This window comes from Flavobacterium suzhouense (genome assembly GCF_042684765.1).
GTDB classification, from domain to species: Bacteria; Bacteroidota; Bacteroidia; order Flavobacteriales; family Flavobacteriaceae; genus Flavobacterium; species Flavobacterium suzhouense.
This window is the reverse complement of the sequence record NZ_JBHUMD010000026.1, coordinates 263,920-321,590: the sequence shown is the minus strand read 5'-3', so window position 1 is coordinate 321,590 and position 57,671 is coordinate 263,920. Positions and strand designations below refer to the sequence as shown.

The window sequence follows — 57,671 nt, the reverse complement described above, 5'->3', positions numbered from 1 at the left end:
AAAAAGAAAAACCAGCCACTTAGTAAGTGGCTGGTTTTTTTTAAAAATAAAAAAGTCCTCACAATGTGAGGACTTTTATTTTATATAAAACTAATTTAATTAGTTTTTTACGATTTTCTTAGTAGTAGTACCTTTATCAGATGTGATAGTCGCCATATAAACACCTGAAGCAAGATCAGAAACGTTTACTGTAGCTGTAGATACACCATCAAATTTAACAGTTTTAACTGTACGACCGTTAAGATCAACGATAGCTACGTTAGATACAAGAGCATCAACAGAAACGTTAACTACGTCATTAGCTGGGTTAGGGTAAACTGAAAGGTTAGCAAGAGAAACATTTTCTTTTACACCTAAAACTTCATCTGGAGTAGCGATAGCTTTCACTGAGAAATTGTCATATACAACTGAAGCAGCAACTGTGTTTGCAGCACCTGCAAAAGCAATAATATCTAATTCAGCTGGTTCAAGACCAACATTGTTAGTTGAAGTTACACCTGAAAATAATTCAACATCATTACCTTGATCATCCTGAACAATAATATCATTAGAAGCCCAAGCTACAGCACCTGTTGAAGGAGCATAAACAATCGCAAGTCTATACCAAGTATCAGCATTAAGTATTAAACCACCATCCTTAAGTGTAAAAGTGTAATTTCCGGAACCTTGAGAACCAGTATAAGTAGCAATACCTCTTAATTCACCTGTAGCAGGATAGTAAACAAAACCTCCAAGAATGTTTGAATAAGTATCGTTATACAATTCTATCCTTTGAACATTAGCTGTACCTGCAGTAACAGATGCATAAAGATCGAACTCTGCTGAAATAATATCATTCCCTGATGTTCTGGCAGCCCAAGCATCAGCAAGACCGTTCTTCCATAAATACCTTGCGTTATCTGTTTCTTGAGTTGTACCCTGAGCAACAGAAGCACCTGTAATCTGAAGACCATTAGTACCCCCTTTACCATTAGCTACAACCTGAAAATCTGAGCTATCCCCATCGTTTAAAACTAATGTATAGTAGTTTCCCTGACCTGGTGTTTGTCCAGTCGTATCTGTACCTAAATCACCAACATTAAGATTATTAAAATTTTCAGACTCTAAAACCTGCGCCTGAGCAGTTAAAAATGAAGCCAATACAAAAGCTCCAGCAAGTAATTGTTTTTTCATGATGATAAATAGTTTTAATTTTTTCCAAAAATAGGAAAAGTTTTGGCATTTACAATAACTTCTTTCAAAATTAACCAAAAAAAAACAAGGCCTTAGACCTTGTTTTTTATAAGTATCTGAAAATTAATTAATTTTTCATTATTTTTTTTGTAGTCATACCTTTATCAGAAGTTATATTCATCATATACATACCTGAAGCAAGGTCAGCTATATTAACTGACGCATTAGAAACTCCATCAAAACTAACCGATTTCACCGTACGTCCATTTAGATCAGCAATTGAAATATTTGATATTAATATGTTTTCATTATTACTTACATTAAGTATATTATCAGCCGGATTAGGATAAACAGATAACTTTGAAGCAAAATTATCTGACAAACCAGCAACACCATCACTAACCACTTTTATATTATCCAAAAGCATCACATATTGATCATTGCCTTTGTTTCTAAAAGCAATATAAATTGTCTGACCAGCATAGCTATTTAATGAAACCGTTCTAAAGTTACCTTCGTTTGACTCATTAGGTACATCTAATAATTGATTAAAAGAAGCCACTTCATTGGTCGTTGTAGAAATATTAACTTCGTAATCCTCAAGATAAGTTGCATTTCCCATACTATTTGCTGCAAAAGTCAGGCTAACTGTAGTAGCATCAGATGGTATACTTATAGCTGGAGTCACTAACCAATCGTTAGCAGTCCCTACGGGACTATAGTATGAATTAGATGCAATAACATTATCTGCCATACCTGTTGCCGCCTCTGGGTAGGCATAGTCAGGAATATCCAAGGCAGTCTGAATATCCACTAGAGACAGCACATTCCAAGCATCCGTAACAAGAGAGCTTAAAGGGTCAGCATCTGGAGTTTTCGCATCTAAATTATACAAAGTCCATCCCCCAACTCCTGGACCAATTCCATCCCAATTCTCTTCAAAAAGAGTCTGCTGTGCATTTGCAGCTAAAAAAGATCCAAGCAGCATAGCACCTGTGAGTAATTTTTTCCTCATAATAAATAGTTTTTAATTAACTCAAATCTAATAAAAAAAAGATTACCAATTTTAATATTTCATTTTTTTTTAACAATTAAAACACAATATAATACATTTTTTAACTTATTAAACAATAAAATCAGCTAAAACAAGCGCTGCCATTGCCTCTACAATCGGAACGGCCCTCGGCACTACACAAGGATCATGTCTTCCTTTACCCTGCATTTCTAGAAGGTTTCCATCTTTATCAATTGTCTGTTGCGTTTGCATTATCGTAGCAACAGGCTTGAATGCAACCCTAAAATAAATATCCATCCCATTACTTATTCCTCCCTGAATTCCACCTGAGAGATTAGACTTTGTTGAGCCATCCGGATTAAAAAGATCATTATGCTCACTACCTCTCATTTTAGCTCCGCAGAAACCACTACCGTACTCAAAACCTTTCACAGCGTTGATAGACAACATTGCTTTTCCCAATTCTGCATGTAACTTATCAAAAACAGGATCACCTAATCCAGAAGGCAAATTTTGTATCACACAAGTTATTGTCCCCCCAATTGTATCTCCCTCCTTACGAATCTGCCTGATATATTCTTCCATTTTTTGTGCCGTAACCAGATCAGGGCAACGGACATCATTTGTCTCAGTAAGTGAAAAATCCAGAGCCTGATAGGGTTTATCAATAAAAATCTCTCCCACAGAAGATACAAAAGCATTTATTTTTACTTCAGGCATAAGTTGTTTCGCAATCGCGCCACCTACAACCCTACTGATAGTTTCACGTGCAGAACTTCTTCCTCCTCCTCTATAATCCCTGAAACCATATTTTTTATCGTAGGTATAATCTGCATGAGACGGCCTGTAAACATCTTTAAGATGTTCATAATCTCCTGACTTCTGGTTTGTATTCTGAACAACAAAACCAATCGGAGTTCCAGTAGTTTTACCTTCAAAGACACCTGAAAGAAATTCTACCTTATCAGCCTCTTTTCTTTGTGTCACAATTGCAGACTGCCCCGGTCTTCTTCTATCAAGCTCATATTGTATTGCTTCAAAATTTAAAGATACGCCAGAAGGACAACCATCAACAACTCCTCCTATAGCCACACCATGTGATTCGCCAAATGTTGTAAGCCTAAATTTTTTACCAAATGTATTTCCTGCCATAATATTTTAATTGCTCTTTTAACAAATGTAAGTCCTTCCCTTCTATTACAAAAATAAATACGCAAACACACCCTACTTCTTGAGAACATTTTAATAACATTCCCATAAACATACAGTAATATATATATGAGTAATTTGCAGAAGAAAAAACACTCTAATGAAAAAAAGGAATGTTGATCTCGTTGTTCTATCAGATATTCACTTAGGCACTTACGGCTGTCACGCTAAAGAACTTTCCGCCTACCTTTCTACTATTAAACCCAAAACACTTATTCTAAATGGAGATATAATAGATATCTGGCAATTTAGAAAATCCTATTTCCCTAAATCACACCTTAAAGTTGTAAAAAAGCTTTTAGACTTTGCGTCTAAAGGGACGAAAGTATACTACATAACAGGTAATCACGATGAAATGTTACGTAAATTCAGCGGCACTTCAATGGGAAATTTTTCATTATGCGACAAAGTTGTTCTTGAGCTTGATGGAAAAAAAGCATGGTTTTTCCACGGTGATGTTTTTGACAGCTCGGTACACCATGCAAAATGGATCGCTAAACTTGGCGGGATTGGATATGACTACCTAATACTTCTTAACCGATTTGTAAACTGGTGCCTGAAAAAAATGGGAAAAGAACCGTATTCACTATCAAAAAAAATAAAAAGTAGTGTAAAAAAAGCCGTAAAATTCATCTCAGATTTTGAAGAAACTGCATCAGACATCGCGATTGAAAATAACTATGATTATGTAATTTGCGGACATATCCATGAACCGGTAATAACGGTTAAAGAAAACAAAAAAGGTAGCGTTACATATTTGAACTCCGGAGACTGGATTGAAAATCTTACTGCATTAGAATACAATAAAAGAAGATGGAAATTGTACCGCCACGCAGAAATGGAACCTATAATCGAGGAAGACTATTTCGAAATGGAAACCAAACTTGATCATCAGCTAATTGCAGCTATGATATTCAATAATAAATAATCAAAATAACAAATAGTTAGTTATATTAGCGAAAAACTAACTAACATGAAACGAATTTATTTATTAGGAGTATTGAGTCTTTTTGCTATTTCGTGTTCAAACGATGACGACGGAGGAAACAGTAACAATCAAACAGAGAATTTCTTACCTCTCACAGAAGGTAATTATTGGGTTTATAATGTTCAGGGCACATCATTGAACGGAAGAGACTCTGTTTATTTTTCAGGAGACACTGTTATAAACAATAATACATATAAAAAAGTAAAATCTAAAGACCCTATAGCTACAGGATTCTTTTCAAATGCCATAACTAACAATGGCATACGACAGGAAAATGGAAAAATTTATCTTTCAGGAACGGCAGGATTAAACATCGCGGAAAATTTACCTTTTAGTATAAATGTTACTGACTTCATTATTTTTGACGAAAACGCTTCAGCTAATCAGCAGCTTTCCTTGACAGAAGATAGTTTTTCTCAAGACTTAGGAGAATACACTCTACTGTTTGATTATAAATTATCATCCAAAGCTAAATCACCTTTAACCAATTTTACTTCAGGCAGTGAACAATATTCAACTGTAACCCCTACAGAGATAACTTTAAATCTAAGTATAAAAGTTTCAACAACCATTCAGGGATTCCCACTGACACTAACTTTAATGGAACCGCAAAACGTAGTAGTATCAACACAATATTACGCTGAACAAATCGGAGTGGTAAAAAGTATAACTGATATAACCTACAATCTATCACAATTTCCAGGCATAGAACTACCTATCCCTGCTACTTCATCAGAACACCAGGAAGAGGTACTTGTAGACTACAATATAGAATAAAGCTTTAACAAAATGATAACTGTTAAAAGTTTAACAAAACACTTTCTTACAAATAAAGTGGATTTATATTTGTTAAATAAATAACCCAGTAAATCATTATGAAAAAATTATTGTTAACTGCTTTAATGCTAGGAGGATTAGCATTTAGCGCACAAGCACAGGAGAAAAATGCATTAGGTCTTCGACTTGGAGACAATGACGGTTTTGGAGGAGAAATCTCTTATCAGAGAAAATTAAGCAGCAACAACAGACTTGAATTAGATTTAGGATGGCGTGATTCAAGAAATTATGATGCTATCAAACTTACAGGTCTTTATCAATGGGTATGGAACATTGAGGGAGGCTTTAACTGGTATGCCGGTGTAGGTGGAGGTCTTGGTTCTTGGGAATTCAATGATGGTGTTCCTGATTACTACGACGGAAATGATGATAGCGGAGTATTTGCATTTGTTGCAGGGGATATAGGTATCGAATATAACTTTGATATACCTCTTCAATTATCACTAGATTTCAGACCTGAATTGTATTTTAACGATTTTAGAAATGATAACTTTGCCGGAGATATCGCCTTAGGAGTTAGATTCAAATTCTAAAAAATATTTATCAATAACCCTGTTTTTCGCAGGGTTTTTTTTTATCTTTAAAAGAAAACCATGAACCAACGCGACACGCAGATTCTCGCACTTAGAGGCGAAGCCATTGGAGAAATATACCCTCAATCCTCTAAAGAAGAAATTTTTCAAAACAAAACTATACGACCAATATTAAAACTACAGAACGACATTTTTGTAGAATCATTCATAAATTATGTAAACAAATCTAAAAGTGATTTTTACCAATATACAATTGAAAAGAAATTCACCTTTATTGACAATGCTGTACATAAAGATATAAAGTTCAGAAATGCACTTAAAGGTATGATCATAGCATTATTTACAATAGAAGAATTTAAAGAGTATATTCAAAACTCTTCGAATCTTAATAAACGAATGATGAATCTGCTCATAGAAAGACTTAAAGACCAGGTCCAGCTCCTTTCTAATCAATAAAAAAGCCTTCTTTACAGAAGGCTTTAATTTTATTTTTTGAAGTTGGCTATACCAGAGGTAAGCCATGTTTTATACTCCTCAACATCTGGCGTATACGCAACAGGCTCATTTAACTTAGCCTCGTCAGCCGGATTAACCAATACATAGTAAGGTCTTGCATTTGAAGCGTAACGTTCTACTTCAAAATCACTCCATTTCTCTCCTACTGTTGTAATTTCTCTTCCTGATTTAGAGGTGAAAACTTCATTTTCAGGAAGTTTTTTTCTTGAATCACAATAAAGAGAAATAAGTACTACGTCGTTTTTAAGAATAGAAAGAACCGCCGGATCAGACCACACATACTCTTCCATTTTTCTACAGTTTACACATGCATGTCCGGTAAAGTCAATCAGAATTGGCTTATTAACCGATTTAGCGTAAGCAAGTCCTTTATCATAATCATGAAAAGCAACAATTCCGTGAACAATATATTCAGCATTAGCCGGCAATTCCACTTTACCATCAGCAGCACCTGTTCCCCCTGAACCTCCAAAACCAAAAGGAGATTCACTGTAATTCAACGGTGGTGGGAATCCACTTATTACTTTTAACGGAGCTCCCCACAAGCCAGGGATAAGATAAATAGTAAAGCACAATGACAATACTCCTAAAAGCATTCTTCCTACTGATATAAAAGGAACCGGGCTATCATGAGGAGTCGAAAATTTACCAAATAAATAGAATGTCAGCGTTAAGAATATCCCTATCCAGATTGCAATAAACACTTCTCTTTCCAATATATGCCATTGTTCAACAAGATCAGCATTAGAAAGGAATTTGAAAGCAAGCGCAAGTTCTATAAAACCAAATACAACTTTTACAGTATTTAACCATCCACCTGATTTAGGCAGATTCCCCATAAGATTAGGGAATAATGCAAAAACCATAAATGGCATAGCAAGACCAAGCCCGAAACCTGTAAGCCCTACTGTCAGCAGTATTGCCCCGCCCTCAGAAGAAAGTACCGTACCAAATACAAGCCCTAAAGCCGGACCTGTACAAGAGAATGATACAATTATCAGAGTCAGCGCCATAAAGAACACACCAATCAAACCTCCAGAATTAGAAGCATTATCTGCTTTGCTGGCAAGACTGTTAGGCATTGTAATTTCAAAAGCCCCAAAGAATGATATTGCAAACGTTACAAATATTGCAAAGAAGAATAAGTTAAGATATACGTTTGTAGATATGTCTGCAAAAACATTCTCGCTTATACCTTCAAAAATATGAAAAGGAACAGACAGAAGTATATAGATAGCTACAATACAGATACCATAGAATACTGCATTAAAACGACCTTTAGATTTACTGCTGTTTTGCTTAAGGAAAAAGCTTACTGTCATTGGTATCATTGGGAATACACAAGGTGTGAATGTCACAAGTATACCGGCAAGCAGTGTACCTAAAAAGATGGTCCATGGATCTTTAGGTTCTTCTTTATTTTCTTTAGGCGCTTCAGTATTGTTTACAGCAGTATCTGTGTTTCCTCCTGCTTGTACTTTATCAACCGCATCCGTTTTGGCTGTATCAGAAACCGAAACAGCAGTTTCATCTAAAACAGCAGCGGCAGAAGTAGTTACAGAAGAAAACTTAACCACTTCTTTAGAAGTAAGTGTCTTCACATTGAATTCAAAATTGCTGATTTCCTGTATACAAGATTCCTGACATACCTGATAGTCGATTTTTACCTGTACAAGATCAAGTCCCGGATTGGTAACCTTAACCAATTGTTTCAATTGGAATTTATGATGCCAGAAACTCTCCGTAACACCAAAAATATCACTGTATTTCTGCTCAGGCTTAGTTTCTGATGTTTTACCTATAGCTTCAAAATTGCCCTTTTTGTTGATAAACTCAACAATCATTGGCAATGAACCGTTTTCATCGGTAAATTGAGAATACACATGCCAACCATCCTCAATAACAGCATCCATGGTCAGTAAGTACTGGTCTGCTGATTTTTTTTCAATTTTTGATTTCCATTTTACAGGATGCACAACTTTAGGACCTTGTGCCTGTGCTGTTAATCCTGAAAATAACAGCACAAAAAAGAATAATAAAACTCCCTTTTTCATTTTATAAAAGCTCAATTTTTAATATAGTGTCTGTTGTATTGCGTATTTTGAATCTGTCATCGGCACGCCTGCCAATAATCCAGATGATTTCATTTCCGGAAGTCAATATCCAGGTATCTTCTTTTTCGGACAAAGTCATTTTCTCGTCTTTAAAGAACTTAGATACTTTCTTTTTTTGTCCATTCATACCTGTCGGACAAAAATAATCCCCTTCTTTCCATTTCCGGACAAATAACGGGAATTTTATTAAGTTATTATTAACAAATACAACGTTTTTTGTGGATTCTGATGAAATTTTATCTACTAATTCTAGTTTTATTATTAATGACTCATTAATTTGAGAAAGGCCCTCACTAATTTCATAAACTTTCCTGTCACTAGGCTTTAAGGGTTCTAAAATTAAAACAGTCCTATCCTTTAGCAGTCTGTAATTAGCTGAAAAAATCTGCTTTCCTGACTGTGCATCAACTAAAGCATAAATATCATCCCATGATGTAAACCCAAAAGGATTAAGCCATTGGTATAAGTATGCTTTAAAATTAGGCAAACGCTTTAATTGCCCGATATCGATATGCTTCTGCCCTTCTTTTTCAGAAACTATCTGTTGATACATTACTATTGCTGCGTCATGTACCAATGAGGCAGATTGCTGGAGATTGTTTATTGTCTGAATAAACGAATCGGTGAATGATGGGTTTAATTCTTTTATTTCAGGAATTATATTGTGCCTAAGCCTATTTCTTAAATACTTATCAGAAGCATTACTACTGTCTTCACGCCACGATATACTATTTTCTGAAGCATATCTTTCAATATTTTCACGTGTAAAAGGCAAGAGTGGACGTATGATATTACCATTTCGCTGTGGAATACCCGTTAAACCTTCTATTCCGGTACCCCTTGAAAAGTTTATCAAAAAAGTCTCAATATTATCATCGAGATGATGGGCGGTCAATAAGTAGTCTAAACTATTTTCTTCAAGTAATTCCTGAAACCAGATATAACGCAGCTGCCTGGCTGCCACCTGAATTGATAGTTTATTATCAATAGCAAAAGTTTTTGTATCAAAGTGAGTTACAAAAATATTTATTGCATTATATGAAGCATAACTCCTAATGAATTTTTCATCACCATCGCTCTCTTCTCCTCTCAATCCAAAATTACAATGAGCAATGGCTACATCATAATTTAGCTGCTTTAGAAGATGTACCAAAACAACACTATCAACACCTCCGCTAACAGCAACAAGCAATTTAGATTCTTTAAAAAAGGGAAAATTTACGGCAAGATGTTCTTTAAATTCTGAAAGCATTTTCAAAGTTAGTGAATTATGTTCGAATTATGACTCAAGTACCGAACGCATCGCACGAGCCTTTAACAAGCACTCCTCGTACTCCATTTCAGGAATGGCTTTGGAAGTAATGGCGCTACCTACCGAAAAAGAAACATAATTATTTAGCTGATTATAAAGTATACTACGTATAACCACATTAAAGTCAAAATCACCTTCGGGTGTAAAATAGCCTACCGCGCCACTGTAAAGCCCACGCTTAGTTTCTTCAAGCTTTTCGATAATGTTCATTGCCGATATTTTTGGCGCACCGGTCATACTACCCATTGGGAATGTAGTCTTAATAACATCCACAGGAGAATAACCTTCAGCAAGCCTGGAAGTAACTGTAGAAATCAAATGATGTACCTGTTTGAAAGCATATGTACCGCAAAGCTCTTCAACTTCGACTGATCCTTTTGCCGCTGTACGAGATAAGTCATTTCGAACCAGATCAACAATCATTATGTTTTCAGAACGTTCTTTTTCATTATTATAAAGTTCCTCCTGAATCCTCTTGTCTTCAGCTTCGTCCATACTACGTCTTGCTGTACCCTTTATTGGCTGAGATATTATCTTATCATTCTCTTTACGAATATATCGTTCAGGTGATGCTGACAAGAGGTATTGTTTATAATTCCTAAAGAATACCGCAAAGGGTGGCTCTGAAATTGCATTTAGCCTCTGATAGGTGTAAAACGGATTTATATTGGCGTTTTCTGCATAAAATTCCATGCAAAAATTAGCTTCATAAATATCTCCTCTATGGATATGAGCTAACATATCATTAGCTTTCACTATGTAATCCTCTTTAGATATCCTTTGTTGTATGTTTATTGGAGAACTGATGCCTGAATCCTCTAATTTGTAATTCAAAATTGAATTAATATCCTTTTCAATCTCATCATCACACATGTTCAGGTACTGCAATTCTAATTGATTTCCTTTAAGCAGAAACAGTTTTTTTGGCTGAAAGAAAAACAGATCAGGAAATCCCAATCCATCAAAATTATTAGAGGTTAACCCTTCTGTATCATTCTTTAAATCATAAGAAAGATAGCCAAACAACCAGTCTTTTGTTGTTTGCTGATAAACCTTAAGTTCCTCAAAAGCATTATGATAGTCTGTTTCAATTGAAGTAAAAGCATCAACAGCCAGAACCGCATCATAAGAAGTGTATTGCTGATGGTAATCATTACTATCGAGAAATACTATTTCACGAAATTGTTGTGCCCAGCCTAATAGCTGTTTTTTATACCGTTCGGTATTATCGATAGTCAGGATATAGGAAGTTCTCAAGGCTCTAATTTAATATTCCAAAAATACACACAATACAAATAAAATACAAAACCCATTCCTTACGGAATGGGTTTGTTATATTTAGAATTATATTTTATTAAATATGGATAGCTCTGTTTTCAGTAGCAGCAAGAGCAGCTTCTTTAACAGCCTCAGCATAGGTAGGGTGTGCGTGAGACATTCTTGAGATATCTTCAGCTGATGCTTTAAATTCCATAGCTGTTACTGCTTCAGCGATAAGATCGGCTGTACGAGCACCAATCATGTGGACACCAAGAACTTCATCAGTTTTAGCATCAGCAAGGATTTTTACAAATCCGTCAGTATCCATACTTGCACGTGAACGTCCAAGTGCTTTGAAAGGGAAACTTCCCGACTTATAAGCTACACCAGCTTCTTTTAGTTGTTCTTCTGTTTTTCCAACAGCAGCAACCTCAGGCCATGTGTAAACTACACCAGGGATTAGGTTATAATCGATGTGAGGTTTTTGTCCTGCAAGCGTCTCAGCAACAAATACACCTTCTTCCTCAGCTTTATGTGCAAGCATTGCTCCTTTGATAACGTCACCAATTGCGTAAATGTTAGAAGCCGAAGTTTGTAAATGATCATTTACTTCAATCTGACCTCTTTCTGTAACTTTTACTCCGGCAGCTTCAGCGTTAAGTCCGTCTGTGTAAGGACGACGACCAACTGACACTAAAGAGTAATCACCATCTAAAGTGATAGTTTCACCTTTAGCATTTTCAGCCTGAACCTGAACACCTTCTCCGTTTCTTTCAACAGATTTAACTTTGTGAGAAGTATAGAATTTCATTCCTTGTTTCTTAAGCACTTTAGTAAGTTCTTTAGAAAGACCTGCATCCATACCAGGAATAATTCTGTCAAGATATTCTACCACTGATACCTGAGCACCAAGGCGAAGGTAAACCTGACCTAGTTCAAGACCAATTACACCCCCACCGATTACGATAAGATGTTTTGGAACTTCTTTTAATTCAAGAGCTTCAGTAGAAGTTATTATTCTTTCTTTGTCAATTTTGATAAAAGGAAGAGACGATGGTTTAGATCCTGTAGCGATAATGGTGTTTTTAGCCTCAATCACTTCAGAAGAACCGTCATTTTTAGTCACTTTAATATGAGTAGCATCTTCAAATGAACCTAATCCTTCAAAAACAGTGATTTTGTTTTTATCCATAAGGTATTTGATACCAGAAACATTCTGATCAACAACACCTTTTTTACGTGCAATCATCTGCTCGATATTCACTTTAATCTCTCCGGCAATATCAATACCGTGCTCTTTAAAGTGTGTAGTAGCGTCATGGTAATGGTGAGACGAATCCAGCAAAGCCTTTGATGGAATACAGCCTACGTTAAGGCAAGTACCTCCAAGTGTTGGGTATTTCTCAATAATTGCAGTATTAAAACCCAATTGCGCACAGCGTATTGCTGCTACATATCCGCCGGGACCTGAACCTATAACGACTACGTCAAATGAACTCATAATATATTTTTTTGTGTGATTTTATTTATTATCACGCAAATTTAGGGATAATCCTTAATATGGAATAAATAAAAAAGAGGAATTTGCATTCCTCTTTGAATATCTCACATTTATATGTTTAAATATTTTATTTCTTCATATTGTAATAACCATCCAGAAACAAATAACGATCCCTGTTAGGTTCTTTAACCGATTTACTTGTAACATCAAGAATCATAAGATTCATATCGCCTTCTGGTTTACTTACAGGCCAGTCGGATAAGCCTTTACCGTTTGGATTTCCTGTTTTGATGAAGTTTGCAATATAATCCTCGGAAATCTGAGAAGCTTTATAATCATCAGCAGTCCATTCATATACAGGGTTTGAAGCCAGATTACCAAGCATATATTCGATATCAGAAGCGTGTGCAGCTCCTTTAAGTTGTTCCGGCATCTTATTCTCTTCTTTTTTGCCATCATCTTTTATAATACCTCCTGCAAGTCCGGCTTTAGCATTGCCCAATTCCGATTTCATTAGTGGACGGGCTTTAGAGAAAATATAAGCATATGTTGGTTGTTTCGTCACTTTTCTATGCTGATCAAGCCATTTCCAGGTACTGTACACTATAAAATTATCACTTGCCAATGCTGTAGCACATTCAATTACTTCCTGTTCGGTATTACCTGGGTACAATTTCAAAACTTCTGCTGCTTTGTCTTTATAAGTATCCTCTACCCTTTTCTTATAGTTTTCAGGGTTAGGATATTGCCCATACATAAATGCCTGATACGGAATTTCCGCAGATGTCCATCCTGCCAACAAAGGTACTTTAGCCTGTTCACCTGCTGCAAAAATAGCCGAAGGAAGTTTAGGTAAAAAATATCCATCAACCGTAGCTCTTGTATTGAAAGCACCCGGTTTTGAAGCCTCTTCTAAAAGCTGTTCTGCAGGGATAGCGCGTAATTTCAAAAGTTCAGAGACATTTATCTTAGATGCAAAAGCCACACCATTTTTCTCCGCATCCGCTAAAGGCACGGCATCAAGAGTTGGATTGATCATAGCACCACTCTGCCCGATCGCTCCGGCGATAAGATTTTTGGATAAAGGAGATGCCATTTGAGCTGATACTGATATAGATCCTGCTGATTCACCGGCAATTGTGATCTTATTTGGGTCTCCACCAAAGGCAGCAATGTTTTTCTTTACCCACACCAATGCAGCATTCTGATCAAGAAGTCCATAATTTCCCGATGCATGATTTGGCGATTCTTTGGTCAGTTCAGGATGTGAAAAGAAACCAAAAATCCCCAATCTGTAATTAAGTGTTACGGTTACAATGCCTTTCTCTGCAAGGCTTTCACCATCATAACGGTTTTCAGAACCGTCTCCGGCAACAAATCCACCTCCATAAAAATAGACCAAAACCGGCAATTTTTCAATAGCCTTTTTAGCGGGAGTCCATATATTAAGATATAAACAATCTTCACTCATCGAAGGAGCACGAAAACTCATATCTCCAAATACAGGTTTTTGCATCGCATTGCTTCCAAATTTATCAGCTTTTCGGATGCCATTCCATTTTTTTGGAGCCTGAGGTGCTTTCCAGCGTAGGTCATCAACAGGCGGTTCTGCAAAAGGTACTCCTCTGTAATTTTGAATTCCCGATGGCAAAAGGATACCTTCCAGTGTCCCCTGCTCTACTTTAACCTGTGGATTTTTTTGTGCAGTTACAACCAGTGACAACTGCAATAATAAGGTTAAGAATAAGTGTTTTTTGGTCATATTGATAGATGTTTCTAACAAATATAGCCAATATTACAATGTAATGATATTAGTATTCTTTACCTCACTTATCATGAAAGTACTGTGAGTACTGCCAATATGCTGAAGTGTTGTGAGTTTAGTCACCATAAATTCACGGTAAGCTTCCATGTCTCTTACATATATCTTTAATATGTAGTCATAATCGCCACTCACATGATAACATTCTAATACCTCTTCAAGTTTCGTTACTTCCTGTTCAAAACGGGTTAAATACTCTTTTGTATGTTGAATAAGTTTTAAATGGCAAAAGACAACAAAATTCTTCTCCACCTTTTTTTGGTCAATAATAGCAACATATTTATCGATGATACCTTCACGCTCTAATTTTTTTATACGTTCATAAATTGCGGTTACCGAAAGGTTGAGTTTTAATGAAAGTTCTTTTGTTGTCTTAGTGCTATCTTGTTGCAGTAACATAAGCAGTTTTCTGTCGGTTATATCCATACTGTCCCGAAAAATTTTCTTTTATCGCAAGTAAATATATATTAGTTATTGTAATATATTTTAAATACAATCAAATATATAGATTTATAATCTAACAAAAACAAATAGTATTGATTTTTAATTTACAAAACACTCTATTTGTATTTCAAAAATCTAAGAAAAAACTACAATCATAAATTTAAAATTTAAAAAAATGGACTTTAATCCGGCTGACAAGATACAGGACTTACAATATTTTGGAGAATTTGGTGGAGTGAACCCTTCAATTTCTGATTCATCAACTTATACATTCCTTTCAGCAAAAACCATGTTTGATACATTTGAAGGAAATGCTGAAGGTTGCTATTTATACTCTCGCCATTCTTCACCAAGTAACCTTTATCTTGGTCAGGCTCTTGCAGCTATGGAAGGTACAGAAACGGCAAATGTTGCTGCTTCAGGTATGGGAGCAATTACTCCGGTACTTTTACAGCTTTGTGCTGCGGGTGACCACATTGTTACCAGTCGTACTATTTATGGAGGAACTTATGCTTTCATGAAAAACTTCCTACCAAAACTTAACATCAATACAACTTTTGTTGATATTACTAAGCTTGATGTTGTTGAGGCTGCCATCACTCCTAATACTAAAGTACTTTACTGCGAAACAGTTAGTAATCCACTTTTAGAAGTTGCAGATATAGAAAGCCTTGCTAAAATCGCTAAAAAACACAATCTTAAACTGGTTGTAGATAATACATTCTCACCACTATCTGTTGCTCCTGCTAAGATGGGTGCTGATGTAGTTATTCACAGCCTTACAAAATTCATCAACGGAAGCAGTGATACTGTTGGTGGCGTTACCTGCGGTACTCAGGAGTTCATTGATGCACTTCGCAATGTGAATGATGGTGCCAGCATGCTTCTTGGACCGACTATGGACAGCCTTCGTGCAGCAAGTGTATTGAAAAACCTTCGTACGCTACACATCAGAATGAAACAACACAGCTACAACGCTATGTATCTGGCTCAAAAATTTGAAAAAGATGGCCTTAAAGTTGTTTATCCGGGGCTTGAAAGCCACCCCGGACACGAACTTTACAAAGGTATGATTAATAAGGAATATGGTTTTGGCGGACTTATGACTATCGATGCCGGTACTATTGACAAGGCTAATGAATTAATGGAACTTATGCAAAACCGTAACCTTGGTTACCTTGCAGTAAGTCTTGGTTTTTATAAAACATTATTTAGTGCTCCTGGTTCATCAACATCAAGTGAAATTCCATTAGATGAGCAAAAAGAAATGGGACTTACAGATGGACTTATCCGTTTCTCAATAGGTCTTGATAATGATATTGAACGTACTTACAACATGATGAAAGAATGCATGATTGAAGTTGGAGTACTTAAAGCAGCAGCTACAGTTTAATCAACCAACCAAATATTAAAATCCGTTCACTTAAGTGAACGGATTTTTTATTGTAACAAATTCATTGGGTAAACTACTAATTAACAGATGAACATTTCGTAGAGATGTATAGTTTATTTAAATTCGCCCACCTAACAACAAATACATGAAAAAAACAGTATGGCTATTCTTATTAGCAGGAATGGCTGCCACAGCACAAAAAAACCTTACCATACAGGAAGCTACAATGGGTCAGTATCAGATGTTTGCCCCTAAAAGCCTTGTTGCTCCGGCTTGGAGAAAGGATTCTAAAACCATAACTTATCTGGACAACAGCTATGCTAATCTAATGGCACGTAGCCAGGAAAACAACTGGACTGAAAGTACCCTGATATCTAAGACTGAACTTACTAATGCGCTAAAAGCGAAGTTTCCAGCTGATACATTCGAACTTAGAATGTTTCCTTATACCTATAAATGGAATGATGCTAACACATTAGTATTAGAAGTTACAGGTAAAAACAATACCTATCTGGTTTTGTTTGATGTGACAAAAAAAGAAATTAAAAGCGCTATAGCTATTTCTAACGAAGCAGCACAACAGCAACTTTCGCCAAATGGGGCAAACGCTTCATGGCTGAAAGGCAACAACATAGTAATATCCACTATTGATGGCAAAACCATCAATGTTACTAATGATACTGATAAAGGTATTGTAAACGGAAGTGATTATGTTCACCGCCAGGAATTTGGAATTGACAAAGGAATGTGGTGGAGCCCTAATAGTGATAAACTATTATTTTACCGTAAGGATGAGACTATGGTTGCTAATTACCCTCTTACCAATTGGGATGAGCGTATAGCTACCAACAAAGATATTAAATATCCTATGGCGGGTATGAAAAGTGAAGAGGTTACTCTTGTTGTATACGATATTGCATCAGGAAAATCTACAACACTTAAAACCGAAGGTCCTAAAGAGCAGTATCTTACTACCGTTACATGGTCTCCAGATGGTAAAAAAGTATATGTAGGTGTGCTAAACAGAGAGCAAAATGACCTGAAACTAAATCGTTATGATGCTTTAACTGGTAATTTTGAGAAAACATTGTTTGAGGAGAAGGCCTCAACTTATGTTGAGCCACTTCATGATCTTACTTTTGTTCCCGGTAAAAATGATCAGTTCCTTTACAGAAGCGAAAAAGATGGCTATGAGCAGTTATATCTTTATAATACAGACGGAAAACAGCTTAAAAAACTTGGCTATCTTGATGTAGTAATTACTGAGTTTTTAGGCTTTGACAGCAATGCTAAAAATGCATTCTACATGGGGACAGCGGATAACGGACTTGAAAGACAACTTTATAAAGTTGAGCTTTTATCGGGAAAAACTATCCCTGTTACAACTCAATCGGGTACGCATACAACTTTGTTAAGTACAGATGGAACATTTGCTCTTGACAGTTTCAGCAACACAATTACACCTAATACAACAACAATTGTTAATCTTAACAATAAAAAAGACACTAATACAGTACTTAAAGCTGAAAACCCGTATACAGGTAAGACAGTACTTCCTAAAATGGAACTGGTTACTGTAACTTCTGCTGACGGCAAAACCCCTCTTAACGGACGATTGATTTACCCTGCGGATTTCGATACAACAAAAAAATATCCCGTAATTGTTTATGTATACGGAGGTCCTCATGCACAATTGGTTACTAATAAATGGTTAGGCGGAGCTTCATTGTTTGACTATTATCTTGCACAACAAGGATATGTGGTATTTACACTAGACAACCGTGGAAGCGATGCACGTGGACGTGATTTTGAACATGTAGTTCACCGTAACCTTGGAGTTAACGAAATGGCTGACCAGATGCGAGGCGTTGAATTCCTTAAATCCAAAGCATTTGTAGATCAGAACAGGATTGGTGTTTCAGGGTGGAGTTTTGGCGGATTTATGACGTCTTCACTTATATTAGATCATGGCGATGTATTTAAAGTTGGAGTTGCCGGCGGTCCGGTTTGTGACTGGAAATACTACGAAATAATGTATGGTGAGCGCTATATGGATACTCCACAAGAGAATCCTGAGGGATATGCTAAAACAAACATTATTGACAAAGCAAAACAACTTAACAGCAGATTGCTCATCATTCACGGAGCTCAGGATCCTGTAGTGGTTCAGCAGCACAGTATGGAGTTTATCAATGCGTGTATTACAGCGGGAAAACAGGTTGATTATTTCCTTTATCCAAACCATGAACACAATGTACGCGGTAAAGACAGGATTCACCTGAATCAGAAAATCGCTGATTATTTTGATACTTACCTTAAAAAGTAATAATATTGACGGAGGCTTAGGCCTCCGTTTTTATTTACATATGGACAATCCAATCTCAAAACTCAACCGCTTTACTACACTTCCCATTCTGCTTGATATGCTGGAGAGGAAGAAACTTACCTTACTAAATCCCAGATTATGGGAAGATAAAAATGACTCAGAGATTATCTTAGAATATAAGAGCAGAAAAGGGATCGAAAATTTATTTGCGCTATGTTTTTCGCATGATGATGAAACAATTCATCACTGGAAGACCTATTCCAACGGACCAAGCGGTTGTGTAATTGAGTTCGACGCCAAAAAACTATTTGCAATATTAGATGAAATTCCCGGTTTAAAACACGGAAAGATTATTTATAAAAAGATAGATGATGTATCCTCTAAAAAGAAAATAGAACTTGATGACGTGCCTTTTACAAAAAGATGGCCCTATCGTTGTGAAGAAGAATATCGTATAATCTACGAGACGAATGAAAAAATGGATTTTTACGAAATAGAATTTCCATTAAGTGTTATCCGAAAAGTGACTATAAGCCAACAAATGCCGGAACAGATATACAATACAATCAAGAAACATCTTAAAGGAACAGCTAAAGACCCTGATAAAAGAATAAGCCGCTCTACCTTGTATGAAAATCAGCGTTGGATCAGCGGATTTAAAAAGATGTAAAAAAGAAAGCCTGACAGTTAATTACTATCAGGCTTTCTTTTATATTGTATATAAATTATTTTACCTCTTTAACACCTTTCATAAACATCCAGCTCATATAGATCTTATCTCCACCCGCCTGACGGGCATACTGAAATTTAGGTGTAAGTATAAAAGTTATCATTGCAGATGCCAACGGTACCCAAAAACCGGTTAAGCCTGTGAAATTTGAAAGCAATACATAACTCAGGACATAAAAGAAAACGAAAGCTAAAAGATTATATACAAATGCTTTATTTTGTTTATTCATGATTATTCTTCTTGATTATTATTTTGAAATTTAGCTCTTTTACTGCCCTCATACATTTCGTATTTCACAAAACGTGTCTCCAGCTTACCGTTGAATAATTTTATCTTACGGGAAGGCTTAAGGCCAACGAATTTAAGTGCTTCAATGTTTGCAGTAATAAACCATGCATTAGTTCCCGGATAACTTTGCTTAAGTGTATCACCAATTTCTCTATAAAAACGTTCCATATTTACATCAAGCCTTTCTCCGTATGGCGGATTGAACACCATGTGAAGCGGCCCTCTTGTCTCTTTTTCTGTTGTAAAGAAATCCTGTTGACTAATGGTTACATAATCAGCAAGATTAGCATTATAGATATTATCTTTTGCTTTTGTTACAGCCGATGGTGCTTTATCATATCCTTTAATCGTATAATGGAATTCACGTGTCTTATTCATCAGTGAATCAACGATTTTATCAAACAGGTCATTATCCCAGTCATTCCATTTTTCAAATGCGAACTCTTTGCGGTTGATGTTAGCAGGTATATTACAGGCAATCATAGCGGCTTCTGCTAATATTGTTCCTGAACCACACATAGGGTCTATAAAGTCACCCTGACCGTCCCATCCGGAAAGCAATAACATACCGGCAGCAAGCACCTCATTAATAGGTGCAATATTGGTTGCTGTTTTATATCCTCTTTGGTGAAGCGACTGCCCCGATGTATCAAGCGCTACCGAACACTGGTCGTTATGAATATGAAGGTTTATTCTTAGATCCGGAAAATCTTTGTCAATGTTTGGCCTCTTTCCAAAACGATCTCTGAACTGGTCAACTACAGCATCTTTTGCTTTTAAGGCAACAAACTGAGAATGGTTAAAATGATCTGAATGCAGGGTAACGTCAATTACAAACGACTGGTTTGCATTTAAGTATTTAGACCAGTCTATCCCCTGAATACCTTTGTAAAGACTCTGTTCATTGTAAGCCCTAAAGTGATATATAGGCTTAAGTATCTTTAGGGCAGTCCTTAAAGATAGATTGGCTTTATACATAAAACCTTTATCTCCTTTAAAGCTAACCATTCTTACGCCCTGTTCTACATCCTGTGCACCTAAAACCTGTAATTCTTTAGCCAGAATCTCTTCAAAGCCAAAAAAGGTCTTAGCAATCATTTTAAAATTATTTTCCATGTGTACGAATCAAATTCTTGGCAAAAATAAACTAATTTTGCCGGTACATTCAATGAATATGCAAAAAGAAACAAATAACTGGTTTGCATCCTGGTTCGATACACCTTATTACCATATATTATACAAGGATCGTGACTATGAAGAGGCACAGCTCTTTATGGATAATATTACCCAATATCTTAACCTGCCGGACGATGCTAAAATACTTGATTTAGCATGTGGTAAAGGCCGTCATTCCATTTACTTAAGTCAATTAGGTTATGATGTAACAGGAGCTGATTTATCAGAAAACAGTATTGAGGAAGCTTCTAAATCATCAAATGAAAAGCTGCATTTTACTGTTCATGACATGCGTATGCCTTTTGAAGAGAAGTTTGATGCAATATTCAATCTTTTTACCAGCTTTGGGTACTTTGAAAATGACAGTGACAATCTTGTTACTTTAAGAGCTATTCATGACAGCCTCTCAGAATATGGTTTTGGCGTTATTGATTTTATGAATGTAAATCACGTAATTAATAATTTAGTTCCTGAAGAAGTTAAAACTGTTGATGGAATCGACTTCCATATAAAGCGTTACCATATTGATAATCATATCATCAAAGAAATAAATTTTGAAGATAAAGGCCAAAAATTTCATTTTACAGAAAAAGTGCAGGCACTAACCCTTGAAGATTTTGAAGCTATGATGGATGAGGCCGGTATTTATCTTCTGGATACTTTTGGTGATTATAAACTCAAGAAATTCTTTAAGAACGAATCGGAACGTCTAATTATGATCTTCAAATAAAATGATATACTTATTACCTTTATTATCGGTGATTTTAGGTTATTGTATTGCTTTAATACTTAAGCCTTCCAATAAAAAAAGCCTTAAACTTTTACTTGCTTTTAGCGGTTCATTTTTACTATCTCTCACAGTTTTACATCTTCTCCCTGAAGTATATGAAAGTGCTGCACATACACACGAAGGCCATGATCACGATCACAGCCATAACAACCCTGTAGGCATATTTATAATGGCCGGAATAATTTTCCAGATCATACTTGAGTATTTTTCTAAGGGTGCTGAGCACGGTCACGTACATGTACATGGAGACCAACATTTACATAAAATGCCCTGGCTACTATTTTTAAGCCTTTGCATTCATGCATTATTAGAAGGTATGCCCGTTAGCCATCATCATGATATGGCATGGGGAATAGCAATACACCACTTCCCTATTGCAATTATACTGACCGCATTCTTTATAAATTCGGGACTTAAGAAGCCTGCCATCATGCTATTCATGCTTGCTTTTGCCGCCATGACACCACTTGGTACTCTTGTTTCCGGGCAACTCGAAATTATCAGCCATTATTATACCGAAATATCAGCAATCGTTGTAGGTATACTCTTCCATATATCTTCAACTATCATCTTTGAGAGCAGTGAGGGACATAAATTTAACCTTGCTAAGTTGCTGGTAATTATATTGGGTGTTATACTGGCCTATTTTCTTTAATTTTACGCTAAAGTCCTAAATATGCCTTTTACTAAAACTACCGAACAAAGTTCAAAATATAATCATCTTGAAAAGATGCCCATAGCTGAACTACTCAAGAACATAAACAACGAAGATAAAACTGTTCCTTTAGCTATTGAGAAAGCACTTCCTCAAATTGAAAAGCTAGTTGAAAAAATAGTTTCCCTACTAAAAGAGGGTGGTCGTTTGTTCTATATAGGAGCCGGAACAAGCGGAAGACTTGGTATAGTAGATGCATCAGAATGCCCACCTACTTTCGGTGTTCCTTTCGATTTGGTAATAGGTCTTATTGCCGGGGGTGATGCTGCAATACGAAAAGCCGTAGAATTTGCTGAAGATGATAAGGAACAAGCCTGGAAAGATCTATCAGAATACAACATAAATCATAAAGATGTTGTCCTGGGTATAGCAGCTTCAGGAACAACTCCGTATGTAATAGGTGGTCTCGAAAAATGTAATGAAAACAACATTACTACCGGATGTATTACTTGTAATAATGAAAGTCCATTAGCTAAAGTATCAAAATATCCTGTTGAAGTTGTTGTTGGCCCGGAATTTGTTACAGGAAGTTCGCGTATGAAAGCAGGTACGGCTCAAAAATTGGTACTGAATATGATATCAACAACCACCATGATTCAATTGGGACATGTAAAGGGAAACAAAATGGTTGATATGCAATTAAGTAACCATAAACTGGTAGACAGAGGTGTACGAATGATAATGGATGAGATTGAAGTTACTCAAGAGGTAGCATCTGCATTACTTAAGGAATACAAAAACGTAAGAAAAGCAATTGAAGCTTATGGGAACAAATAAAACCATTTTAATGAAAGGCATACGCTACCTCAGTGGCGCACTTCCATTATTTTTTTTAGGACCTGTAGTTATTCACAGTTCGTTTAAAAATCAAGGCCATCCTATGTTCATATCCGTATTAGGATTAGGGATTATTACCTGTATAACGGGAATGTTACTTATGTTTTTAGGTATTAAAACAATTATGAAAAGTTTATTTGACCAATAATGAAGAATTTTATTTTTGCTATTGTAATTACAGCACTATTCAGTTCATGCTACCAGCAGGAGCGTAATTGTAAAGATTTTAAAACAGGTAAATTCAAATTCGAGCATGAAATAAACGGTAAAAAAGAGGTTACCTACTTTGAGCGCACTGAAAACCTGCAGATAGAAACATTTAATGGAAAAACTGATACAGCAAGCGTACGTTGGGTAAATGATTGTGAATATATACTTCAAAAAACACATCCCAAAAACATGCTCGAACAAAAGGCCATACATATGAAAATCTTAACAACAAGTCAGGATTCATATACGTTTGAATTTTCAATAGTTGGTGATACCAACAAACAAAAAGGGACGGTAACAAAATTAAAATAATCAATAAATCATTATGTTTGAAATTTTCCTTGATCCAAGCGCTTGGGTGGCACTTTTAACTCTTACATTTCTTGAAATAATATTAGGAATAGATAATATAATATTTATTTCTATTGTCACTGGAAAACTACCTGTTGAGGACCGAAAAAGAGCTACACGTATTGGTCTTTTTCTTGCCATGTTTATGCGTATTGCTTTGTTGTTTGGCATAAGTGTTCTCATCGCGATGAAAGAACCTTTCCTTAGCGTAGACTGGGGGTGGTTTAAAGCCGACTTTACAGGTCAGGCAGTAATACTTCTTGCAGGGGGCATCTTTCTTATCTACAAAAGTACCAAGGAAATTCATGAAAAAGTTGACCATAAAGGTGATGAAGAAAAGACACTTAGTGGAACAGCGAAAAAATCATTTTCATCTATCATATTGCAGATATTAATGATTGATTTAATTTTTTCTGTTGATTCAATCTTAACCGCAGTAGGTATGACAAACGGATTAGATGGCGCTTTGACAATCATGATTGCGGCTGTTCTGATTTCAGTTGGAGTAATGATGTTATTTGCTGTACCTGTTGGCAATTTTGTAAACGCTAACCCATCAATACAAATTTTAGGTTTAGCGTTCTTAATACTCATAGGATTTATGCTTACTACAGAAAGCATGCATTTATCAGGAGCAGAGCTTGCAGGACAACACGTTGGCGCTGTACCAAAAGGCTATCTATACTTTGCAATAGCATTTTCCCTGGCGGTCGAATTTCTCAACATGAGGATGAGAAAAAAACAGGAATAAACAAAGAGGCATTCATTATGAATGCTTTTTTTTATATCCATATATTCGCAACTATCTTTTATTAGAAGAAGATCTATGAAAGAAAGGCATATTAAGAAAAATCCCCGTAAGGCTCATTAGTACTAATACAAATAAAAGTAAAAAATAGATTAAGCCATTTGAGTCTTTTAAATCAGGAAAATCTAAAACAATATAACTTCCGATTCCCAGAAAAGCAATTACTGAAAAAATAAAACTAAACATCTTCATAATCCTTGGTTTAATTGGTTAATTCAAATAACTTCGAAAGACTATTGGATAAATAGTTCTTTCAATTATTAACTGTTTTTCATAATTTCTTAGTAAAGTAAGGTGCAAAAGGATAAAACCTTGTTAAATAGTTATATAAATTTACAAAAAATAACTTAAATAATGTTAACAATAAATTAAATATATTTCAGAGGTACATTTTTTTTAATATTTAGTATGTAAAAATGGAAAATAGCATTAGGATTATATTCGAATTATGTTAAAGTATATGCAATTAACATTTAGTTCTGAATTTGTATATCACTATTTACTGAACTTGCATCAAAATTAAATGAAGCGTAAAATGAACTGGAATGGATTAAAAGGAAAGGTAAAGTCTCTTACTGTTCAAATAGTAAGAAACTATAAGCAACGTAAGCTTAGAAGATATTTTATGTCTTAAAATTTAAACATTTCAAATTTTGCCGCTAGTCGTTCATGATCAGCGGCAAAATTTTTTTCTTCCATTCATCAAGCTTTTCTTCAAAGTTTTTTGTTGCATTAGCTCCACTTGGCGAAGGCAACGTATCATAGTTTAAATCCAGCCTCTTTCCTATATATTTCAGGTAATATTTTTCAGCATTTTTACTTGAAAACAATACATGTTTAATGTTTGGATAATTATGGTAGAAATTCTCAAAATCATTAGCTTTTTCATTCCTAATATTACTATCCAGACTCCCCTCCCGCTCACAATATTCAAGCACATCCCAAATAGCTATACGATGCTCTTTTAGCAAATTTATCTTCTTGCTATATTCATGCTCCAGCGGCAAGTTAAAAACAGTAAATATAAGTCTCCAAAATTGATTTCCTTTATTGCCATAATATTCTCCAAGCTCCAAAGACTTTTCACCTGGCATAGTACCCAATATGAGTATTAGTGAATCTTTATATGCAAAAGGTAAAAAAGCTTTTTTCATCAGATTGTAAATATTTTGATTGATTTTATAAATAAATGAATTGTTTTTAATAAAGCTATAACGCTCTGAGTTAAAGTATTGTTACATCAATTTCTTTTATGATTTAGTTAATAACATGAGGTATCATATAGTTCTAAATTTGAGATTATCAACAAGTTATTAATAGAAACTAATTTAAAAAAAGGATTATGAAAACTGAAACAAAAACAACAAAATCAACTGTAGCGGCAAGAACGCGAAAAGCTTCAACTACAAAAACTACTACCCGTAAAGTGAAAGCTAAAAGCACAGCAGCTGAAGGGCTTATGGAGTTATATATCGATAGCTTAAAAGATATTTACTGGGCAGAAAAAGCTCTCACTAAGGCATTACCGAAAATGGCTAAAAATGCAACTAGCGAAAACTTAATATCTTCATTAGAAAACCATCTATCTGTAACCGAAGAGCAAATATCAAGACTGGAAAAAGTATTTGAACTTGCAGGCAAAAAAGCAACAGCTAAAAAATGTGAAGCGATGGACGGATTGATAAAAGAAGGCCAGGATATTATGGAAAGTACTGAACCAGGCCCTGTAAGGGATGCAGGAATAATTGCAGCCTCACAAAAAATAGAGCACTATGAAATCGCTACTTATGGTACACTTTGCGCTTTTGCCAAAACCCTAGGTCAAAAAGAGGCTGCTGCTTTACTTCACGAAACTCTTAATGAAGAAAAAGAAGCTGATATTACGCTGACTGAGGCTGCATACAACACCATAAATTTTGATGCGGCTGAGGAAGATTCAGAAATGTAAAATATCTTTCTGAAGTATATTAAAAACTCTATTTATGCTTTATAAGTTCGTAAAACTTAGCTAAAGCCATTATATAGAAATACAAAAAAGTCCCGCCATTAGCGGGACTTTTATATTTGGAATCAGGGAATTAACCTAATACTTCTTTTACTTTTTTACCAATTTCAGCCGGAGAATCAACAACATGAATTCCATTCTCTCTCATGATACGTTTTTTAGCTTCAGCTGTATCATCAGCACCACCAACGATAGCACCAGCATGACCCATTGTACGTCCTTTTGGAGCAGTCTCACCAGCAATAAATCCGATTACAGGTTTTCTGTTACCATCAGCTTTAATCCATTTAGCTGCATCAGCCTCTAACTGACCTCCAATTTCACCAATCATGATGATAGCCTCAGTTTCATGGTCGTTCATTAGAAGTTCAACAGCTTCTTTAGTAGTAGTACCAATAATTGGATCACCACCAATACCAATAGCTGTAGTAATACCAAGACCTTGTTTTACAACCTGGTCAGCAGCTTCATAAGTAAGAGTTCCAGATTTAGAAACAATACCAACTGTACCTTTTTTGAAAACAAAACCTGGCATGATACCAACTTTAGCTTCACCCGGAGTAATTACACCCGGACAGTTAGGACCTACTAAACGGCAATCTTTATCTTGGATATAGTCATAAGCTTTAATCATATCAGCAACCGGAATACCTTCAGTAATTGTGATGATTACTTTGATACCAGCTTCAGCAGCTTCCATAATAGCATCAGCAGCAAATGCCGGCGGAACAAAAATGATAGTTGTGTCAGCACCTGCGATATCTACAGCGTCTTTAACAGTGTTGAATACAGGACGATCTAAGTGAGTTGTACCACCTTTACCTGGCGTTACACCACCTACTACGTTAGTACCGTACTCTATCATTTGAGTAGCATGGAAAGTACCTTCGCTACCTGTAAATCCCTGAACAATTATTTTGGAATCTTTATTAACTAAAACACTCATGATATATTTTTTAAATTATTTTATTAAATCGTGTTGCAAAAATAGGGTTTTGTAAAATATTATTAAAGCTTTATATGACTTTTATAAAGATATTTTTACTAAAAATAATATTAGCTTTAACCAACCTGACTCATCAGATAGCCTTTATAAAATTTATTATCCAAAACTTCCCATATTACAACAAAATGAGCAAGTGGCATTTGCTCGTTGGGAGTTTCAATAGGATAGACATAATGCGTATAACGAACGGTAACAATATTATCTTCACTTATGATATGTGTTATATCAAGAGATGACGAAGAATAAGATTTTACAAGTTCTTCGGCAAGCGTAAGCAAGTCGTTTTTGTCCAACTGAAGATAGCCTTTAGAACTATGCCATTGTATAACAAGATCATCATGAAGGTAATGCCTCATTAATTCTTTTGATTTATACGCTTCAGAAGAATAATATTCTGACACCAATTCTTTAGCACTCATATTATTTTAATTTTTCAAGTATTTCAGGAATACGTTTTATAAAAGCCATTTGTTTCATTTTAGAACGCGCTTCTTCAGCAGGGCTACCAAAATAAACCTTACCTCCCTCTAATGATTTACCAACACCTGATTGTGCCTGTATAACAGCTTTCGAACCAATAGTAATACCACTTGTAGTACCAGATTGACCCCAAAAAGTAACTTCATCTTCGATAACAACACAACCGGCTATTCCGGTTTGGGCAGCAATTAAGCATTTTTTCCCAATAATAGTATCATGTCCTATCTGAACCTGATTATCAATTTTTGTACCATAACCAATTGTTGTATCACCGGTAACGCCTTTATCAATGGTACATAAGGCACCAATACCTACATTATCTTCAATTATAACCCTACCCCCTGATAAAAGCTGATCAAAACCTTCAGGGCGTTTTTTATAATAAAAAGCATCAGCACCTAAAACAGTACCTGAATGAATGATAACATTATCTCCTATGATAGTATTGTCATAAATGCTAACATTGGAATGGATAAGGCAGTTTTTACCAATCTTCACATTGTTACCAACAAAAGTATTGGGCTGTATTACTGTACCTTCACCTATTTCAGCACTCGAAGATATGCTGCTTGCTGAAGACTGAAATGGCTTAAAGTGTTTTGTAAGTTTATTAAAATCCCTGAAAGGATCATCAGAAACTAGTAAAGCTTTACCCTCCGGACACTCTACTTCTTTGTTAATAAGAACAATAGTTGCAGCAGACTGAAGTGCTTTGTCATAATATTTAGGGTGGTCTACAAAAACAATATCCCCTGGCTCAACAACATGAATCTCATTCATGCCATGAACAGGGAAATCATCACTACCCACATAACTGCACTCTATAAGAGCTGCAATTTCCTTTAAAGGATAAACTTTTGGGAATTTCATTTCTTACATTTATTTGTTTTTAAAAGGTTCGGCTATTCAAAAACAACCGAACCTTCAAACCATCTGATAAATCAGTAGCTTATCTATTCTTTTACACGCTCCATGTATTGTCCTGAAGCTGTATCAATTTTAATTTTATCACCTTCATTAATAAAAAGAGGTACGTTTACAGACGCACCTGTCTCAACTTTGGCAGGTTTAGTTGCATTTGTAGCAGTATTACCTTTCACACCCGGCTCAGCATAAGTAACTTCAAGAATTACAGAAGCAGGCATATCAACAGAAAGAGGTGCATCAGTTTCCGTATTCCAGATAACCATTACATTTTCACCTTCTTTTAAAAGATCCGGAGCATCAAGAATGTCTTTACTTAATGAGATTTGCTCATAAGTTTCAACATGCATGAAGTTATAATTATCACCTTCAGCATATAAAAACTGGAATTTATGAGTTTCAACCCTTACATCATCAATTTTATGACCTGCAGAGAAAGTGTTATCCAACACTTTCCCTGTAGTAAGACTTTTTAGTTTAGTTCTTACGAAAGCAGGACCTTTACCTGGCTTAACGTGAAGGAATTCAATAATTTTATATATATCGTGGTTAAATTTAATACATAACCCGTTTCTGATATCTGATGTACTTGCCATTTTTAAATTGTTTATTTTGTTTTATATAAATATTCGTGAACCTGTTAATTTGTAGAAAAGCAAAAAAACGAATCCACAAATAATCAATTACTGTTAATAAATTCCTGTATAACCCTTCATAACCCCTCTCGAAGAATTCCTAATGAAAAGAATAATCTCATCACGCTCCGGAGTAGCTTCCATTTCAGCCTCAATAATACTTAAAGCCTGAGTTGTATTGTAATTCTTTTGATATAAAATCCTGTAAATGTCCTGGATTTCTCTAATTTTTTCAGGGGTAAAACCTCTTCTTCTTAAACCAATTGAGTTAATACCAACATAAGAAAGTGGTTCTTTTGCTGCTTTAGTATAAGGGGGCACATCTTTACGAACAAGAGATCCGCCTGAAATCATGGCATGGTCTCCAATACTAATAAACTGATGTACTGCTGCAAGCCCTCCAATGATAGCGTAATTACCAACAGTAACATGCCCGGCAAGAGCAACACCATTTACAATTATTGCATTATCTCCTATATGACAATCGTGGGCAATATGTGCAGTAGCCATAACCAGACAATTGTTTCCAAGTCTGGTCTGACCAGAGGCAATTGTACCTCTATTGATTGTAACACACTCACGTATAGTACAGTTATCGCCAATTATTGCAAGTGAATCTTCACCTCCAAATTTTAGATCCTGTGGCACTGCAGAAATTACAGCTCCTGGAAAAATATTACAGTTTTTACCAATTCTGGCACCCTCCATAATAGTAACATTAGAACCTATCCAGGTTCCTTCCCCTATCTCAACATTATTATGGATAGTGGTAAAAGGCTCGATTACTACGTTTTTAGCAATCTTTGCGCCCGGATGTACGTATGCTAACGGTTGATTCATAAATTTCTGTTTAGCTATTTTTGACAATTTGTGCCATTAGTTCTGCTTCAGCAACAAGTTTACCATTTGCATAAGCATTAGCCTGCATATGACAAATACCTCTGCGGATAGGAGAAATAAGGTCACATTTAAACACAAGTGTATCACCAGGAAGTACTTTATGTTTAAACTTAACATTGTCAATTTTCATGAAATAAGTAAGGTAGTTTTCAGGATCCGGAACAGAGCTTAGTATAAGTATACCTCCACACTGTGCCATAGCCTCAACTATAAGAACACCCGGCATAACCGGAGCGCCCGGGAAGTGACCCACGAAAAAGCTTTCGTTCATTGTCACATTTTTAAGACCTACAACATGATTGTCACTCATCTCAAGGATTTTATCCACCAATAAAAACGGCGGACGGTGCGGCAACATGCTCATTATTTTGTTCACATCCATCAAAGGCTCTTTATGCAGGTCATAAACCGGCACCTGATTGCGCTCTTCAATTTTTATGATTTTAGACATTTTTTTAGCAAACTGAGTGTTTACAAAATGTCCTGGTTTGTTTGCAATAACTTTACCTCTTATCCTGGTTCCGATAAGCGCTAAATCACCAACTACATCCAGTAGTTTGTGACGGGCCGCCTCATTTGGATAGTGAAGTGTAAGATTATCAAGTATACCATTAGGTTTAACCGTAATACTATCTTTACCAAAGGCAGTTTTAAGACTCTCCATGGTCTCACTCGATATTTCTTTATCTACATAAACAATAGCATTGTTAAGGTCGCCACCTTTTATAAGCCCATTATTTAAAAGAGCTTCTAGTTCATGCAGGAAACTAAAAGTACGCGATGACGCAATTTCAGTTTTAAAATCAGCCATATTTTTTAACGTAGCATTCTGAGTACCTAAAACTTTAGTACCAAAATCTACCATAGCTGTTACCTGATAATCGTCTGCCGGCATAACGATAATTTCGCTTCCGGTAGCTTCATCAGTGTAAGAAATAACTTCTTTTACAACATAAATTTTTCGTTCAGCATTCTGTTCCTCTACTCCAACCTTTTCAATTGCCTCAACAAAAAATTTAGACGAACCATCCATAATTGGAGGTTCAGAAGCATCTAATTCAATTATAACATTATCAACATCACAACCTACAAATGCAGCAAGTACATGTTCTGACGTTTGTATCTTAACACCTTTTTTCTCAAGGTTAGTTCCTCTTTGGGTATTAACTACATAATTGGCATCAGCCTCAACAACGGGCTGCCCTTCTAAATCTACCCTTACAAAAGTATAGCCATTATTAACAGGAGCAGGCTTGAAGGTCATTGTAACCTCTTTACCTGTATGCAGCCCAACTCCTTTTAATGAGATCTCACTTTTGATTGTGGTTTGTTTAACCATTATATCTGTTGTTTATTGTTTTATTTGTTGTTTTAGCTCGTCGATATCAGCTACGATTTTAGGGAAATTCCTGAAATGGACGTATGACTTATTAAAATCATTGTAGCCTAATGCAGGACTACCCTGAATAATTTCGCCATCCGGAATACTCTTACCAACTCCGGATTGCGCCTGTATCCTTACGCCATTACCTATAGTAATATGCCCCACAATACCTACCTGTCCGCCAATAATACAATTGCTGCCTATCTTAGTTGAACCGGCCACACCTGTTTGAGAAGCAATGACTGTATTTTCACCAATAAGTACATTGTGAGCAATCTGAATCTGATTATCAAGTTTCACCCCTTTTTTTATTACTGTAGAACCTAGTGTAGCCCTGTCGATAGTTGTACAAGACCCAACATCTACATTGTCTTCAATAATAACATTACCTATTTGTGGTACTTTGCTATAAACGCCTTCTTCATTCGGTACAAATCCAAATCCATCAGAACCTATGATTGCTCCTGAATGAATTGTACATCCGCTACCTATTTGGGTTTCCGAATAGACGCGAACACCTGCAAAAAGTATTGTATTGTCACCAATAACCACATTATCACCAACAAAAGTATTCGGGTAAATTTTTACATTATTTCCAATCTTAACATTTTTCCCTACATAGCAGAAACTACCTAAATAAAGGTTTTCACCGTAAACAGTTCCTTCAGAAATCACCGAAGGTTCTTCTATGCCCGATTTCATTAATTTAACCTGATTATAATACTCAAGTAGTTTGGAAAAGGATTGGTAAGCGTCATCAACTTTTATAAGTGTAGTTGATATTGTATTTTCCGGCTCAAAAGTCTTGTTAACTATAGTAATAGTTGCCTGGGTTGAATATATGTATTGTTGATATTTAGGATTTGCTAAAAAAGTAAGCGAACCCTCTATACCTTCTTCAATCTTAGCCAGCTTGTATACTTCAGCCTGTGGATTACCCACAACCTCACCATCCAGTATACCTGCTATTTGTTCTGCTGTAAATTTCATCCCGACAAAAATATAAAATTTAATTAAATGCTGCCTGTTCTAAAAGCACTTTTGGAAAACACAAATAATACTTGGTCACCGGCTTAGACAAGGCCTTTAAATTCAGTTGGTCAGAAGCCTCAACAACATCTTCAATTGTTCGGTCTTTCTTTAATATATGTATGGGCTCTCCTGTTTTATTATACGCCTGATTCTTAATCTTGCCTTTAAAAACAAAATATTCAGCTTCTTTTTCTGTAAGTCCGGAGATTTTTACAAATCTTTCCAGTAAATCTGAAACCTCTCCTTTACTAACTTTTTCAGATCGCATTCTTATTTTAAGCAGGTCACGGTTTATGATCATTTTGCTTAATTCACTTAAGACAAAATCGTCATTAAACTGCCATGATTTTACTGCACTAACAATATCAAAATCATCCAGATAAGAAAACTTATTAAGCACATCGTCATTAAAATCATCAAGCGTGACTTTATTTTTCATAAAGAACTGTAAAGGTTCACTTGCCGGCAATGTTATTCCTGACTGTGTTAACTCTTTGGCTCTCTTCAATATTTTAGTCATTATCAGCTCGGCCGCTACACTTGTTTTATGAAGATACGCCTGCCAATACATAAGCCTGCGCGCTACAAGGAATTTTTCTACCGAATAAATACCTTTTTCTTCAATAACGAGCATATCATCTTTAACATCAAACATTTGGATTAGCCTTTCAGAATTGATATTACCCTCAGCAACACCTGAATAAAAGCTGTCTCGTTTAAGATAATCCATTCTGTCCATATCAAGCTGACTTGATATAAGCTGTAACATAAAGTGGCGATGATATTCTCCTTTAAAAATTTTTATAGCCAGTGTAAGCTTTCCATCAAAAATATCATTAAGCCTGTTCATGAACAATAATGATATAGCTTCATGATGAACACTTTCGGCAATACTGTGTTCCATTGCATGTGAAAAAGGACCATGACCTATATCATGTAACAAGATTGCTATATTTAAAGCTGTTTCTTCTTCCTCACTAATTTCAGTACCTTTAAATTTAAGCACCTGAATAGTTTTCTGCATAATATGCATGCATCCAAGTGCATGATGAAAGCGTGTATGATGAGCTCCAGGGTACACAAGATAAGACATTCCCATTTGAGAAATCCTGCGAAGTCTTTGAAAATAAGGATGCTGGATAAGGTCGTAAACCAACGGATTTGTTATTGTAATGAACCCGTAGATAGGGTCGTTGAGTATTTTTAGCTTATTTATTTCGCCCACAATTGCAAATTTTCACAAATATACTAATTAAGACAGTGGTTAAATCTACATTAGCTGTTTTTTAATAACACAGATATTGTCTAATTTTGTATTACAGCGTTAAACATTGGTTAATCATCATCGCCCATCATTCTGTATTAAAAGAGAATACCTATATTTATAGTTCTAACTTATCTCTAATGAAAAAATTACTATTTACAATAATTGCTTTTTTAGGATTTACTTTTCTTGCCAAAGCTCAGGAAGAAGAAGATAAAACACAAAGACAACCTACACCTGTGACTCAGGCTCAGGTTGAAAAAGATGAAAAAATGGCTAAAGAAGAGCGGGAAAAACATGATAAAGAAAAGCAAGCGGAAGCCGAAAAACAAAGACTAAAAGCGGAAGATAAAAACGCTACCAAAAAGAAGCCAAAAAAAACTTCAACACATCCTGGAAAACAATGATAACGTTATTTTTTGTTACTTAGGTTATTGAAGGAGAGCTCTGCAGATTTAAACCTGCAGGGCTTTTTTTGTACACAATAAATATTTAAAAAATATGTTTTGGAAAGCGACTATTTTTATTAATTTTTTAGGATTAATTTCCCTACTTTCTACTAACTTGCAGGATTAATTTAAGAACGAAAACATACTCATATTATGAATGAGATCAAGATACTTTGGGTTGACGATGAAATCGATATGCTAAAACCCCATATTCTTTTCCTTGAAAAGAAAAACTATAAGGTAACAACAGCTAATAACGGACAGGATGGGCTTGATCTTTTTGACCAGGAAAATTTTGATATTGTTTTCCTTGACGAAAACATGCCCGGACTTAGTGGACTTGAAACCCTTACACTTATTAAAGAAAAAAAATCTTCTGTACCGGTAATCATGATTACCAAAAGTGAAGAAGAATATATAATGGAAGATGCCATTGGATCTAAAATTGCCGACTATCTTATTAAACCGGTAAACCCAAATCAGATTCTGCTCTCACTGAAAAAAAACCTGGACAATTCACGCCTTGTATCTTCTAAAACTACTTTAGATTACCAAAAGGAATTCCGTAAAATTGCCATGGATATGGGGATGGTCAATTCATGGGAAGAATGGATTGATATGTATAAAAGACTTATCTTTTGGGAACTTGAGCTAGAAAATATAGAGGATCAAAGCATGATTGAGATTTTAGAATCTCAAAAAGTGGAAGCTAATTCGCAGTTTGGTAAGTTTATAGAGAAAAATTACGATGAATGGTTTGACCCTAAAGCCGATAAACCGGTACTTTCTCATAATCTTTTCAGAGAACTTGTAGTACCAGAACTAAAAAAGAAACAACCTATCTTTTTTGTGGTAATTGATAATCTTAGATATGATCAGTGGAAGTCTTTCGAAAGTGTTGTAAATAATCATTATAAGCTTGAGAAAGAAACTCCATTCTACTCAATCCTGCCAACAGCAACACAGTATGCACGTAATGCTATATTTTCCGGGTTGACACCTCTTGAAATGGAGAAGAAATATCCTCAGTATTGGAAAAATGATGTAGATGAAGGAGGAAAAAACCTTTATGAGGCTGAATTCCTTACCGAACAACTTAAAAGATTGGGTATGTCGGGCTTAAAACAGGAATACTACAAAATCACCAATTTTAAAGATGGTAAAAAACTTGTAGATAATTTTAAAGGGCTTAAAGACAATGACCTTACAACGGTAGTTTATAATTTTGTTGATATGCTTTCTCACGCCAAAACCGAAATGGACGTAGTTAAAGAACTAGCTTCTAACGACAAAGCATATCGTTCACTTACTTTGAGCTGGTTCCGCAATTCACCGTTACTGGAAATGATACAACAAGCTCAGCAACTAGGCATGAAACTAATATTAACTACCGATCACGGAACTATAAACGTTAAAAATCCGAGTAAAGTAATTGGTGATAAGAACACCAGTCTTAACCTGCGTTATAAAACCGGGCGTAGCCTTACTTTTGAAGACAGGGATGTTTATCACGTAAAAGACCCTAAGTCAATTCATTTACCAACTATTAATATGAGTAGTTCGTTTATTTTTGCAAAGAATGATTATTTCCTTGCTTATGTAAACAATTATAATCATTATGTAAGTTATTACAGAAATACCTATCAGCATGGCGGTATATCACTTGAAGAGATGATTATTCCTTTCCTTGTTTTCAATCCTAAATAGTCCCCCGTTTATATGGAAATTACATTTTCTTTAGAGGAAATAGATGCTGTTGCAGAAAAAGTCCTGTCACAAAATATTAAAAAGACAATATTGTTTCACGCCGCGATGGGTGTAGGTAAAACTACATTCATTAAGGCACTTGCAAGACAATTAGGCGTAAAGGACATGACTTCAAGTCCCACCTTCTCACTCGTAAACGAATATGAAACCAATTCAGGTGATATTCTTTATCATTTTGACTTATACCGTCTTAATAGTGAAGAAGAAGCCTATGACATGGGGCTGGATGAATATTTTTATTCAGGAAATCTTTGCCTGATAGAATGGCCTGAAAAAACGCCAAACCTAATACCTATTGAGCACACTTCCATTACAATGAAACAATTACCGGATGGCCGCCGCCATCTAACCGTAAAATAGTTAAATAACCTTCACTTTTTTTTGTACATTAGAGCAAATTATACCAATCCGTACCCATGTCATTGTCACTAACACCTTTTACAAAACAGCAATTGTTGCCGCAGGAAGAGAAACTTGAAATTGAGCGCCAAAAGAGTGAACTTTTCATTGGTATCCCAAAAGAAACGTCATACCAGGAACGCAGGATATGCCTTACTCCTGATGCAGTGAATGCTCTTACTGCCCACGGACATCGTGTAATGATTGAAGCCGGTGCGGGTTTAAGCTCAAGCTATAGCGATAAAGAATATAGTGATGCCGGTGCGGAAATAACACAGGATACAAAAAAAGTATTTGGCTGTCCAGTTATCCTAAAGGTTGAACCACCTACAGTAGCTGAAATCGAAATGATGAATCCGCAAACGCTCATCATTTCAGCGATACAGCTAAAAACCCAGAAAAAAGAATATTTTGAGGCATTAGCCTCTAAAAAGATAACAGCTCTTGCATTTGAGTTTATTAAAGATGAAGATGGCTCCTACCCTGCTGTAAAATCGTTAAGTGAGATTGCCGGAACAGCATCAGTACTTATTGCTGCAGAATTGATGATCAATCAAAAAATTGGTAAAGGCTTGTTAATGGGCAATATAACAGGCGTACCACCAACTGAAGTTGTAATTATTGGCGCCGGTACAGTTGCTGAATTTGCAGCAAAAACAGCGTTAGGTCTTGGTGCAAGTGTAAAAGTGTTTGATAATTCAATTAATAAATTACGTAGGCTTCAAAACAATCTTAACCAGTGTATATTTACCTCGACCATACAGGAAAAATCGTTACTAAAAGCCTTAATGCGATGTGATGTTGCTATTGGTGCTATGAAAGGTAAAAACCGTACACCCATAATTGTTAGTGAGACTATGGTTGAGCACATGAAAAAAGGGGCAGTTATAATTGATGTTTGTATTGATACAGGTGGTTGTTTTGAAACCTCTGAAGTTACAACACACGAAAAACCAACATTTGTAAAAAACAACGTGATACACTATTGCGTACCAAATATTCCCTCACGTTATTCAAAAACAGCTTCAATATCCATTAGTAATATAATTAGTCCGTTTTTATTACAAATGGCCGAAGATGGAGGTATAGAAAGTTCAATACGCTGCAATGCAGGACTTAAACATGGTATTTATTATTATCATGGGGTATTAACCAATCGTTCAATCGGCGAATGGTTTTCACTAAACTATAGGGACATCAACCTGTTTTTAATCTAATTCTGCTTTTTTGGAAACTTCTATATTATTACTTTTTGCAGGACTACTCATTGGTTTTATAGGTACACTTATAGGAGCTGGCGGAGGATTTATCCTTGTTCCATTATTATTAATATTCTATCCGGAATTTTCTCCTGAAGTTATTACGGCTATTTCGATGGCTGTTGTATGTGCCAATGCAATCTCAGGCTCAGTTGCCTATGCCCGATCAGGACGTATTGATTATAAAGCAGGAATTAAGTTTGCTTTATTTACCATTCCGGGTTCAATAGCGGGTGTAGCAATCATAGAATATATTAGTGGTAAGCTTTTCAATGCTCTGTTTGGAGTACTTATGCTCGCTCTTTCAGCTTACCTTATCTTAAAAAAAGAGTTGAAAAACGATATTCAGGTATCTGATTCAAATAACAAAAAACTAATTCATCATACTATCGTTGACAAATCAGGTGAAGTATATTCGTACAGCTACCGCGAACTTTACGGAAATCTCATAAGCATTATTGTAGGTTTCATATCGCCAATTTTAGGTATCGGAGGTGGTATAATACACGTTCCCGCAATGACGAACTGGCTTAAGTTTCCCGTACATATTGCAACAGCTACTTCACATTTTATATTAGCAGTAATGGCCACAGTAACTGTAGTAACACATATATTTAATGGTAGTTACGACGATCCAGTAGTTCTTAAAATGGTTATCTTTCTTGCATTAGGTGTAATTCCGGGAGCACAAATAGGAGCTTACTACTCGCATAAGCTAAAAAGCAAAACCATAATAAGAGCCTTAGCAGTTTGCCTGGGTTTGGTTGGCGTCCGAATTTTATTGCAAAGTATCAGATAAGATTTAATCCTGTTCTAAAAAAACAGAATCGGCATCAGGAAATACAAAATCATTCTCGGAAAAATCGAGTGTTTCTGCTTTAGGAGCATATTTTGTAATTTCTTCAATTCCTTTTTTAAGTCGTAATTCTGTAGAATACTTACGACTGGTAGCCAAAACAAGTCCTCCTTTTGAAAGCCTGAAAAAATACTTACCCGAAGTAGCGGTATTTTTTGTAAACGCAAAAAGCTCAACATTATCACGTATTGCAGCAATTATTAATTCGCAATCAGACTTTTGCTTACAGCTTATACTCGTAAAAATAGTTTTACCTTTTCTGGATGTAAAAACAAATTTATATTCTCCGTTAAAGCGTTTGCTGATTACAAACATCCCCATATTTCTCCTGCTTTTTTTTTACTTTGTTTATACTTCAAATCTAAGCAAAAACAGCTGTTTTAAAAATAAATTTGACATCAATAAACCAATAGTTATAAACATTCAGATATAATATGCTCATATCATCAGCATTACAAATTCTGTTGAATGTTTTAATTTTAAGTGAAATAAAACTTTGCTCAATGTTTTATACCTATCTTTACCAAATATTGGTTTTCTGCCAATGCTCACTCTGATAAGCAAATTTGTCCATCTTGTAAAATTTGTTCTCAATTACTCTTCAGTTTAGGCGTTTCAGCTGCCTTAATTTTAATTAAAACATTTTACATCATGAACATTTATGTAGGAAATTTGGGGTACGAAGCCTCAGAAGATCAGGTGCGTAATATTTTTAGCACTTATGGAGAAGTAACAACTGTTAAACTGATTTCAGATCAGTTGACAGGTCGTCTAAAAGGATTTGGTTTTATAGAAATGCCTAATAATTCAGAAGCAGAAAAGGCGATAAATGAACTTAATAATTCTCGATTAGACGATCAGGTTATTACAGTTAACGAAGCACGTCCAAAAATTACTAACTTAAATTCTGGTACAAACAGAAGATATTAGCATTACAAACTCAAAAATGGAATGGTTTTTTAAGCCATTCCTTTATTTTGAGCAATAGTGTGCAATTATCCAATACCATATAATTTAACTGTATTTAAATAATACAACATCAAATAAAATTCATACAATTATGGCTGACTCTTTTTTTAAAAAAGAAAATAATAAAAAAAAAATATTAGTAAAGAAGCAAAAAGCTCAAAAAAGACAAGAAAGAAAAACTAACAATAACAAAGGTAAAGGTTTTGACAGTATGATTATTTATGTTGATAAGAATGGAAATTTTACTGACACACCACCGGAAATAATTTTAAAACCTTAGATTAGATGTGAAATCTAATCTTTTTTTTTACAAAGTATTATAGAATATCAACCAAAATGCATTGTACAGTATAAATGTATTTATATTTCAGTAATACTTTTAAAGTATCTTAACTCCTTTTTTTTACTCTGTGTAACAAAAGATACTGACGAATTTTTCATTGATACTTTATTTTGCGTTTAATTAAAAAACAATAAAGTATGAACTGGATTTTTGAACCATGGCCATGGTATATATCTGGCCCTTTGATTGCTACTACCATGGCAGCACTTTTGTTTGTTGGTAAAAACTTTGGAATGTCGTCCAACCTTCGTACCGTTTGTGCTGCATTAGGAGCAGGTAGAAGTTGCGATTTCTTTGACTTTGACTGGAGAGGACAACGCTGGAACCTTTTTGTGATAGCGGGAGCTGTCATTGGAGGGTTTGTAGCTATGCATTACCTATCAGACAATCCTATACCTCAAATTAATCCTGAAGTAATTGTACAACTTAAACAGAAAGGCTTTGAAAGTGCAGGTAGCAGTTATCTCCCTGATGAATTATTTGGCAACCATGCTTTTCCATCAGTAAAAAACATTGTTCTATTGTTAGGAGGAGGTTTTTTAGTAGGATTTGGAGCCCGTTATGCCGGAGGATGCACTTCGGGGCATGCAATATCAGGATTAAGTAATTTACAGCTACCATCATTAATAGCAGTAGCCGGATTTTTTATTGGCGGGCTTATAATGGTACATGTTATATTTCCTTTCATATTTTAAATAACAATATTAATAATGAAAAATATTCTTTTTTTGATGATAGGTATCTTTTTTGGTATCGTAATGTTTAAATCAGAGGCTGCTTCATGGTTTCGTATCTATGAAATGTTCATGTTTAAATCTTTTCACATGTATGGAATAATAGGTTCGGCATTAATCCTGGGACTTATTATTACGCAAATCATAAAACGCTATCAGCTTAAACATATTGAAGGAGATGCAATAAGCTTTATTCCAAAAGAGAAAAGCTTTTCACGCTATATATTTGGCGGAATCATTTTTGGTTTAGGATGGGCACTTACAGGAGCTTGCCCCGGACCTATGTTTACGCTTTTAGGAGCAGGATTTTTTCCGATGCTGATTGTAATTGCAGGAGCCATTGCGGGAACCTGGATATATGGTATTGTAAAAAATAAAATGCCGCATTAATTTGTACCTTTATAATAATCTTTCAATTCATTCATGGAACAACAACTCAAAGAATCTTACGGTAATACATTTGAATCCGGATTAATAGAAGAGATCATACATGTTGCCAGTTTTGTTGACTTTAAAGAAGATGATCATCTTATTGAGATTGGGCAATACATACGTCAAATGCCATTACTCCTAAATGGTGCCATCAAAATCATACGGGAAGACCGTAAAGAAGGTGAGATTTTACTCTATTTTCTCGAAAAGGGCGACACCTGTGCCATGACACTTGCCTGCTGCCTTGGAGAAACCAAAAGCGAAATAAGAGCAGTAGCCGAAACTAAAGGTACTGTAGCTATGATTCCTATAGGAAAAATGGAAGAGTGGCTGGGTAAATACAAAAGTTGGAGAAACTTTGTTTTTAGCAGTTATAATAAGAGACTCTCAGAAATGCTGTCGGCTATTGACAATCTTGCCTTCATGAAAATGGATGAACGTCTTCTTGGTTATCTGAAAGAAAAAGCAAAAGTGAATAATTCTAAGATTATAGCCAACACCCATCAGGAAATTGCTTATGAGCTTAATACATCTCGCGTAGTAATATCGCGCCTGCTAAAAGCACTTGAAAATGATGGTATAATCAAATTGAACCGAAACACCATAGTACTCTTAAAATAAATGTACTGTGTAACTTTTGTTACTGCACAGCTTCTATAGCTGCTATAATTTAGCCTGATATTACTAAAATTTAATCTTATGGATCTTTTAGCTATATCAGGCTATTTTTTTGCTCTTTTGGTAGGTATTTCACTTGGGCTGGTAGGGAGCGGTGGCTCAATACTAACCGTGCCTATACTTGTATATCTGTTAGGCTTTGATGCCATTACAGCAACAGGCTACTCCCTATTTGTAGTTGGCTTAACCGCACTTGTAGGCGGTATCAGAAATATTTCAAAAGGGAACATTAATTTCAATATAGTTTTCCTTTTTGGCATCCCTTCTTTAATTACAGTTTATTTGGTGAGAGCATTACTTATACCGCTAATACCACACGTTATTATGGAAACTAAACACTTCATAATTACTAAAGAATTATTATTAATGCTCACATTCGCAATAATAATGCTTTTAGCTGCCACTAAAATGATCAGATCGAACATTAATGATGCTGCAGCAAGAAAAATTTCTAAGTTAAAGATAATCATTAGTGGCATAATAACGGGGTTTTTGGCTGGTGCTGTGGGAGCCGGTGGCGGTTTCCTTATTATTCCAGCATTGGTTTTCCTTGCCGGATTACCAATGAAAAAAGCAGTTGGCACATCATTATTTATAATAGCCATACAGTCATTAGCAGGCTTTGCCGGAGATGGTTTTCAAAAAAGCATAGACTGGTCTTTCCTCCTGCCCTTTACGTTAACAGCAATAACCGGAATTTTTATAGGCATACTTCTTTCACGGAAAATTGAAGGTGAAAAACTAAAGAAAGGGTTTGGCTATTTTATAGTGTTGATGGGAGCTTATATTATTAGTAAAGAGCTTTTTATAAAATAATGTTTATGTAACTTTTGTTACTGCACAGCCTAAGCATAGGCAGTAATTTTACTATAAATAAATATCGAAACACTTTTAATTTAAAACTATAACTATGTATTTTCAACACGTATATGATAAATCACTTGCACAGGCTAGCTATTTTATAGGATGCCAGGCAAAAGGAGAAGCTATTGTAATAGACGCAAAACGAGATATTGACACCTATCTTGATATTGCAAAACAAAACAATATGAAGATCACTCATATTGCCGAAACACATATCCATGCCGATTTTCTTTCAGGATCGCGTGAGCTTGCAGCCATAACCGGTGCGAAATTATACTTATCTGATGAAGGAGGTGACGACTGGCAATATGAATTTGATCACGTAGGTTTAAAACATAAAGACATTATAACTATCGGTAATCTAACGTTAGAGGTATTACATACACCGGGCCATACACCCGAAAGTATCAGCTTTTTACTTACAGACCATCCGGCTACCGATAAACCTGTTATGGTATTTACCGGAGACTTTGTTTTTGTGGGTGATATAGGGCGCCCCGACCTGTTGGAAAAGGCTGCTGGATTTACCGGTACTCAAGAAAAAGGAGCAAAACAAATGTATGAATCCATCCAACGTTTTACTCAACTTCCCGAATACGTTCAGGTATGGCCGGGCCATGGTGCAGGTTCTGCATGTGGAAAAGCGCTTGGTGCGGTGCCAAGTACTACTGTTGGTTATGAATTAATCAGAAACTGGGCCTTTCAATATGAAAACAATGAAAAGGGATTTGTAGATTATTTATTAGAAGGACAACCGGAGCCTCCAAAGTATTTTGCAATGATGAAGCATCTTAACAAAGTTGATCGCCCCCTACTGACTGAAGTACCTAAACATGAAAAACTAAGCAAAGAGGCTTTTTTAGAAGCTTTTCAAAACGGTATGAAAATAATTGATACTCGTAATAAGGCTGATTTTGCAAAAGCCCACCTTACAGGCAGTATTAATATTCAGGGAAATAATTCATTCGCTACCTGGTGCGGATGGTTTTTAGATTATGATGAAAAGTTTATACTGATTGCTGATGAAACCGAAATGAACGAACTTACCAGAAAACTAATGCGCATTGGACTTGATAATATACATGGTTTTATTGACGATATAACTTCATTAGAGTTAAACTCTGAAAGCAGTGAGGTTATAGATGTTGAATCATTTAAAACCATGCTTAATGAAGATAATATCCATATTATAGACGTTCGCGGTGAAAATGAATACAAAGCAGGCCATATAAAAGGATCAGAAAATATTTTTGTAGGCAACCTGCAAGAAAATATTGGGAAGATTGATAAAAACAAACAAATCCTGATATACTGTCAAAGCGGAGATCGTGCGACAATTGCCCAGTCAATACTCGCGCACAATGGAATAAAAGTTAAAAACTATTCAGGAGGAATGAAAGAATGGGTAGAAAAAGGAAATGAAATTGTTCAACTTAATTAAATAACATTGAAAAATCTAAATCAAAAAGAATGGGAACAGAAAGTCTCTTCTGATCCTAATGCGGTAATCATTGACGTAAGAACAAAACAGGAATGTAGCAATGGGATGCTTGTAAATGCGCAATGCATAGATATTTTTCAAAGAGATAATTTTAATTCTGAATTGTCAAAAATGGATAAGAATAAGAATTATTATGTTTATTGCCGAAGCGGTCAGCGAAGCATTACGGCATGTCAAATTATGGATGATATGGGTTTCAATGAAACTATTAATTTATTAGGAGGCATAGCTGGATGGAAAGGTAAAATTGTTTAGCAGTTTAATGGTTTAAACAAAAAGTAATTTGAAAATGCCTTATTAAAAAAACATTGAAACAAAAATTTCAAATAAAAACTCCTTACAATGCTAAGGAGTTTTTTTATGATTATCAGAAATTCTATCATATACATAAACAGGGCAACAATTACATTTTTTTTTCATTATTATGAATTATTAAATTCAAAATACAAAAGCTGTCAGCAAACACGATAAAACCTGTTATAGTCTCATTTCTAAAGGTTATAAATTCAATTTGTCTACACCAATGTCTACACCTAATCCCCTTTAGAAAGTGACTGTCTGCATTAAATTTACATATTTGAATCAAACCTACATAAATATGAAATTCACTACAAAGAACAGCTTGAGCTCACTGGTTTTGGCGCTGGTAAGCTTTAATGCTTTCGCGCAAAACGATCTGAAATCCGAAAATGGGTATCAGATCTCTAAAAACAGTGGCGCGGTTTATTCGTTATCCAAATGGGATGCTTTTAAACCCAACTACAGCAAATCACCAATCATCGACCCGCAACAAAAAGTACTGGCACAAACAGGAACTAAACCTAAAGCTAAAAACACTACTTACTCTACTAATTATGAATTTTATGGAGGTGAAGCTTATAAAGGCAACAATGTTCCTTATGCTGCTATAACAGATGCATCTGGCAATACTTATATTACCGGAGGTAGTTCTAACGAAAACCAGCCTTCCGGTGACTTCTTTACTCAAAAGATAGGAGCAGACGGTACAGTCATTTGGCAGAAACGTGAACAGGCTCTTATGTATGCGGTAGAATATGGTATGAATATAGCGTTTGACAATTCAGGCAACATCGTAGTATCCGGATTGAAGTGGAACGGAAACGATATGGACATCCGTGTTATCAAGTATTCTCCTGAGGGAAACAAACTTTGGGAAACCACGTTTGACAACGGTAACGAAGGTATTGAAATACCCAATGCTATGGCTATAGGAGTAGATGGCAGTGTTTACATTACTGGCATTACCTGGTCAGGAAATTCGGTTGACTACCTTACCCTAAAATACAATAACAACGGTCAAGAACAATGGCACATCAGTGAAAACCCTGCTAATAGTGAAACCTGGAACGAGGCCACTGCTATTGCTGTAGATGCTGATCAGAATGTAATCGTTACAGGTTACAGTCCTAATCCCGACGGTTGGCTAAATTACCATACTATAAAATATAGTCTGGATGGTACAAAATTATGGGAGCAAGCTTATAATTATGAAAGCACTGACCCTGACAATATTGCTGACGTAACAAATTCTGTACCTCGTGCTATTACCACCGATGCTGATGGTAATATTTTTGTTACAGGTACATTTGATACCTTCCTTAATCGTATTGGTACGTTAAAGTATGATAGTTCTGGTACACAACAGTGGGTTCAAACATATAAAAGTGGTACTGAGGTAACCCTGGGTTGGAAAATTAGCGTAACAAACAATACTTTATATGTGGCAGGAAGTCATTTAGGTGGCTTTTCTGATGACGGTACAGTATTGCTGTCATATAATACCGACGGAACACAAAATTGGGTTCAAGAAACCACAGACCTAATAGAAACAGCAAATGCTACATTGGGTTTTGACACTAACGGAAATATAATAGTATCTGCAAATGGTATGACTCCCGGAGCAGAAGAATGGCAACAAGACGTAGCTGCCCGTGCCTATAAATATTCGCCCGATGGCAATCTTTTAGGTCAGGCAGCTTTTGTTATATCTACTACAGATGGTACTGCAAGTATGACTGGCGGTGCCGGGACAGGAATTGACAGTAGCGGCAACGTTTACTTTTCTGTCAACTCATTTTATAGTGAAAATGGTTCTGTTTTTGAAACTGTAAAATCAGGATTTGACATCACTAGTCCTGAAACCCAATGGAGTTCTATATATAGCAATCTGGGTTCTCCTGCTGCATCAATGCTGAATGCTTTTGCTGACAACAATGGTAATACTTTTTCTACCGGATCATACTATAATTTCACAGAGGAAATGCTTGTTCCTAATTACTTTATCGTTAAACATGATGCTGAAGGCAATATTTTATGGAACGTAGCATACAATGCAGCCAATGGCAATGCTGCTGACGGTATCATAGGCCGTACAGATGCTGATGGAAATGCTTATGTATGCCTCCTGCCAGGTTTTGAAGAATATCCGCCAGTACTAAAAGTTATTAAACTTTCTCCTGAAGGCACACAGTTATGGTCTTCTGAAATAGAACTTTACTCACCGGCTGTTCATGTATTAGAACCTCAAGCTGACGGATCTGTATTTCTTGGCGGTACTGCCTATGAAACTGAAGACAGTCAAAATGCATCATTCCTAGGAATTAAGCTTAATGCTCAGGGAACACAGGAATGGAAAACATTTATGCCTGGTATAAGCGGAAACAACATTTTTACAATAAATTCAGGAAAAGTAGATACCAACCACCAACTAATACTAACAGGTACTCATGGAAGTGGTAACTTTATGTCACAAAATGTAAACCTTACTGTTGTTCAGTTTAATGCCGATGGTACTCCGGGTTGGATTATTCCTGTTGTTGTTCAGGGTCAGTCTTCTTCAGGTACCGACTTATTTATATCAGCAGATAACAGTATCTATGTAAACGGTTATTCACAAAACACTGAAACGTATAACGAAGATATCCTGACCGCAAAAATAAACGCTACAGGTGAAGTTTTGTGGAGTCAAACTTTTGGAGAAGAAGACAAAAAAGAACGTTCATATACACTTAAACCTTTCAGTAATGGTGATATTGCTGTTATAGGTTATAGTCTTGCAAATAGCGGTGACATACATAATACCCTTATAAAATATAATTCTAACGGTGAAAAGCTTTGGGATTTCCAGTCAGAAAACATGCGTTATTATAATGATTTTCACATTGACGGATCTGATGTCTGTTATATAATGGATCAGATGATTGTAGATCCATTCCCTCATAAAATTTTCAGTTCTCCCTTCCCTACTGCAACACTTATTACTGTTGATACTAATGGGCAAAACGCTAATGAAGAATTTTTTGTAGGCCCTCAATATGCAGAATTTTATGGTGAAAGACTAATTCCACATTCTGACAACAGACTATTACTGGCTGGTAGCGTTGGCAATCAGGCATTTTATGAAGGTACTTATTTCTTTGAAACTGAGCATGACGGGACACTTAGCCTACCGGATGGTTTAACACCAGACAAAGCCGTTAACCTGCTTGGGCAAAATTATCCTAACCCCGTAAAAGAAAAAACAACAATCCCTTTTACACTTGTTAACGGAGGCAAAGCCGTAATAAAGTTATACAACTTACAAGGAAGATTTGTACAGGAAATTGCCAATGAAACTTATGCACCGGGTACAAATACTATAGAATTTGAATCGGATGGCCTGGTTCCTGGCATCTACTTTTATCAGATAGAGTCACAAGGTTTTAAACAGGCAAAAAAGATGGTTATTAAATAATATAACTAAACATGTAACAAAGGCTCCGTCATAAAAACGGGGCCTTTTTATGTTATATGCCTTTTAAAATCTAAATTTGGGGCATGCTGGATAGAAAAAAAATAAAATGGATAAGAGTTATAGGCTTGTGTTTTTTATTGCTGGCCTTAGCCTGCAATGAAAACAGCACTGATAAGCATATTCAAAAAGATCTGCCCGGAGAGAACAACACGGCAAAGCTTACGGACATGGGCAACGAACAATGGCGTATTGGTAACTATCAGGAGGCCCTTAGCTACTTTACACGTGCATACAAAATGGCCAAAGCTTCTAACGATCAGAAAGAAACGGCAACCCTACTTAATAATCTTGGATTAGTTCATTGGCGACTGGAAAACAACACAGCCGCTATGGAATGCTATACTGAAGCAGCTGTTATGGCTGAAAAGAACGGCATGAAAAGGTTATTGGGCCTTACGCATACCAACCGTGCACTCATACTCAAAGAACAACGTGACTTTAAAGCTGCATTTAATCAAAATAATAAAGCCATTGATATTTTCAAAGAACTTGGAGAATCACGGGAACTGGCCATAGCCTACAACAATCAGGGGCAGATATATCGATTTTCTGAAGCCTTCCCCCCTGCTTTAAAGTTTTACCTTCTATCTCTTGAGGAATGCAAAAAAATAAACTACCTGGAAGGCATGGCTACAGCCTACCAAAACCTGAGTACCGTATACGCTAAACAGGGTAATAAAGTAAAAGCTTTATGGGCAGGCCATAAATGTCTTAAATTAAGTTACCAAGTAAAAAGTAAAGTACGTATTAGTGAAGGGCTTCGGGAATTATCACGTAATTACGACCTTTTTAACGTTCAGGATTCGGCTCTTTACTATTATAAGAAACATTATGACGCTGAAAAGGAAATTATGGAGGCCAACCAAAGTAATCTTCTTTCACAATATCAGGCAAATTTGGGTATGGAGGTTAAAAACTTAAGAATAACGAACCTTCAGAATGAAAAAAAAATTGCCAATACCCGCTTTATGCTTATAGCGGTAAGCGTTATAATTGCATTACTAATTGCTGCTTTTTTTATTTACCGTTATCTATCAGTTATAAAATTCAGAAAAAGTCAATTAGAACTACAATTGCAAAATTCATTACAACTTATACAGATAAAAGAAGAAGAGCTTAAAACATACATTATAGACCTTACCCATAAAAACAACATTATTAACAGATTACAGTATCCTGAAAGGGAAATTACAGAACCGGACTATGATATAAATGACCTTCTTGAACAAAAAATATTAACTGATGACGGTTGGGATAAGTTCAAATTACGATTTGAAGCCATTTATCCTGATTTTTTCAATAGAATAAGAGCTTCAGGCATTCCTGTTTCAGAAGCCGAAATAAGGGTATTGGTATTGATGCGACTACAGCTTAATGCTACTGATATGGCAAATGTATTGGGTATTTCACCGCAAAGCGTAAGAACATGTAAAATGAGACTCAAAAAAAAGCTCATCACTAATGATTATGAAAGTGTTGAACAGTACTTACAATTTATCATTTCTTAAGAGAAAATTTTTACATCTTCTTACTTTATAACAATCCAAAATATCTTAAAAGAGTTAAAAAGGCCGTAAATAGTAGTATTTACGGCCTTTTTATTTGTGCCTATACATTAATCAAAAAGAGCATTTAAAATATGAATAAACAATGTTAAAAATGGAGAGATTAAACCGCATGCATACTCTCCATGAAAAAATATATTTTAAAAATATACCTGCCTTAATTTACATATTTAAGATTTAAACTACAGAAAGATTGTTTAAGGAATACTTTTTATGCTACAATAGTGAATTCCAAACTATATCCTTTCTTGATTTTTTATTTGATAATTAAAAACAAAACACTCAATACCAGCATATTAAAACCACTAAAACGTTGTAGCGAACTTGATTTTAAATCCATCTTTTTTTAATGAGTTTTTAAAGATGTAGTTTGGCTATATCCTTAATTAGCAACAACTTAAAAAATTCAAATTATGAATAATCAATTACCTAACATTTTCATCAAGAATAAACATTTTTATCTTGTTTTTATTTTTTTAATACATTTAAGTATATATGCCCAACGCGGCTATTATGATGCACCCTATAAACGTTATGAGGCAAATTTGGGACAATTGTCTAATGGTGCTACAGTAACCTCAAAGTCCTATGTTCAGGCCGATCTTCAGTCTGAGGCTTCAGATCAGCAATGTGTAAATCTGTCAGCCACGAATGCTACAGTACAATGGACTATTACGGAAGCCGCTGAAGGCCTTGTAATACGTTATAGTGTACCTGACGGCCAGTCAGCCACACTAGGTGTTTATAATGGAAATACAAAAATTACAACACTGACCCTTACCTCAACATGGTCCTGGGAATACCTTTGGAGCAATGGGAACCCCAACAATAACGGAATCACAAACCAAAACCCAAGAATGAGGTTTGATGAAGTACGTTATAAACTACCGGCCAAGATACCTGTATCCGGAACTTTGAAACTGATTAGGGAAACTGGAAACATTCATCTTGATTTTGCTGAGATGGAACCTGTACCTACAGCTATAACTGCCCCGTCGGGTTCAGTTACCTACACCGGAAACGGAAGTAATCTACAAGCTTTTATTGATCAAAATGGTGGTAGTAAGATATATATCCCAAGTGGAGTATATAACGTTAGTACAGAGTTATATTTTGGCGTTAATAACACCTCATTAATAGGTGCAGGAATGTGGTACACCCAAATTAATTTTACTGCTACAAGCAGCGGTAATGGCGGATTAAGAGGCAATGCAACTAACATTTCTTTTTCCGATCTTTATTTAACTACTAATTCAACTTCACGAAGTAATTCATATAAGGCTATAAATGGTGTGTTTACCTCAACATCAACAATAAAGAATATATGGGCAGAACATTTTGAATGTGGCGCATGGATTGCACAATATAATGTTGGAGGACCTGCAATTGCTGATGGTTTTACACTCTCGCATTGCCGCTTCAGAAATAATTATGCTGATGGAATAAATCTTTGTAAAGGAACTTCAAACGCAATTGTAGAGCATTGCAATTTTAGAAATAATGGTGATGATGATCAGGCAATATGGCCTGCTAACGGCCAGGAATGTATTAATAATACTTTTAGGTACAATACATCTGAAAATTGTTGGAGAGCCTGTGGTTTAGCTATTTATGGAGGAAAAAACAACAAGGCCTATAATTTAATAATAAAAGACAATCTGGAAGCAGGTATCCGTGTAAGTAACAATTTTGACGGAGCACCATTTAGCAATGATGGCAGCCACGAAATATATGATATTACCATAACAGCATGTGGTACTTTTAATGATACTTACAATAATCCTGTAGCGGCAGTAGACATTTTTAGCGCAAGTAACGCCGGAACTCAGGTAAAAAATGTACAGCTCTACAACCTAGACATTCTTGATTCCAGAAATGATGCTATTTCAATAAGCAAAAGATCAGGAGATGGAATTTATAATCTTAGCTTTAATAATATAACTATCAATGGCACAGGAAAAGAATTTCCCTTTAATAATGCCTTAAACAGGGATTGGGGACGTGGATATTTTGTACTCATAGCAAGCGCGCCTAATGGGAATGCAACCTATTGTAATATGAATTTCGCAAACAGAGGCGGTAATGCCACTACCAATGAAAATACAAGTGGAGCCGGTACATTTTCATGGTCTGCAGGTTCGGGCTGTTCGGGCACTTCAGTTGTTCCTGTCACAAGTGTTACTGTTACACCAACATCAGCTACACTAAATATTGGAGCAACCTTACAGTTAACACCAACAGTACTTCCTTCTAATGCAACGAATAAATCTGTTACTTATTCTTCGGGCAATACAGGAGTTGCCACTGTTAATGCTTCAGGTCTGGTAACAGCCGTTTCAGCCGGAACAACAATAATTACAGTAACAACCGTTGATGGCAATAAAACTACAAACTGTGCAATTACAGTTAATACCACTCCTTCGGGAAACTATTATACTATAAAAAACAGATGGACTAATAACTATTTGTACGATGCCGGAGCCAACGTTGGATATGGAGCAACCATTGCTAACAATAATTATAAATGGCAAAAAGTTGCCATAGATGCCACTTATTATGTCTTGCAAAATGTTGGTACTGGAGATATCATGAACATCGAAAACTTAACAGGAGCTGTACAATGTACTGCCGGACCAACAACCTGGTGGAGCGCTCAATGGTCTAGCGAAAATGTTGATGGTACATGGGTAAGAATTAAAAACAGATGGCAGACAGGAAGCATGATACATATTGAAAACCTGAATGGTTCAGCTCAATATGTAGGAGCTCAAAATAATTGGGAAAGTGCTCAATGGTTATTTGAGACAGCTATATCTGCCAGGATTGGCATGAACAATGAAGAAGAACAAATAGCAACAGAAAATAATTCTTTGGTTACTATTTATCCGAATCCTTCAACCAACAATGAATTTTATATTTCGATGCCAGAATTACAATCGGACGATGTAGCTACAATAACAATTACCGATATAAATGGCAGACAGGTTTTAATCAACAGACAAAAAGGATCCGGAAAAATCACTCATAATTTTGCTTCAGGAATATACCTTGTGACAATAAGTTCAAATATATTTAACACATCTAAAAAATTGATTGTTAAATAATAAACTAAAAATATTTAAACAAAAAATTTAATTTAAAAACAATCTAATAATGTTGCTATTAAGCCGATACTTAGAATATTTTAATTGTTAATCGACAAAAACATATTCCTTTAATTTATAGAAATATAAAACCTGCAGGTTTTTAAACTTGCAGGTTTTTAAACTTGCAGGTTTTTTAATTTGCAGTTAATTGCAAATGATTAATGTGTGTGTCTGTGTTTTCGTTTACAAAGCTGAAATAATAAATTCGCTTCTCCTGTTCATTTGATGTTGTTCTTCGGTACATTCTACCCCATCACTACATCCATTAACCAGCTGGGTTTCTCCATAGCCTTTTCCGGTCAATCTATTCGGATTAATGCCATTTCTAACTAACCATTTAATTGTTGATTTAGCTCTCCTGTCGGATAACTCTTCATTGTATTTAAAAGTCTGACGACTGTCTGTATGAGAACGTATATCTAATTTCATATTTGGATATTGATTCAGCACATCAAGTATTTTTTCAAGATCTAATGCTGCTTCAGGACGAATATCAGACTTATCAAGATCAAAATAAATCATTTTAATACCAAAACATTTACCCAGATCATCACCAATTGTTACAACACATTCTGATTTTTCAAGGGCTATAGGTAAATTGGTTCTTCCGTTTTCTTTCGGAATAGTTATACTAACTTCTTTCGTTGTATATTTTTCTTTTTCGGCTCTAACATTGTATATCATGCCGCACTCAACATTAAAAGTGTAAAGTCCCTCCTGATCAGAGTATACGGTATCTACCAAATTAAATTTATTGTCATATAAGCTAAGCTTTGTATTAGGTAACAATTCACCCGTAGCCAAATCAGTTACATCACCAAATAATTCCTGTAAGCAGGTTAATCTTCTTGTTTCTAAAAACTTGTAGATATCGTCAGATCCTTTCCCTCCTTCTTTATTTGAAGAAAAGTATCCCCTCCTCGATTTAGTGTCAATTATATAGGCAAAATCATCGAAAGAAGAATTAACATCCGCTCCAATGTTTTGAATATTAGAAACACCACTATCATCGATTTTCCCCATAAATACATCTAAACCTCCTAGGCCCGGATGTCCGTCAGAAGCGAAGTAAATTTCATCTTCATCTGTTACGAAAGGAAATGTTTCTTTTCCCTCTGTATTTATTGTTGGCCCTAAATTTTCAGGAGATCCAAATTTGCCATCCTTATCTATTTTTACTTTGTATATATCAGATTGTCCTAATGTACCGGGCATATCGGAAGCAAAGTATAATGTTTTTTCATCCGGACTAAGTGCTGGGTGTGCCGAACTGTATGAATCGCTATTAAAAGGTAATTCAGTAATATTGTTCCATTTATTATCGTCCAGGGTTGCTTTATATATTTTTACAAGAGTGGTTTTATTTGCATCTTTTCCTTTCTTACCTTCAATATAATTATTTCTGGTAAAGTAAACCGTATTGCCATCTTTCGTAAAAACAGGTGTTGACTCATGAAACTTAGAATTTATTTTTGCACTGAACTTTTGAGGCTTACCACTATTATAATCTTTGTCAATGTCAGATGAATATAAGTTTGTAAAATGCTGACCAGTCCATTTATGCTTACGCTGGCAAAAATTACCTGTATCTCTGGCTGTAGTATATACAATCTTATTTTGATAAAAAGCAGTTCCGTAATCCGAATATTTACTATTCATTCCTGCATCTTCAATTTTATAACGACCTGAATTTGCCTTAATTTCTTTATAATAATCCCTGGCATTATTATACAACTTAGCTCTGGCATCATTCTTTGATTTTTCATAAAACAGATCGAGCATTTTATTTGATTGTTCAATTTCACCAATTGATTTTAAACATTGTGCATATCTATAATAGTATTCAGACTCAAGTTGTGCATTCATAGCAAAAAGCTCACCATACCATTTCGCAGCTTTGTCAAATTGCGAATTAAAATAAAAGGCATTTGCAAGTTTTTTAAACATATCTTCTGATCTATAACCTTTATTGGCTACTCTTTCATATGTTTTAATAGCATTGATATAGGCATAATTATCATACTTTTTATCCGCTGATGCTACTTTCTTTTCCTGAGAATAACTATTGGAAGAAAAAGCAACCGGTATTAGCATTAAAAGGAGAATATAATTTTTCATAATAAACATTTTAAAAGAAACGCGGAGTAGTCATATTTCCATTATTTTTAAAGATTTCAAAGCGCAGGAATATTTCATGCGAACCTGAATTATAGTTTCTTAAATTGGTTGTTTCCAAATCATATCCATAACCTATATTAAGAGATTCACTGATCTGAAATGCTGCCATAGCACTAAATGTAGCATCCCATCTATAGGCAGCACCAATTACAAACTTGTCTAATATTCTAAAATTAGCAGATACGTCTACTTGTAAAGGACTACCTTCTACCATTTTAATTAAAGTTGACGGTTTAAACTGTACATCCGGACCTAAGTCAAACACATAACCTCCTATCAAATAATAATTTATTCTGCTTTTGTATATAGCAATGTCATTATCATTATAGAGATTAGTTTCTGCTAAATTTGGAACTGACAAGCCTACATAACCTTTGTCGGAATGCAAATAAACCCCTGCTCCAAAATTTGGCTTGAATACATTATTAAAATTTTGGAATTGTGGGTCAGATTGTTCAACTGGGTTTAGTTTGTTGACATCAAGATTAAACAGATTTGCAGTAGCTTTAAAACCAAATGAAAGTTTTAAAGTTTCTGAAGGATGTATAGTATACGAAATATCTACAGAGAAATTGTTTTCATTAGTAGGCCCTATTTTATCGTTAACTAATGATACGCCTAACCCTAAGTTACTATTATTTAATGGGGTATTAACAGAAAAGCAACTAGTTTTAGGCGCACCATCCAGCCCTACCCATTGAGTACGGTATAAACCGAATATACTCAATGCTCCTCGTGAACCGGCATAAGCCGGGTTTATGTTTATGGTATTATACATATACTGTGTAAATTGTGCATTTTGTTGCCCATAACTCATTACAGATGCAAATACCAAGACGAAAAAATATATATTAGTTTTCATAATAGGTTTCGATTTAATTATTTTCCACCTCATTTTTTATCTTCGGAAATGTCTAATTTTTCTAAAAAAGCAGATTTATTAAACATTTCCGAAGAAGAATTAGGAAAGATGCAGCTTACCTTGAAAGGAAAAGGTAGCCACTTTTATTATGTGTCTGAATTGTACCGTTTCCATCTACTGATGAGTAGTTAAGGATGTAAAAGTAAGTTCCGGTAGGAAGTCCTTCTGCCTGACTAATTGTTGTTCTTCCTTTAGAAATACCTTCAAATGCATTTGTAGTGTTGTTATAGTTTCTGGTTTCGAACACCAGTATTCCCCAACGATTATATATTTCTACGGTGTTATCAGGATAACATGTTGTATTATCAATGTTATCAATAACAAACTTCTCATTAATATTATCGCCATTTGGAGAAAATGCATTATGTACCAATATAGGCTCACATTCAACTACTTTACAGTTTTCATTTACTCTCAGACTCATAAAAAGACTAGGGCAAATTTCAGCTAATTTTATATACTCAAACTCATATATACCAGCCTGCAGACCAAAAACATCAAGAAGGCCTCGATCTACATTCAGACTATTATTTGTACCTCTCCAGGTACCTCCTGCCGGTATATCATTAGGTAAATAACTGTTTAAATCAACCTGTACAGTATCTTGGTTACATGCAGTACCACTAACCCTCTGAACATTGAGATCGCTCAATATAACTGTTATTGTCTGTACCAGAGTAGTAGTATTACCTGAACAATCAGAAAGTATAAACGTACGTGTTATGATGTAAGGATCATCTGCACATCCTACTCCTCCATTATCTTCATCAGTAACCGATATATCTACAGTATCACTACAATTGTCCATGACATTAGTCACTGCTGAAGGACTTGCATCTGGTATATCAGATACGTCTTGTAAATAAAGATCCTCAGGGGCAGTTCCTGTTGGAGGTGTAGTATCTCTAACTGTTATAGTTTGAGTATAAGAAGTAGTATTACCCGCACAGTCAGAGGCTATCCATTCACGAATCAAACTATAATCTGATTTACATTCGGTGCTTATAATCGATTCGTTATAAGTTACAGATACATTCTCTGAATTACAATTATCAGAAGTTACTAAAGTAGCCGGCACTGGAACTTCATCACATGATACCGTAATATCAGTTGGTAAATTTCCAATAAAAGTTGGTGATGTAGTATCTTCAAGGGTAATTATCTGGGTAAATTCAACTGAAGAATTACCACATCCATCATTGGCTATCCAAGTATTGGTATAAGTGCCTGCATTGGTGCACGCGCCTGCTACAAATGAACCTGAGGTTTTGGTATAGGTGATTACTCCGCCACAATTATCGGTAGCAACCGGAGCTTGCGCCTGAGCATTTAACAAGCCTTCTGTATCACTGCATTCAAGAGTAATGTTTAAAGCTACTGACTCTGTTGACCAAATAGGAACCTGAGTATCTTCTATAGTAATCACCTGAGTGAAGACCAAAGAGGTGTTATTACATCCATCGGTAGCAGTCCAAATATTGGTATAAGTGCCTGAGTTATCACAGTCGCCACGGGTAAATTCTCCTGAGGTTTTGGTATAGCTGATTACTCCGCCACAATTATCGGCAGCAACAGGCGCTTGTGACTGAGCAGTTGCAAGTCCTTCTGTATCACTACATTCAAGAGTAACATTAAGGGCTACTGACTCTGTTGACCATATTGGAATCTGGGTATCTTCAATAGTAATCACCTGAGTGAAGACTAAGGAGGTGTTGTTACATCCATCGGTAGCGGTCCACGTATTGGTATAAGTACCTGAGTTATCACAGTCACCACGGGTAAATTCGCCTGAGGTTTTAGTATAGGTGATCACTCCT

General features: G+C 35.5%; 54 protein-coding genes. 30 read left to right on the top strand and 24 right to left on the bottom strand.

Annotated features, from left to right (window positions below):
- Positions 1-99 precede the first annotated feature (99 nt).
- The 3 genes from ACFSR3_RS12165 to aroC all read right to left on the bottom strand — a co-directional run bounded on the left by ACFSR3_RS12165 (position 100) and on the right by aroC (position 3,340).
- Complete coding sequence (locus ACFSR3_RS12165; protein WP_379821259.1) at positions 100-1,173, bottom strand: T9SS type A sorting domain-containing protein; 1,074 nt, start codon at positions 1,171-1,173, stop codon at positions 100-102.
- A 127-nt stretch (positions 1,174-1,300) separates the two neighbouring features.
- Positions 1,301-2,188, bottom strand: coding sequence for a T9SS type A sorting domain-containing protein (locus ACFSR3_RS12160; RefSeq protein ID WP_379821258.1), 888 nt, complete (start codon positions 2,186-2,188; stop codon positions 1,301-1,303).
- A 108-nt stretch (positions 2,189-2,296) separates the two neighbouring features.
- Positions 2,297-3,340, bottom strand: a complete 1,044-nt coding sequence (aroC, locus tag ACFSR3_RS12155) for a chorismate synthase (RefSeq protein ID WP_379821256.1) — start codon at positions 3,338-3,340, stop codon at positions 2,297-2,299.
- Positions 3,341-3,497: 157 nt separating this feature from the next.
- On the opposite strand from aroC, the gene ACFSR3_RS12150 reads away from it, so the two are divergent.
- From ACFSR3_RS12150 to ACFSR3_RS12135, 4 genes are all read left to right on the top strand, one after another.
- Positions 3,498-4,325 (top strand): UDP-2,3-diacylglucosamine diphosphatase, encoded by an 828-nt coding sequence (locus ACFSR3_RS12150; RefSeq protein WP_114759496.1) that lies wholly within the window; start codon positions 3,498-3,500, stop codon positions 4,323-4,325.
- 45 nt (positions 4,326-4,370) lie between these two features.
- Complete coding sequence (locus ACFSR3_RS12145) at positions 4,371-5,162, top strand: hypothetical protein (RefSeq protein WP_379821253.1); 792 nt, start codon at positions 4,371-4,373, stop codon at positions 5,160-5,162.
- A 98-nt stretch (positions 5,163-5,260) separates the two neighbouring features.
- Positions 5,261-5,755 (top strand): outer membrane protein, encoded by a 495-nt coding sequence (locus tag ACFSR3_RS12140; protein WP_379821252.1) that lies wholly within the window; start codon positions 5,261-5,263, stop codon positions 5,753-5,755.
- 60 nt (positions 5,756-5,815) lie between these two features.
- Positions 5,816-6,211 (top strand): glyoxalase, encoded by a 396-nt coding sequence (locus tag ACFSR3_RS12135; RefSeq protein WP_114759493.1) that lies wholly within the window; start codon positions 5,816-5,818, stop codon positions 6,209-6,211.
- Between the two features lie 29 nt (positions 6,212-6,240).
- Here the strand turns inward: ACFSR3_RS12135 and ACFSR3_RS12130 are convergent, their stop codons facing one another.
- The 6 genes from ACFSR3_RS12130 to ACFSR3_RS12105 form a co-directional block, all read right to left on the bottom strand.
- Complete coding sequence (locus ACFSR3_RS12130) at positions 6,241-8,325, bottom strand: protein-disulfide reductase DsbD family protein (RefSeq protein WP_379821251.1); 2,085 nt, start codon at positions 8,323-8,325, stop codon at positions 6,241-6,243.
- A 1-nt stretch (position 8,326) separates the two neighbouring features.
- The gene (gene tilS, locus ACFSR3_RS12125; RefSeq protein ID WP_379821249.1) at positions 8,327-9,637 is read right to left on the bottom strand and encodes a tRNA lysidine(34) synthetase TilS; all 1,311 of its coding nucleotides are present in this window, start codon (positions 9,635-9,637) and stop codon (positions 8,327-8,329) included.
- 27 nt (positions 9,638-9,664) lie between these two features.
- Positions 9,665-10,954, bottom strand: a complete 1,290-nt coding sequence (locus ACFSR3_RS12120) for an anthranilate synthase component I family protein (protein ID WP_379821247.1) — start codon at positions 10,952-10,954, stop codon at positions 9,665-9,667.
- A gap of 97 nt (positions 10,955-11,051) precedes the next feature.
- Entirely contained in the window at positions 11,052-12,458 is a 1,407-nt protein-coding gene (gene lpdA / locus ACFSR3_RS12115; RefSeq protein ID WP_379821245.1) for a dihydrolipoyl dehydrogenase, read from the bottom strand.
- A 127-nt stretch (positions 12,459-12,585) separates the two neighbouring features.
- On the bottom strand, positions 12,586-14,220 hold the full coding sequence (locus ACFSR3_RS12110) for a carboxylesterase/lipase family protein (RefSeq protein WP_379821243.1): 1,635 nt from the start codon (positions 14,218-14,220) through the stop codon (positions 12,586-12,588).
- 33 nt (positions 14,221-14,253) lie between these two features.
- On the bottom strand, positions 14,254-14,706 hold the full coding sequence (locus tag ACFSR3_RS12105; RefSeq protein WP_379821240.1) for an Lrp/AsnC family transcriptional regulator: 453 nt from the start codon (positions 14,704-14,706) through the stop codon (positions 14,254-14,256).
- Positions 14,707-14,899: 193 nt separating this feature from the next.
- Here ACFSR3_RS12105 and ACFSR3_RS12100 point away from each other — a divergent pair, with 193 nt between their 5' ends.
- The 3 genes from ACFSR3_RS12100 (at position 14,900) to ACFSR3_RS12090 (ending at position 19,113) form a co-directional block, all read left to right on the top strand.
- On the top strand, positions 14,900-16,117 hold the full coding sequence (locus tag ACFSR3_RS12100) for an aminotransferase class I/II-fold pyridoxal phosphate-dependent enzyme (protein ID WP_379821238.1): 1,218 nt from the start codon (positions 14,900-14,902) through the stop codon (positions 16,115-16,117).
- Between the two features lie 145 nt (positions 16,118-16,262).
- The gene (locus tag ACFSR3_RS12095) at positions 16,263-18,443 is read left to right on the top strand and encodes a S9 family peptidase (RefSeq protein ID WP_379821237.1); all 2,181 of its coding nucleotides are present in this window, start codon (positions 16,263-16,265) and stop codon (positions 18,441-18,443) included.
- A gap of 40 nt (positions 18,444-18,483) precedes the next feature.
- Positions 18,484-19,113 carry a DUF2971 domain-containing protein gene (locus ACFSR3_RS12090; protein WP_379821235.1) on the top strand — a complete coding sequence of 210 codons (630 nt, stop codon included), beginning with the start codon at positions 18,484-18,486 and terminating at the stop codon, positions 19,111-19,113.
- 55 nt (positions 19,114-19,168) lie between these two features.
- On the opposite strand, the gene ACFSR3_RS12085 is transcribed toward ACFSR3_RS12090, so the two are convergent.
- Together ACFSR3_RS12085 and ACFSR3_RS12080 are read right to left on the bottom strand one after the other, a co-directional pair.
- Positions 19,169-19,402, bottom strand: coding sequence for a hypothetical protein (locus ACFSR3_RS12085; RefSeq protein ID WP_114759482.1), 234 nt, complete (start codon positions 19,400-19,402; stop codon positions 19,169-19,171).
- Positions 19,403-19,404: 2 nt separating this feature from the next.
- The gene (locus ACFSR3_RS12080; protein ID WP_379821234.1) at positions 19,405-20,577 is read right to left on the bottom strand and encodes a THUMP domain-containing class I SAM-dependent RNA methyltransferase; all 1,173 of its coding nucleotides are present in this window, start codon (positions 20,575-20,577) and stop codon (positions 19,405-19,407) included.
- 58 nt (positions 20,578-20,635) lie between these two features.
- On the opposite strand from ACFSR3_RS12080, the gene ACFSR3_RS12075 reads away from it, so the two are divergent.
- Genes ACFSR3_RS12075 through ACFSR3_RS12050 form a run of 6 tightly spaced genes read left to right on the top strand, consistent with a single transcriptional unit; the run spans position 20,636 to position 24,291 of the window.
- The gene (locus ACFSR3_RS12075) at positions 20,636-21,367 is read left to right on the top strand and encodes a class I SAM-dependent methyltransferase (protein WP_199509110.1); all 732 of its coding nucleotides are present in this window, start codon (positions 20,636-20,638) and stop codon (positions 21,365-21,367) included.
- Between the two features lies 1 nt (position 21,368).
- Positions 21,369-22,082, top strand: coding sequence for a ZIP family metal transporter (locus tag ACFSR3_RS12070; RefSeq protein ID WP_379821233.1), 714 nt, complete (start codon positions 21,369-21,371; stop codon positions 22,080-22,082).
- A gap of 21 nt (positions 22,083-22,103) precedes the next feature.
- A complete protein-coding gene (gene murQ, locus ACFSR3_RS12065; protein ID WP_379821231.1) occupies positions 22,104-22,919 on the top strand; it encodes an N-acetylmuramic acid 6-phosphate etherase in 816 nt (271 codons plus the stop codon).
- Entirely contained in the window at positions 22,906-23,127 is a 222-nt protein-coding gene (locus ACFSR3_RS12060; protein ID WP_379821230.1) for a DUF6095 family protein, read from the top strand. Before murQ ends, ACFSR3_RS12060 begins: the two co-directional genes overlap by 14 nt.
- Positions 23,127-23,501: a DNA topoisomerase IV gene (locus tag ACFSR3_RS12055; RefSeq protein ID WP_379821229.1), complete on the top strand. Its 375-nt coding sequence runs from the start codon at positions 23,127-23,129 to the stop codon at positions 23,499-23,501. Before ACFSR3_RS12060 ends, ACFSR3_RS12055 begins: the two co-directional genes overlap by 1 nt.
- A gap of 13 nt (positions 23,502-23,514) precedes the next feature.
- On the top strand, positions 23,515-24,291 hold the full coding sequence (locus tag ACFSR3_RS12050) for a TerC family protein (protein ID WP_379821228.1): 777 nt from the start codon (positions 23,515-23,517) through the stop codon (positions 24,289-24,291).
- A gap of 716 nt (positions 24,292-25,007) precedes the next feature.
- Here ACFSR3_RS12050 and ACFSR3_RS12045 read toward each other — a convergent pair.
- Positions 25,008-25,502, bottom strand: coding sequence for a DNA-deoxyinosine glycosylase (locus ACFSR3_RS12045; RefSeq protein WP_379821227.1), 495 nt, complete (start codon positions 25,500-25,502; stop codon positions 25,008-25,010).
- Between the two features lie 188 nt (positions 25,503-25,690).
- Between ACFSR3_RS12045 and ACFSR3_RS12040 the strand changes: the two genes are divergently transcribed.
- Positions 25,691-26,296: a YciE/YciF ferroxidase family protein gene (locus ACFSR3_RS12040; RefSeq protein ID WP_379821226.1), complete on the top strand. Its 606-nt coding sequence runs from the start codon at positions 25,691-25,693 to the stop codon at positions 26,294-26,296.
- Positions 26,297-26,426: 130 nt separating this feature from the next.
- Here ACFSR3_RS12040 and sucD read toward each other — a convergent pair whose 3' ends face one another.
- From sucD to ACFSR3_RS12000, 8 genes are all read right to left on the bottom strand, one after another.
- A complete protein-coding gene (sucD, locus tag ACFSR3_RS12035; RefSeq protein ID WP_379821225.1) occupies positions 26,427-27,299 on the bottom strand; it encodes a succinate--CoA ligase subunit alpha in 873 nt (290 codons plus the stop codon).
- Between the two features lie 116 nt (positions 27,300-27,415).
- The gene (locus tag ACFSR3_RS12030) at positions 27,416-27,778 is read right to left on the bottom strand and encodes a nuclear transport factor 2 family protein (RefSeq protein WP_379821224.1); all 363 of its coding nucleotides are present in this window, start codon (positions 27,776-27,778) and stop codon (positions 27,416-27,418) included.
- Between the two features lies 1 nt (position 27,779).
- Positions 27,780-28,709: a UDP-3-O-(3-hydroxymyristoyl)glucosamine N-acyltransferase gene (locus ACFSR3_RS12025; protein ID WP_114759469.1), complete on the bottom strand. Its 930-nt coding sequence runs from the start codon at positions 28,707-28,709 to the stop codon at positions 27,780-27,782.
- Positions 28,710-28,792: 83 nt separating this feature from the next.
- The gene (efp, locus tag ACFSR3_RS12020; protein ID WP_114759468.1) at positions 28,793-29,359 is read right to left on the bottom strand and encodes an elongation factor P; all 567 of its coding nucleotides are present in this window, start codon (positions 29,357-29,359) and stop codon (positions 28,793-28,795) included.
- Positions 29,360-29,452: 93 nt separating this feature from the next.
- Positions 29,453-30,238 carry an acyl-ACP--UDP-N-acetylglucosamine O-acyltransferase gene (lpxA, locus tag ACFSR3_RS12015; protein ID WP_114759513.1) on the bottom strand — a complete coding sequence of 262 codons (786 nt, stop codon included), beginning with the start codon at positions 30,236-30,238 and terminating at the stop codon, positions 29,453-29,455.
- Between the two features lie 10 nt (positions 30,239-30,248).
- The gene (locus ACFSR3_RS12010; RefSeq protein ID WP_379821223.1) at positions 30,249-31,637 is read right to left on the bottom strand and encodes a bifunctional UDP-3-O-[3-hydroxymyristoyl] N-acetylglucosamine deacetylase/3-hydroxyacyl-ACP dehydratase; all 1,389 of its coding nucleotides are present in this window, start codon (positions 31,635-31,637) and stop codon (positions 30,249-30,251) included.
- 12 nt (positions 31,638-31,649) lie between these two features.
- Positions 31,650-32,672 carry a UDP-3-O-(3-hydroxymyristoyl)glucosamine N-acyltransferase gene (gene lpxD / locus ACFSR3_RS12005; RefSeq protein ID WP_379821222.1) on the bottom strand — a complete coding sequence of 341 codons (1,023 nt, stop codon included), beginning with the start codon at positions 32,670-32,672 and terminating at the stop codon, positions 31,650-31,652.
- A gap of 19 nt (positions 32,673-32,691) precedes the next feature.
- Complete coding sequence (locus tag ACFSR3_RS12000; RefSeq protein WP_379821221.1) at positions 32,692-33,939, bottom strand: HD domain-containing protein; 1,248 nt, start codon at positions 33,937-33,939, stop codon at positions 32,692-32,694.
- 179 nt (positions 33,940-34,118) lie between these two features.
- Here ACFSR3_RS12000 and ACFSR3_RS11995 point away from each other — a divergent pair, with 179 nt between their 5' ends.
- From ACFSR3_RS11995 to ACFSR3_RS11975, 5 genes are all read left to right on the top strand, one after another.
- Entirely contained in the window at positions 34,119-34,385 is a 267-nt protein-coding gene (locus ACFSR3_RS11995; RefSeq protein ID WP_379821220.1) for a hypothetical protein, read from the top strand.
- Between the two features lie 195 nt (positions 34,386-34,580).
- Positions 34,581-36,134: a T9SS response regulator signal transducer PorX gene (gene porX, locus ACFSR3_RS11990; RefSeq protein WP_379821219.1), complete on the top strand. Its 1,554-nt coding sequence runs from the start codon at positions 34,581-34,583 to the stop codon at positions 36,132-36,134.
- Positions 36,135-36,146: 12 nt separating this feature from the next.
- Positions 36,147-36,554, top strand: a complete 408-nt coding sequence (tsaE, locus tag ACFSR3_RS11985; protein WP_114759462.1) for a tRNA (adenosine(37)-N6)-threonylcarbamoyltransferase complex ATPase subunit type 1 TsaE — start codon at positions 36,147-36,149, stop codon at positions 36,552-36,554.
- Positions 36,555-36,610: 56 nt separating this feature from the next.
- Positions 36,611-37,810, top strand: a complete 1,200-nt coding sequence (locus ACFSR3_RS11980) for an alanine dehydrogenase (RefSeq protein ID WP_379821218.1) — start codon at positions 36,611-36,613, stop codon at positions 37,808-37,810.
- A 10-nt stretch (positions 37,811-37,820) separates the two neighbouring features.
- Positions 37,821-38,651, top strand: a complete 831-nt coding sequence (locus ACFSR3_RS11975; RefSeq protein ID WP_114759461.1) for a sulfite exporter TauE/SafE family protein — start codon at positions 37,821-37,823, stop codon at positions 38,649-38,651.
- Positions 38,652-38,654: 3 nt separating this feature from the next.
- Here the strand turns inward: ACFSR3_RS11975 and ACFSR3_RS11970 are convergent, their stop codons facing one another.
- Positions 38,655-39,029, bottom strand: coding sequence for a YegP family protein (locus ACFSR3_RS11970; protein ID WP_114759460.1), 375 nt, complete (start codon positions 39,027-39,029; stop codon positions 38,655-38,657).
- 330 nt (positions 39,030-39,359) lie between these two features.
- On the opposite strand from ACFSR3_RS11970, the gene ACFSR3_RS11965 reads away from it, so the two are divergent.
- The 11 genes from ACFSR3_RS11965 to ACFSR3_RS11915 all read left to right on the top strand — a co-directional run bounded on the left by ACFSR3_RS11965 (position 39,360) and on the right by ACFSR3_RS11915 (position 52,712).
- Positions 39,360-39,638, top strand: coding sequence for an RNA recognition motif domain-containing protein (locus ACFSR3_RS11965; RefSeq protein ID WP_379821216.1), 279 nt, complete (start codon positions 39,360-39,362; stop codon positions 39,636-39,638).
- A 130-nt stretch (positions 39,639-39,768) separates the two neighbouring features.
- The gene (locus tag ACFSR3_RS11960) at positions 39,769-39,957 is read left to right on the top strand and encodes a hypothetical protein (RefSeq protein ID WP_114759458.1); all 189 of its coding nucleotides are present in this window, start codon (positions 39,769-39,771) and stop codon (positions 39,955-39,957) included.
- Between the two features lie 200 nt (positions 39,958-40,157).
- Positions 40,158-40,715, top strand: coding sequence for a YeeE/YedE family protein (locus tag ACFSR3_RS11955; protein WP_379821214.1), 558 nt, complete (start codon positions 40,158-40,160; stop codon positions 40,713-40,715).
- A 15-nt stretch (positions 40,716-40,730) separates the two neighbouring features.
- Positions 40,731-41,144 (top strand): DUF6691 family protein, encoded by a 414-nt coding sequence (locus ACFSR3_RS11950; RefSeq protein WP_379821213.1) that lies wholly within the window; start codon positions 40,731-40,733, stop codon positions 41,142-41,144.
- 33 nt (positions 41,145-41,177) lie between these two features.
- On the top strand, positions 41,178-41,807 hold the full coding sequence (locus ACFSR3_RS11945; RefSeq protein WP_379821211.1) for a Crp/Fnr family transcriptional regulator: 630 nt from the start codon (positions 41,178-41,180) through the stop codon (positions 41,805-41,807).
- Between the two features lie 78 nt (positions 41,808-41,885).
- A complete protein-coding gene (locus tag ACFSR3_RS11940; protein ID WP_379821209.1) occupies positions 41,886-42,680 on the top strand; it encodes a sulfite exporter TauE/SafE family protein in 795 nt (264 codons plus the stop codon).
- Positions 42,681-42,774: 94 nt separating this feature from the next.
- Complete coding sequence (locus tag ACFSR3_RS11935) at positions 42,775-44,169, top strand: MBL fold metallo-hydrolase (RefSeq protein ID WP_379821208.1); 1,395 nt, start codon at positions 42,775-42,777, stop codon at positions 44,167-44,169.
- A 6-nt stretch (positions 44,170-44,175) separates the two neighbouring features.
- Entirely contained in the window at positions 44,176-44,484 is a 309-nt protein-coding gene (locus tag ACFSR3_RS11930) for a rhodanese-like domain-containing protein (RefSeq protein ID WP_379821206.1), read from the top strand.
- A 343-nt stretch (positions 44,485-44,827) separates the two neighbouring features.
- A complete protein-coding gene (locus ACFSR3_RS11925; RefSeq protein ID WP_379821205.1) occupies positions 44,828-47,983 on the top strand; it encodes a T9SS type A sorting domain-containing protein in 3,156 nt (1,051 codons plus the stop codon).
- Positions 47,984-48,066: 83 nt separating this feature from the next.
- A complete protein-coding gene (locus ACFSR3_RS11920; protein ID WP_379821204.1) occupies positions 48,067-49,551 on the top strand; it encodes a tetratricopeptide repeat protein in 1,485 nt (494 codons plus the stop codon).
- A 470-nt stretch (positions 49,552-50,021) separates the two neighbouring features.
- The gene (locus ACFSR3_RS11915) at positions 50,022-52,712 is read left to right on the top strand and encodes an Ig-like domain-containing protein (RefSeq protein ID WP_379821203.1); all 2,691 of its coding nucleotides are present in this window, start codon (positions 50,022-50,024) and stop codon (positions 52,710-52,712) included.
- A 225-nt stretch (positions 52,713-52,937) separates the two neighbouring features.
- Here ACFSR3_RS11915 and ACFSR3_RS11910 read toward each other — a convergent pair whose 3' ends face one another.
- The 3 genes from ACFSR3_RS11910 to ACFSR3_RS11900 all read right to left on the bottom strand — a co-directional run.
- Positions 52,938-54,872 (bottom strand): OmpA family protein, encoded by a 1,935-nt coding sequence (locus tag ACFSR3_RS11910; protein ID WP_379821202.1) that lies wholly within the window; start codon positions 54,870-54,872, stop codon positions 52,938-52,940.
- A gap of 10 nt (positions 54,873-54,882) precedes the next feature.
- A complete protein-coding gene (locus tag ACFSR3_RS11905) occupies positions 54,883-55,794 on the bottom strand; it encodes a PorP/SprF family type IX secretion system membrane protein (RefSeq protein ID WP_379821201.1) in 912 nt (303 codons plus the stop codon).
- Between the two features lie 115 nt (positions 55,795-55,909).
- Positions 55,910-57,671: gliding motility-associated C-terminal domain-containing protein (locus tag ACFSR3_RS11900; protein WP_379821200.1), on the bottom strand; the 1,762-nt coding region annotated here is incomplete at its 5' end.

Excerpts from the sequence above, each read along its gene's own strand:
- ACFSR3_RS12165 (WP_379821259.1), bottom strand. The coding sequence starts at position 1,173 with ATGAAAAAACAATTACTTGCTGGAGCTTTTGTATTGGCTTCATTTTTA.
- ACFSR3_RS12160 (WP_379821258.1), bottom strand. The coding sequence starts at position 2,188 with ATGAGGAAAAAATTACTCACAGGTGCTATGCTGCTTGGATCTTTTTTA.
- aroC (WP_379821256.1), bottom strand. The coding sequence starts at position 3,340 with ATGGCAGGAAATACATTTGGTAAAAAATTTAGGCTTACAACATTTGGC.
- ACFSR3_RS12150 (WP_114759496.1), top strand. The coding sequence starts at position 3,498 with ATGAAAAAAAGGAATGTTGATCTCGTTGTTCTATCAGATATTCACTTA.
- ACFSR3_RS12145 (WP_379821253.1), top strand. The coding sequence starts at position 4,371 with ATGAAACGAATTTATTTATTAGGAGTATTGAGTCTTTTTGCTATTTCG.
- ACFSR3_RS12140 (WP_379821252.1), top strand. The coding sequence starts at position 5,261 with ATGAAAAAATTATTGTTAACTGCTTTAATGCTAGGAGGATTAGCATTT.
- ACFSR3_RS12135 (WP_114759493.1), top strand. The coding sequence starts at position 5,816 with ATGAACCAACGCGACACGCAGATTCTCGCACTTAGAGGCGAAGCCATT.
- ACFSR3_RS12130 (WP_379821251.1), bottom strand. The coding sequence starts at position 8,325 with ATGAAAAAGGGAGTTTTATTATTCTTTTTTGTGCTGTTATTTTCAGGA.
- tilS (WP_379821249.1), bottom strand. The coding sequence starts at position 9,637 with ATGCTTTCAGAATTTAAAGAACATCTTGCCGTAAATTTTCCCTTTTTT.
- lpdA (WP_379821245.1), bottom strand. The coding sequence starts at position 12,458 with ATGAGTTCATTTGACGTAGTCGTTATAGGTTCAGGTCCCGGCGGATAT.
- ACFSR3_RS12110 (WP_379821243.1), bottom strand. The coding sequence starts at position 14,220 with ATGACCAAAAAACACTTATTCTTAACCTTATTATTGCAGTTGTCACTG.
- ACFSR3_RS12105 (WP_379821240.1), bottom strand. The coding sequence starts at position 14,706 with ATGGATATAACCGACAGAAAACTGCTTATGTTACTGCAACAAGATAGC.
- ACFSR3_RS12100 (WP_379821238.1), top strand. The coding sequence starts at position 14,900 with ATGGACTTTAATCCGGCTGACAAGATACAGGACTTACAATATTTTGGA.
- ACFSR3_RS12095 (WP_379821237.1), top strand. The coding sequence starts at position 16,263 with ATGAAAAAAACAGTATGGCTATTCTTATTAGCAGGAATGGCTGCCACA.
- ACFSR3_RS12090 (WP_379821235.1), top strand. The coding sequence starts at position 18,484 with ATGGACAATCCAATCTCAAAACTCAACCGCTTTACTACACTTCCCATT.
- ACFSR3_RS12085 (WP_114759482.1), bottom strand. The coding sequence starts at position 19,402 with ATGAATAAACAAAATAAAGCATTTGTATATAATCTTTTAGCTTTCGTT.
- ACFSR3_RS12080 (WP_379821234.1), bottom strand. The coding sequence starts at position 20,577 with ATGGAAAATAATTTTAAAATGATTGCTAAGACCTTTTTTGGCTTTGAA.
- ACFSR3_RS12075 (WP_199509110.1), top strand. The coding sequence starts at position 20,636 with ATGCAAAAAGAAACAAATAACTGGTTTGCATCCTGGTTCGATACACCT.
- ACFSR3_RS12070 (WP_379821233.1), top strand. The coding sequence starts at position 21,369 with ATGATATACTTATTACCTTTATTATCGGTGATTTTAGGTTATTGTATT.
- murQ (WP_379821231.1), top strand. The coding sequence starts at position 22,104 with ATGCCTTTTACTAAAACTACCGAACAAAGTTCAAAATATAATCATCTT.
- ACFSR3_RS12060 (WP_379821230.1), top strand. The coding sequence starts at position 22,906 with ATGGGAACAAATAAAACCATTTTAATGAAAGGCATACGCTACCTCAGT.
- ACFSR3_RS12055 (WP_379821229.1), top strand. The coding sequence starts at position 23,127 with ATGAAGAATTTTATTTTTGCTATTGTAATTACAGCACTATTCAGTTCA.
- ACFSR3_RS12050 (WP_379821228.1), top strand. The coding sequence starts at position 23,515 with ATGTTTGAAATTTTCCTTGATCCAAGCGCTTGGGTGGCACTTTTAACT.
- ACFSR3_RS12045 (WP_379821227.1), bottom strand. The coding sequence starts at position 25,502 with ATGAAAAAAGCTTTTTTACCTTTTGCATATAAAGATTCACTAATACTC.
- ACFSR3_RS12040 (WP_379821226.1), top strand. The coding sequence starts at position 25,691 with ATGAAAACTGAAACAAAAACAACAAAATCAACTGTAGCGGCAAGAACG.
- sucD (WP_379821225.1), bottom strand. The coding sequence starts at position 27,299 with ATGAGTGTTTTAGTTAATAAAGATTCCAAAATAATTGTTCAGGGATTT.
- ACFSR3_RS12030 (WP_379821224.1), bottom strand. The coding sequence starts at position 27,778 with ATGAGTGCTAAAGAATTGGTGTCAGAATATTATTCTTCTGAAGCGTAT.
- ACFSR3_RS12025 (WP_114759469.1), bottom strand. The coding sequence starts at position 28,709 with ATGAAATTCCCAAAAGTTTATCCTTTAAAGGAAATTGCAGCTCTTATA.
- efp (WP_114759468.1), bottom strand. The coding sequence starts at position 29,359 with ATGGCAAGTACATCAGATATCAGAAACGGGTTATGTATTAAATTTAAC.
- lpxA (WP_114759513.1), bottom strand. The coding sequence starts at position 30,238 with ATGAATCAACCGTTAGCATACGTACATCCGGGCGCAAAGATTGCTAAA.
- ACFSR3_RS12010 (WP_379821223.1), bottom strand. The coding sequence starts at position 31,637 with ATGGTTAAACAAACCACAATCAAAAGTGAGATCTCATTAAAAGGAGTT.
- lpxD (WP_379821222.1), bottom strand. The coding sequence starts at position 32,672 with ATGAAATTTACAGCAGAACAAATAGCAGGTATACTGGATGGTGAGGTT.
- ACFSR3_RS11995 (WP_379821220.1), top strand. The coding sequence starts at position 34,119 with ATGAAAAAATTACTATTTACAATAATTGCTTTTTTAGGATTTACTTTT.
- porX (WP_379821219.1), top strand. The coding sequence starts at position 34,581 with ATGAATGAGATCAAGATACTTTGGGTTGACGATGAAATCGATATGCTA.
- tsaE (WP_114759462.1), top strand. The coding sequence starts at position 36,147 with ATGGAAATTACATTTTCTTTAGAGGAAATAGATGCTGTTGCAGAAAAA.
- ACFSR3_RS11980 (WP_379821218.1), top strand. The coding sequence starts at position 36,611 with ATGTCATTGTCACTAACACCTTTTACAAAACAGCAATTGTTGCCGCAG.
- ACFSR3_RS11970 (WP_114759460.1), bottom strand. The coding sequence starts at position 39,029 with ATGGGGATGTTTGTAATCAGCAAACGCTTTAACGGAGAATATAAATTT.
- ACFSR3_RS11965 (WP_379821216.1), top strand. The coding sequence starts at position 39,360 with ATGAACATTTATGTAGGAAATTTGGGGTACGAAGCCTCAGAAGATCAG.
- ACFSR3_RS11960 (WP_114759458.1), top strand. The coding sequence starts at position 39,769 with ATGGCTGACTCTTTTTTTAAAAAAGAAAATAATAAAAAAAAAATATTA.
- ACFSR3_RS11955 (WP_379821214.1), top strand. The coding sequence starts at position 40,158 with ATGAACTGGATTTTTGAACCATGGCCATGGTATATATCTGGCCCTTTG.
- ACFSR3_RS11950 (WP_379821213.1), top strand. The coding sequence starts at position 40,731 with ATGAAAAATATTCTTTTTTTGATGATAGGTATCTTTTTTGGTATCGTA.
- ACFSR3_RS11945 (WP_379821211.1), top strand. The coding sequence starts at position 41,178 with ATGGAACAACAACTCAAAGAATCTTACGGTAATACATTTGAATCCGGA.
- ACFSR3_RS11940 (WP_379821209.1), top strand. The coding sequence starts at position 41,886 with ATGGATCTTTTAGCTATATCAGGCTATTTTTTTGCTCTTTTGGTAGGT.
- ACFSR3_RS11935 (WP_379821208.1), top strand. The coding sequence starts at position 42,775 with ATGTATTTTCAACACGTATATGATAAATCACTTGCACAGGCTAGCTAT.
- ACFSR3_RS11925 (WP_379821205.1), top strand. The coding sequence starts at position 44,828 with ATGAAATTCACTACAAAGAACAGCTTGAGCTCACTGGTTTTGGCGCTG.
- ACFSR3_RS11920 (WP_379821204.1), top strand. The coding sequence starts at position 48,067 with ATGCTGGATAGAAAAAAAATAAAATGGATAAGAGTTATAGGCTTGTGT.
- ACFSR3_RS11915 (WP_379821203.1), top strand. The coding sequence starts at position 50,022 with ATGAATAATCAATTACCTAACATTTTCATCAAGAATAAACATTTTTAT.
- ACFSR3_RS11910 (WP_379821202.1), bottom strand. The coding sequence starts at position 54,872 with ATGAAAAATTATATTCTCCTTTTAATGCTAATACCGGTTGCTTTTTCT.
- ACFSR3_RS11905 (WP_379821201.1), bottom strand. The coding sequence starts at position 55,794 with ATGAAAACTAATATATATTTTTTCGTCTTGGTATTTGCATCTGTAATG.